The sequence below is a fragment of the Flavihumibacter sp. genome (assembly GCF_036676075.1).
In the GTDB taxonomy this organism is placed as follows: domain Bacteria; phylum Bacteroidota; class Bacteroidia; order Chitinophagales; family Chitinophagaceae; genus Flavihumibacter.
Genome location: NZ_JAKFDQ010000022.1, coordinates 288,358 through 346,028, shown reverse-complemented (window position 1 = coordinate 346,028; position 57,671 = coordinate 288,358). Strand labels below are relative to the sequence as shown.

38 protein-coding genes and 3 tRNA genes (2 of these 41 only partly in view) are annotated in these 57,671 nt (G+C 42.1%); 20 read left to right on the top strand and 21 right to left on the bottom strand.

Translation table 11 applies throughout. The features are described 5' to 3' along the window. The 5 genes from V6M43_RS18065 to V6M43_RS18045 all read right to left on the bottom strand — a co-directional run. Positions 1–488, bottom strand: the 5' portion of a protein-coding gene (locus V6M43_RS18065; protein ID WP_332737747.1) for an SDR family oxidoreductase. The gene continues 379 nt to the left of window position 1, outside the view; only the first 488 of its 867 coding nucleotides appear in the window; its start codon is at positions 486–488; its stop codon lies beyond the left edge, outside the window. Positions 489–499: 11 nt separating this feature from the next. After that, on the bottom strand, positions 500–757 hold the full coding sequence (locus V6M43_RS18060) for a hypothetical protein (protein ID WP_332737745.1): 258 nt from the start codon (positions 755–757) through the stop codon (positions 500–502). A gap of 43 nt (positions 758–800) precedes the next feature. Then, complete coding sequence (locus V6M43_RS18055; RefSeq protein ID WP_332737743.1) at positions 801–3,122, bottom strand: glycoside hydrolase family 3 protein; 2,322 nt, start codon at positions 3,120–3,122, stop codon at positions 801–803. Positions 3,123–3,172: 50 nt separating this feature from the next. Then, on the bottom strand, positions 3,173–11,869 hold the full coding sequence (locus V6M43_RS18050) for a GH36-type glycosyl hydrolase domain-containing protein (protein ID WP_332737741.1): 8,697 nt from the start codon (positions 11,867–11,869) through the stop codon (positions 3,173–3,175). Positions 11,870–12,141: 272 nt separating this feature from the next. Then, positions 12,142–12,214: transfer RNA gene (locus tag V6M43_RS18045), tRNA-Lys, on the bottom strand. Between the two features lie 201 nt (positions 12,215–12,415). On the opposite strand from V6M43_RS18045, the gene V6M43_RS18040 reads away from it, so the two are divergent. The 5 genes from V6M43_RS18040 to V6M43_RS18020 all read left to right on the top strand — a co-directional run bounded on the left by V6M43_RS18040 (position 12,416) and on the right by V6M43_RS18020 (position 20,215). Further along, complete coding sequence (locus V6M43_RS18040) at positions 12,416–13,225, top strand: SDR family oxidoreductase (protein WP_332737739.1); 810 nt, start codon at positions 12,416–12,418, stop codon at positions 13,223–13,225. 22 nt (positions 13,226–13,247) lie between these two features. Beyond that, positions 13,248–14,069: an SAM hydrolase/SAM-dependent halogenase family protein gene (locus tag V6M43_RS18035; protein ID WP_332737737.1), complete on the top strand. Its 822-nt coding sequence runs from the start codon at positions 13,248–13,250 to the stop codon at positions 14,067–14,069. A 119-nt stretch (positions 14,070–14,188) separates the two neighbouring features. Further along, positions 14,189–17,242, top strand: a complete 3,054-nt coding sequence (locus V6M43_RS18030) for a glycosyltransferase family 117 protein (RefSeq protein WP_332737734.1) — start codon at positions 14,189–14,191, stop codon at positions 17,240–17,242. Between the two features lie 300 nt (positions 17,243–17,542). Then, entirely contained in the window at positions 17,543–18,637 is a 1,095-nt protein-coding gene (locus V6M43_RS18025) for a vWA domain-containing protein (protein ID WP_332737732.1), read from the top strand. Positions 18,638–18,679: 42 nt separating this feature from the next. Continuing rightward, positions 18,680–20,215, top strand: a complete 1,536-nt coding sequence (locus V6M43_RS18020) for a magnesium chelatase (RefSeq protein ID WP_332737730.1) — start codon at positions 18,680–18,682, stop codon at positions 20,213–20,215. 1 nt (position 20,216) lies between these two features. On the opposite strand, the gene V6M43_RS18015 is transcribed toward V6M43_RS18020, so the two are convergent. Together V6M43_RS18015 and murB are read right to left on the bottom strand one after the other, a co-directional pair. After that, the gene (locus tag V6M43_RS18015) at positions 20,217–21,107 is read right to left on the bottom strand and encodes a hypothetical protein (RefSeq protein ID WP_332737728.1); all 891 of its coding nucleotides are present in this window, start codon (positions 21,105–21,107) and stop codon (positions 20,217–20,219) included. A gap of 56 nt (positions 21,108–21,163) precedes the next feature. Next, entirely contained in the window at positions 21,164–22,189 is a 1,026-nt protein-coding gene (gene murB, locus V6M43_RS18010) for a UDP-N-acetylmuramate dehydrogenase (RefSeq protein ID WP_332737726.1), read from the bottom strand. 22 nt (positions 22,190–22,211) lie between these two features. Here murB and V6M43_RS18005 point away from each other — a divergent pair, with 22 nt between their 5' ends. After that, positions 22,212–22,883 carry an NAD(P)H-binding protein gene (locus V6M43_RS18005; protein WP_332737724.1) on the top strand — a complete coding sequence of 224 codons (672 nt, stop codon included), beginning with the start codon at positions 22,212–22,214 and terminating at the stop codon, positions 22,881–22,883. Positions 22,884–22,885: 2 nt separating this feature from the next. Here the strand turns inward: V6M43_RS18005 and priA are convergent, their stop codons facing one another. Genes priA through V6M43_RS17990 form a run of 3 tightly spaced genes read right to left on the bottom strand, consistent with a single transcriptional unit; the run spans position 22,886 to position 26,515 of the window. Further along, a complete protein-coding gene (gene priA, locus V6M43_RS18000) occupies positions 22,886–25,375 on the bottom strand; it encodes a replication restart helicase PriA (RefSeq protein WP_332737722.1) in 2,490 nt (829 codons plus the stop codon). Beyond that, positions 25,368–26,129: a lysophospholipid acyltransferase family protein gene (locus V6M43_RS17995; protein WP_332737720.1), complete on the bottom strand. Its 762-nt coding sequence runs from the start codon at positions 26,127–26,129 to the stop codon at positions 25,368–25,370. The genes priA and V6M43_RS17995 overlap by 8 nt, the downstream gene beginning before the upstream one ends. Positions 26,130–26,137: 8 nt before the next feature. Then, positions 26,138–26,515 carry a DUF4258 domain-containing protein gene (locus tag V6M43_RS17990; protein WP_332737718.1) on the bottom strand — a complete coding sequence of 126 codons (378 nt, stop codon included), beginning with the start codon at positions 26,513–26,515 and terminating at the stop codon, positions 26,138–26,140. 36 nt (positions 26,516–26,551) lie between these two features. Between V6M43_RS17990 and mtaB the strand changes: the two genes are divergently transcribed. The 3 genes from mtaB (at position 26,552) to V6M43_RS17975 (ending at position 28,127) form a co-directional block, all read left to right on the top strand. Continuing rightward, entirely contained in the window at positions 26,552–27,826 is a 1,275-nt protein-coding gene (gene mtaB, locus V6M43_RS17985; protein ID WP_332737716.1) for a tRNA (N(6)-L-threonylcarbamoyladenosine(37)-C(2))-methylthiotransferase MtaB, read from the top strand. Positions 27,827–27,946: 120 nt separating this feature from the next. Beyond that, positions 27,947–28,021, top strand: a tRNA-Val gene (locus V6M43_RS17980). 31 nt (positions 28,022–28,052) lie between these two features. Next, positions 28,053–28,127: transfer RNA gene (locus V6M43_RS17975), tRNA-Val, on the top strand. A 34-nt stretch (positions 28,128–28,161) separates the two neighbouring features. On the opposite strand, the gene V6M43_RS17970 is transcribed toward V6M43_RS17975, so the two are convergent. Next, positions 28,162–30,180: a hypothetical protein gene (locus V6M43_RS17970; RefSeq protein ID WP_332737714.1), complete on the bottom strand. Its 2,019-nt coding sequence runs from the start codon at positions 30,178–30,180 to the stop codon at positions 28,162–28,164. A 119-nt stretch (positions 30,181–30,299) separates the two neighbouring features. Here V6M43_RS17970 and V6M43_RS17965 point away from each other — a divergent pair, with 119 nt between their 5' ends. After that, entirely contained in the window at positions 30,300–30,602 is a 303-nt protein-coding gene (locus V6M43_RS17965; protein ID WP_332737712.1) for an ATP-dependent Clp protease adaptor ClpS, read from the top strand. Continuing rightward, a complete protein-coding gene (gene aat, locus V6M43_RS17960) occupies positions 30,602–31,249 on the top strand; it encodes a leucyl/phenylalanyl-tRNA--protein transferase (RefSeq protein WP_332737710.1) in 648 nt (215 codons plus the stop codon). Before V6M43_RS17965 ends, aat begins: the two co-directional genes overlap by 1 nt. A 15-nt stretch (positions 31,250–31,264) precedes the next feature. Here the strand turns inward: aat and V6M43_RS17955 are convergent, their stop codons facing one another. Together V6M43_RS17955 and V6M43_RS17950 are read right to left on the bottom strand one after the other, a co-directional pair. Next, positions 31,265–31,996, bottom strand: a complete 732-nt coding sequence (locus V6M43_RS17955) for an esterase family protein (protein ID WP_332737708.1) — start codon at positions 31,994–31,996, stop codon at positions 31,265–31,267. Between the two features lie 290 nt (positions 31,997–32,286). Then, on the bottom strand, positions 32,287–33,672 hold the full coding sequence (locus V6M43_RS17950) for an exonuclease domain-containing protein (RefSeq protein WP_332737706.1): 1,386 nt from the start codon (positions 33,670–33,672) through the stop codon (positions 32,287–32,289). A 92-nt stretch (positions 33,673–33,764) separates the two neighbouring features. On the opposite strand from V6M43_RS17950, the gene V6M43_RS17945 reads away from it, so the two are divergent. Further along, positions 33,765–36,437, top strand: coding sequence for a valine--tRNA ligase (locus V6M43_RS17945; protein ID WP_332737704.1), 2,673 nt, complete (start codon positions 33,765–33,767; stop codon positions 36,435–36,437). Between the two features lie 9 nt (positions 36,438–36,446). On the opposite strand, the gene V6M43_RS17940 is transcribed toward V6M43_RS17945, so the two are convergent. Then, the gene (locus tag V6M43_RS17940) at positions 36,447–38,201 is read right to left on the bottom strand and encodes a glycoside hydrolase family 9 protein (protein ID WP_332737702.1); all 1,755 of its coding nucleotides are present in this window, start codon (positions 38,199–38,201) and stop codon (positions 36,447–36,449) included. Between the two features lie 18 nt (positions 38,202–38,219). After that, a complete protein-coding gene (locus V6M43_RS17935; protein ID WP_332737700.1) occupies positions 38,220–41,039 on the bottom strand; it encodes a hypothetical protein in 2,820 nt (939 codons plus the stop codon). A gap of 57 nt (positions 41,040–41,096) precedes the next feature. Here V6M43_RS17935 and V6M43_RS17930 point away from each other — a divergent pair, with 57 nt between their 5' ends. Both V6M43_RS17930 and V6M43_RS17925 read left to right on the top strand, forming a co-directional pair. Continuing rightward, positions 41,097–41,828, top strand: a complete 732-nt coding sequence (locus tag V6M43_RS17930) for a PrsW family intramembrane metalloprotease (protein WP_332737698.1) — start codon at positions 41,097–41,099, stop codon at positions 41,826–41,828. 1 nt (position 41,829) lies between these two features. Further along, positions 41,830–42,330: a GNAT family N-acetyltransferase gene (locus V6M43_RS17925; RefSeq protein WP_332737696.1), complete on the top strand. Its 501-nt coding sequence runs from the start codon at positions 41,830–41,832 to the stop codon at positions 42,328–42,330. Here the strand turns inward: V6M43_RS17925 and V6M43_RS17920 are convergent. From V6M43_RS17920 to V6M43_RS17910, 3 genes are all read right to left on the bottom strand, one after another. Then, entirely contained in the window at positions 42,327–44,696 is a 2,370-nt protein-coding gene (locus tag V6M43_RS17920; RefSeq protein ID WP_332737694.1) for a hypothetical protein, read from the bottom strand. The genes V6M43_RS17925 and V6M43_RS17920 overlap by 4 nt on opposite strands. 132 nt (positions 44,697–44,828) lie before the next feature. Further along, positions 44,829–45,614, bottom strand: coding sequence for a queuosine precursor transporter (locus tag V6M43_RS17915; protein ID WP_332737692.1), 786 nt, complete (start codon positions 45,612–45,614; stop codon positions 44,829–44,831). Then, entirely contained in the window at positions 45,611–45,910 is a 300-nt protein-coding gene (locus V6M43_RS17910; protein WP_332737690.1) for a hypothetical protein, read from the bottom strand. Before V6M43_RS17910 ends, V6M43_RS17915 begins: the two co-directional genes overlap by 4 nt. An 88-nt stretch (positions 45,911–45,998) precedes the next feature. On the opposite strand from V6M43_RS17910, the gene V6M43_RS17905 reads away from it, so the two are divergent. Genes V6M43_RS17905 through V6M43_RS17895 form a run of 3 tightly spaced genes read left to right on the top strand, consistent with a single transcriptional unit; the run spans position 45,999 to position 50,221 of the window. After that, on the top strand, positions 45,999–48,530 hold the full coding sequence (locus V6M43_RS17905) for a YfhO family protein (protein ID WP_332737688.1): 2,532 nt from the start codon (positions 45,999–46,001) through the stop codon (positions 48,528–48,530). Then, positions 48,506–49,432, top strand: coding sequence for a glycosyltransferase family 2 protein (locus V6M43_RS17900; protein ID WP_332737686.1), 927 nt, complete (start codon positions 48,506–48,508; stop codon positions 49,430–49,432). Before V6M43_RS17905 ends, V6M43_RS17900 begins: the two co-directional genes overlap by 25 nt. A gap of 3 nt (positions 49,433–49,435) precedes the next feature. Then, positions 49,436–50,221: a glycosyltransferase family 2 protein gene (locus V6M43_RS17895; RefSeq protein ID WP_332737684.1), complete on the top strand. Its 786-nt coding sequence runs from the start codon at positions 49,436–49,438 to the stop codon at positions 50,219–50,221. A gap of 4 nt (positions 50,222–50,225) precedes the next feature. Here V6M43_RS17895 and V6M43_RS17890 read toward each other — a convergent pair whose 3' ends face one another. Beyond that, complete coding sequence (locus V6M43_RS17890) at positions 50,226–51,170, bottom strand: glycosyltransferase family 2 protein (RefSeq protein ID WP_332737682.1); 945 nt, start codon at positions 51,168–51,170, stop codon at positions 50,226–50,228. 65 nt (positions 51,171–51,235) lie between these two features. On the opposite strand from V6M43_RS17890, the gene V6M43_RS17885 reads away from it, so the two are divergent. After that, positions 51,236–51,964 carry a class I SAM-dependent methyltransferase gene (locus V6M43_RS17885; protein WP_332737680.1) on the top strand — a complete coding sequence of 243 codons (729 nt, stop codon included), beginning with the start codon at positions 51,236–51,238 and terminating at the stop codon, positions 51,962–51,964. Then, a complete protein-coding gene (locus tag V6M43_RS17880) occupies positions 51,952–52,800 on the top strand; it encodes a glycosyltransferase (RefSeq protein WP_332737679.1) in 849 nt (282 codons plus the stop codon). The genes V6M43_RS17885 and V6M43_RS17880 overlap by 13 nt, the downstream gene beginning before the upstream one ends. Here the strand turns inward: V6M43_RS17880 and V6M43_RS17875 are convergent. After that, a complete protein-coding gene (locus V6M43_RS17875; RefSeq protein WP_332737678.1) occupies positions 52,785–55,487 on the bottom strand; it encodes a gliding motility-associated C-terminal domain-containing protein in 2,703 nt (900 codons plus the stop codon). The two genes, V6M43_RS17880 and V6M43_RS17875, sit on opposite strands and share 16 nt — an antisense overlap. 83 nt (positions 55,488–55,570) lie before the next feature. On the opposite strand from V6M43_RS17875, the gene V6M43_RS17870 reads away from it, so the two are divergent. Next, complete coding sequence (locus V6M43_RS17870; protein ID WP_332737677.1) at positions 55,571–57,058, top strand: lipopolysaccharide biosynthesis protein; 1,488 nt, start codon at positions 55,571–55,573, stop codon at positions 57,056–57,058. Here V6M43_RS17870 and V6M43_RS17865 read toward each other — a convergent pair whose 3' ends face one another. Next, positions 57,059–57,671, bottom strand: partial view of a menaquinone biosynthetic enzyme MqnA/MqnD family protein gene (locus V6M43_RS17865; RefSeq protein WP_332737676.1) — the 3' portion only. 146 nt of this gene lie beyond the right edge of the window; only the last 613 of its 759 coding nucleotides appear in the window; its start codon lies beyond the right edge, outside the window; its stop codon occupies positions 57,059–57,061. It abuts the gene before it with no gap.

The window sequence follows — 57,671 nt, the reverse complement described above, 5'->3', positions numbered from 1 at the left end:
CGAGTAAGGTTAAAAACTGAAAAAACATTTACCGCAAAAGTTCTCTCTAATTGCTTAGCTGATATTTTTTCAAGTGAATCCTGTTCATAGTGCAAAGCAGCATTATTGATCAGTATGTCAATGCGACCAAATTTCCTGATTGTTTTTGCAACGATGGCTTTACAAACAGATTCGCGTGCAATATCACCTGGAATAATTATACAATCCCTTCCATATTTTTCAATCTCCTGTTGAGTTAATCGGGCGTCCGAAGTTTCGTTGAGATAAGATATTGCAATATCGGCGCCCTCTTTAGCAAAAAGTACTGCCACTGCCCTGCCTATTCCACTATCTCCCCCCGTTATAAGGGCAATCTTACCCATTAACTTACCAGAACCAGACTTTTCGGGATAATCGTATTCCGGCAAAGGTTTCATTTTTGATTCTATTCCTGGCTTACGCTGGGGTTGCGCAGGTCTCAATGCTTTTTTTGAATTTACCTTTTGCATAAAATAATAATTTACCAGCAGTCATTGTTTTTTGCCTTGATATATCCGCCAACGTTATCCGGAATATTCCAATCAGAAAATGGGTTTTTATTCTGTAGAGACTTCTCCTCTTTTCGTACAATATGAAGGGGCTCGTTTCGGGAAATTTCTTTCGCGATTAACATGTTGGAGGGATTAATTCTGATTCCTTTCTTTAGGATTCTGCTTCTCTCTCTACCGTAAAGTCTTGTCAGATATGTTTCTTGTGCCTTGAGTGCTGTCGAATTCATGGGATAGTTTTCCCGAATTGGAAAAACTTCATGCCATCACACATTAACGTTTCCTATATTTTTCAGTACGATTATCTTTAATTTTTCCTTTCCAGTTAAGGCCAAAACCAAAATCATACTTGTTGCCCTGTGTATCAACATGACAATTCATATCATGCGGTGTATCTTCAAATTGCTCTTCCACCGTTTTCATATCAGCAGGCATTTGAACAGGGAGCAGTCCTGATGGTTCAACACCCGTAAGAATATCTAAAATTGCCTGATCCTGAACACCAAAACCAAGCAGTATTCCGTCAACTTTACTCTCAAATTCTGAGAAGATCATTGGGCCTGATGCCTCAACACTTACTATGACAGGCTTATCTGCCATCGCAGTTCTGGTATCAAGTATTGTTTTCAGTTCTGCATTGTTTAATGCTGTAAATGATTTCCCTTTATATGTACGATCGGTTATAGAGGGATCAACAACTGGATCGCCAGCGGCAATACTTTTCTCTCGCGCATTTACAGCCGTATATGGTGAATATTGCAGCGATATAGGTACATATCCACTTCCTCCTTTTTCCCGATCATCTTTCTCATAACCAACACCACCCATCGGACTCTTCACAAAAACCAATGCAAAATCCGCAACTGCAGGATCTTCAGTTACATTGAAGTATTTGCGGACCAGATCCATGTTAACAGGATAATCCAATTTTTCAGGTGTAAGATTACCGAACCAATCGCGCATTGCCGGACTAAGCCTTTTGGGGATATATACTGTTTTTTTCTTCTGCAACGGCAGAACATTCTGCTTGTTCTTTAGCATTACAATCGACTTAAGCTGGGCCTGGTAACCAGCAGTTACATACTCAGCCTTTCCAACAGTAACTTTTGAGGTTTCCGGATCCAGATAGGGGTTTTCAAAAATGCCTGTTCTGAAAATATTCATCAATAACCTGACAGCGGACAGTTCAAATCTTTTGCGCATGAATGATTCACCATGTTCTTTAACTCCCATCTGGTATGCCTCTGTTATGGGTGCAGAAGCATTGTTTCCGCCAAACTGATCTACTCCGGCCATGAGAACCTTGTAGTGACGCTGTGCTATATTCTCGCGCTCTACACCCCATGATTTACCGGCAAAAACATCAGGGGTTTTTCCTTCATCCCCTGTAATAAGCCAATCAGTACAAACGACTCCTTCATATCCATATTTATTCCGTAACAGATCCGTGATGATGTATTTGGAAAAACCATTGCCAACATTTTCCCCATATTTTTTATCCTGGTCAAAACTGATAGTATAATAAGGCATCACAGCAGATGCCATTTTTGTTTTGCCAGAAAGTTTGAATGCACCTTGCAGAAAGGGGATCATTTGCAATTCAAAATTATTACCGGGATAAACGGCAAACTTACCATAAGCAAAATGCGCATCCCTTCCACCCTCTTCCGGGCCACCGCTCGGCCAATGTTTCACCATTGCATTAACACTGGTAAATCCCCAACCATCTTTCAATTCATCCAATCCCTCAGAAGTCTGAAATCCATCAATATAAGCCCTGCCCATATCTGCTGACAAATATGGATCTTCCCCAAAAGTTCCTTTAATACGATTCCACCTTGGTTCTGTGCCCAGGTCAATTTGGGGTGATAAGGCTGTAGTGATGCCAAGCGCCCTGTATTCTCTGGCTGCTATTTTTCCAAATTGAAGTACTAAGTGGGGGTCGAAAGTTGCAGCGAGACCCAGCGCTTCAGGCCACATTGAAATTTTTCCACCTGCACCTGCATTATATTCTGTTGAGGCGATAGCATTATGGCGGGGATCAGAACTTGTATTGGCTGGTATACCGAGCGCCAAACCCTCCACCATAGCCTGGAGATTATTATTCCAGCGTGCTGCAACTTCTGGACTTTCCACACTTGTAATAAGAACATGGCGCAAATTATCCTTACTTAGAAATTGCTTCTGCTGATCACTAAGATCATATGCTTTTGCATCACTTTCACTAATAGGTTTACCATTATAGGTGCCGCTTCCAAAACCCCTGGAACGAGCCGGTATCGATTGATGACCACTATACAACATTAGTCCGGCGATTTGCTCAATTGTCATTTTAGAAGCCAGATCCTTTGCCCTCGCCTCAAATGAATTCCGCCAATCTTCATAGATGTCAAGTTTGCCATTTCTGTTCAAATCCTTAAATGCATAACCATCTTTCGATAAAATTCGTATACCAGAATTTGGAGAGTATCCGAGAATACGTCCTCCTTTATTTGTTATTAAACTGAAATTCTCCTTTTTGACTTCTGTCCATTGCTGAGAAAGAACGTTGCTGGCAAAGAATGCCAGAACTACAAATAAAATGGTTGGTTTCATATGACTTTATTTCATCGTGTTAATGTGACACAATATATGAAATATGCATGCTATTTATCATACACAAATATTGATACCTGGTGTTCATTGCCATCGTCAACCAGGTTAATGAAATTTCCCATATTTTCTCTGCCATCTGCAATGGCGTAGGAATCTCCTTCTCCCTCCTTCTGGAAAAGGTTTATATGGTAAACTGAGGTTTTAAATTTGTATTTTATAGAGACATCGGGCCATTCAGCAGGAAAACAAGGATTGAAATAAAGTTTATCTTTTCTTAGTCTCATTCCTAAGAATGATTCAAGGATAAATTGGTAAAGCCATCCTGAGGAACCCGTATACCAGGTCCAGCCACCTCTTCCCCTGTGCATTTCATTGGCATAAACATCCGCTGCCATAACATAGGGTTCGGCTTTATAAACCTGTACTTCTGCCGGGTTGGAAGCATGCCCTATAGGTTGAATCATGTTGAAGAACTCCCATACCTTATTGCGCTGTCCCAGTTTTGCAAAAGCCATTAAAGCCCAGACAGCAGCATGAGAATATTGTCCTCCGTTTTCACGCACGCCGGGTACATATCCTTTTATGTAGCCGGGATTCAATCCATCGCCTTCGAAAGGAGGATCCAGTAACTGGATCAGGTTCATTTCCCTTTTAACAAGATACTTTTCAAGGGATGACATTGCTTCTAACTGTCTTTGTTTGTCACCTGCTCCTGACAATACTGACCAGCTTTGGGCAATAGCATCAATACGGCATTCAGTATTTTCTTTTGATCCCAATGGGGTTCCATCATCAAACCATGCACGTTTATACCATTCACCATCCCATGCAGCAAGTTCTATATTGGCTTGTAATTTTGCAGCTTCAACTTTACATGTGCTGGCGAAATCCGGATCTCCATGATCAATGGAAACCTGTTCAAACTTCATCAGAATATCATAGAGGAAAAAGGCAAGCCATACGCTCTCTCCGATACCATGGTGGCCAACCTGGTCCATGCCATCATTCCAGTCTCCGGACCCAATAAACGGCAGGCCGTGTTTACCAAATTTCAGGCTATGTTTTATTGCCCTCACACAGTGTTCATAAATTGGTCCATGTTGTATTCCACTAACCGGAAGATCATAGGATGAATCCTCGCCGTAATTAAGATGCCTGCTTTCAAGATAGCCTGCGTTTTCGGTTAGCAATTCCATGTCACCCGTAGCATCGAGATATTTTGAAACCACATAAGGCAACCATAAGAGGTCATCACTACATCTTGTGCGAACACCTCTTCCTTCCGGTGGATGCCACCAATGTTGAACATCACCTTCCACAAATTGTCGGGATGCGCTAAGGAGTATCTGACGCCTTGCGAGGTCGGGACGAGTGTGAATAATTGACAGTACATCCTGGAGCTGGTCACGGAAGCCAAAAGCTCCACCGGATTGATAGAACCCGCTGCGGGCAAAGATCCGGCATGCGAGGGTTTGATAGGTAAGCCAGCCATTTGCAAGCAAATTCAAAGAAGAATCCGGCGTGTTTACCTGTACCGCATTTACCACATCATTCCAATAATCTTTTGATCGTTGGAAGGCTTCTATAACCGACTCGCGGGAAGAAAACTTTTCAATTAATGCATTAGCAGCATAGGAGTTTTCTTCATTTCCCACAAGAAATACGATTTCCTTTTCCGCTCCATCGAGTAACTCAAATTTTGCCTGCAAAGCTGCACATGTATCCATACCTGCTCCGGTTTTGCCAGATAATTTTTTCTGGTGAAGCGCTTGAGGGTCTTGCAGATTCCTGTTACGTCCAATGAACTCAGAACGGTCGGTGGTGAATCCCGGTTTCGTAACATCAACTTTAAAAAACGATACCCTTTCGGCGAAACTGGTATTATACCTATTGCGAAAAAATAAGGCTTCACTGCCGGTTTCCTGTTCAGACAGGATATGCATATTGGTTTTTGATCGCAGATCACCCAATATAATTTCAAGATATCCGATTGTTGAAAGTTTCCGTACCCTGCCCGATTGATTCTTTATCCTTAACTGGATGAATTTAACAGGTGAAACAGTATCAACAAAAACCAACATCTCGGAGAAGATTCCATTTTCAAGATGTTCATAAATACTGTAGCCAAATCCATGTGTAGTAACATAAGGCATACTACCTCTTACAGGGAATGGGGAGGGCGACCAGAAATTACCTGTTTCTTCATCGCGGATGTAAAAAGCTTCTCCCCCAACATCACTAACCGGATCATTGTTCCAGGGTGTTATGCGATATTCATGCGCATTGATAGCCCAGGTATAGGCGGAGCCAGTTTCTGAAATCACGGTACCAAAATCCGGATTAGCAATAACATTTACCCATGGAACCGGAGTTTGCTTGTTTGAATCGGTGATGATTTTATATTCTTTCCCATCGGGAGTAAATCCACCTGTACCGTTAAATGCAACAAGATTGTTTGGCAATGGCATTGTCTGCTGCATTTCTACTCCTTCTGTTTCCTTTACTTCCAGTAAAGGTGGCAGGCTTCGTTCTTTATAATGCCTGTTAACCTGGCCCGCTAAACTTCCTTTATTACTATGGATAATGACTCTTGCAACACTTTCGAAAAGTATACGATCTTCTGTAGATAACTGATCGGCAGCTTTTACAAAAATATTTCCAGGTTTTGTATAACCTGGTGATCCACCTGATTCAAGGCTTATTAAACCTAATATCTCCTCTTGTAACACCTGCCTGTATGAGCCGTGATCATCATTCCAGATAACTAGATCAACTGATAGTCCGGTAAGCCGCCAATAAGCATGCGCCTGCACCATTTGCCTTGCAAGATCAATTCCCTCTTCATCATATATATGAAGTAATACGATGGGAATATCACCAGAAATAGAATGGCTCCATAAAGCCGATTGTCCACGCAGGTTACTCCGTATAATTGCCGGATCAGTTCTAAGATCAGGGTTTGAATATATTACTGAAGCTGCCAGCCTATCATATAACTGGGCATCAGCCTCCGTTGCATTGATTTGTCGCAGTAAAACCTGGCTATGTGTCCATGATAATTCAAATGCCCTGTTCTTGAGGTGTTGGTCACGATATTTATGCATGAGACCTTCACAGGCAATTTTTGTGTCACAGATGCCATAGATCATATCAATTGTTGCCGACTGATTTGGTTTCAGGCTAAACCGATATCGTATTGAAAGTATGGGGTCAAGCACTGATCCATCGGTGCCGGATAATACATCATGATGCATTGCCTGTGGATCGGCCAGGGTATTACCCCTTCCTATGAATCGCATCCTGTCTGTTTCGTAGGAAACCGAATCTGCAGTTACACCATTTACCTGCATAAGGTGAAACATCCATGGCGGTGTTTCATTTGCGGAACGGGCTCTTCTGGTACAAAAGACCGCCCTGTTTTCCGGCTTTATTTCTGTTTGAACAAACAGATTACTGAAAGCAGGATGCGCTTCATCAGAAGCCTGTGACGCCATGGTTATTTCAGCATAGCTCGTAACTTCAAGCACTTTCACAGATTGAGAGCGATTGGTCAGTTTCACCCTTCTCATTTCTGTATCATCTTCCGGCGAAATCACTATCTCTGTTTTTGTATGAATTCCATAATCGCTCCTTCGAAATTCAACATGGCCTTGTGAAAAAACAGCCTCATAACCTTTACCCGCCTGAAGTGTAGGCTGGTGGGTATTTGACCAGAAACGTCCACTGTAAACATCTTTTATATAACAAAAGATACCGCGGTCGTCTTTGGTAGTGTCTTCTCTCCATCGTGTTACGGCAATATCTTTCCAACGACTGTAACCTCCCCCACTATTGGATATCATTACCTGGTAACGTCCATTACTAAGTAATTGAACCTCGGGAATAAGGGTATTAGCGGTATTCAGTTTCCTGACCTGCATATCAGTTGTAGCAGTATGCGTTTCAATTATATCGGCAGTGTGGGCGTAGAACAAAGTTGCGCGTGGTATACGTTCCTGCAGAAGAAGCAGAGTAGCCTGGAATCGGAGTTCTGCAATAAAACGCTGCTGCATAGGTTTGTTGAGCAGAACATATGCCATGGCAAGAAATCCCATGCCCTGGTGATGCACCATATAGGATTGAATAACAATATTTTCCTTTCCCCGTGGTAGCCGGCTTGCTGTATAGTCTATGGCTTCATAAAATCCAAACTCTCCCAGGAAACCATCTTTAGAAAGCTGTTGCAGGTTGGAAGTGGCTTTTCCTGGCGATACCATTAAGGCTAACATAGAAGCATAAGGTGCTATTACAAGATCCTCCTCCAGACCACGTTTAAGGCCCAGACCAGGCACTCCGAATGCCCTGTACTGGTAGTTGAGGTTAGTGTCAACCATATTATAAGCGGATTCTGAAATACCCCATGGAATATCACGCTGATCACCATACTCAATCTGTCTTTTGACGGTGGCTTTGCTCGTTTGATCGAGCAAAGTATTATCATAGGAAGGCATTACCAGTTGTGGCATCAGGTATTCAAACATGGATCCGCTCCATGAAAGTAAAATTGGATCGCCTCCAGAATTCGTAAGTAGCCGACCCAGGGAGAACCAACTTTCCTGTGGTAATTTCCCCTGGGCAATGCCAACAAATATTCCCAGTCTTGCTTCTGAGGCTAGTAGATCATAATAACTATTGTCCTTCCTTTGTTCCTCAACGTTATAGCCTATGCGTAATAGACTGGTCGATTTGTCAAGTAAGAAATCATATTCAACTGTACTTAATTGCTCGCAGCGTATTGAAAGTTCTTCTATCAGTAAAATCCTTTCCTTTGCGAGATGACTTCCTTTTTGTATAAGGCTTCGTATATTCTGCAACCAGTTTTCATCACTGGTGCTAAGTTCAGCTGTTTCATAACTCTTCAATTCATTATCGAACTGGATGGGGGCCTCAATTAAACTGTGTAAACTCGGTACATCTACCAGCGATACTAACGAAGTAAATTTTTCTGGTATGGGCATTTGCGACATCCAGGGCACCATTGCACAAAGGTCGTTGCGTATCAGGTTCACTTGTTCTGAAAACCGGTTCAGCCATTTATAAAATTCATTATTGGTATCAGTTTCCTCAAGTATTTTCGCATCAATAATTTCAATGATCTTACCCAGGTTATTCTTTATATCAGGAAGTGAACTGCATTGTTCTGCCGATGTATCTAAAAGTTCAAGCAATTTTTTAACGGCACTGCTTTGATGTGCAGCTGAATGTTCCTTCATTAACATTGCTGTTGTGATAAGACCCAAAAATTCCTGCCTGCGAATTAATTTTTCGGAAGGAAGAGAAATTAATCCCTGACGCAATGTCAATAAATGACCTGCAAGATTTCCTGAATCTACGGTAGAAACATAACGGGGATTCAGCGGCAACATTGATATGGTGTCGTACCAATTATAAAAATGCCCCTGGTATCGCTCCAGTTTATACATCGATTCTAATGTGTTCCGGCACCGTATTGCAAGTTTTCCGCCAGAGATATATCCAAAATCATAGGCCGCCAGGTTGGCGAGTAAAGCCAATCCCATATTAGTGGGAGATGTTCTATGAGCAATTACAGAAACGGGATGTTCCTGGTAGTTGTCAGGTGGAAGCCAGTTATCGCGGGATGTTACAAACTCTTCAAAATAGATCCATGTTTTACGTGCCGCTTTTTGAAGGAATAGAATTTGTTCTTCTGGCAACTCCAGACTATCTTCTTTTTCTGGTTGGCTGAGGAACCACGAGATGGCCGGGGCCAGTGTCCACAGCACCAGAAAGGGCAGTGCTATAAAAAGTGCATCAGAAGGATATTGGAGAAATAATGCCAAACATGTTAAAGCAAGTAATGGTGCAATGAACATAATTGAATATGATCCCAGCAAATCATTCCCATTGTTCCGGGATGAGGATGCAGACGGTGTCCATTCCAGAAGTTTTTTGCGGGTAATCAGTAATCGCCATAATGTTCGCAAAACAGCATCGGTAAACTTAAATGCTTCATATGGCAGTACAGTTGAATTAAAAACAAATCGGATAAGGGCATCATTCACAGAAGCACCCACTTCTGTGAGGTGAGCCTTAACCGTGAGGTCGATTGGTTTATGCATAAGCTGCCAAACTGCATTTACAACCACAGGAAGAAGAATCATTATTGTAACTGCCAGCGTCCAAAACCATGGAAGCGGTAGAACAAACCATCCAATCAGTAACAGAATCAGCAAAGCCATTGGCACGAGGCTTCTCCGGAGGTTGTCAAATATTTTCCATTTTGATAATCCGGATAATTTATTCTTTGTTAATCCTCCTTTCTTTGTTGGAGTAAAGGGTAATATCCAGGCTGCAATTTGCCAGTCGCCCCTTATCCACCTGTGATGCCTTTTTACATCATCATGATATCGGGAAGGATTATCCTCATATAATAATACATCACTTAGTAGTCCTGAGCGGGTATAGCAGCCTTCCAGCAAATCGTGACTGAGGATCCTGTTTTCAGGAAATACCTGGTCAAGCACTTTGTCAAAAACATCTACATCATAAATGCCTTTCCCGATAAATGATCCTTCGTTGAATAAATCCTGATAAACATCTGATGACACACGTGTGTAGGGATCAATTCCTGAAACACTACCCTGCATCCGCAGATATAAGGAGGGGGCCATTGAAGGAATGGATGATGCCACGCGTGGCTGAAGTATACCATGCCCTTCAATAACTCGATTCTTAACCGGATCCAAAATCGGATGGTTAAGGGGATGGGCCATTGTTGCTATGAATTTCCAAACAGATTCGCGTGGGAGCTGGGTATCAGAATCAAGTGTGATAACATATTTCACATTTGTCAACACATGGTAATCTCCCGTAATGGTTGAAAATTCATTCTGGCTTCTTCCCCTGATCAACCCGTTCAATGCTGATAGCTTACCTCTTTTTCTTTCATAACCCATCCATCTCTTTTCCCTGGCATTCCATGTTCTTGGACGGTGAAAAAGAAAGAATGTATCATATTGTGTATTATTATATTTCTGGTTGAGATCATTGATCAGCATGCTGGCATATTCTACCAGTTCTGCATCACCGGGCATTGTAGCTTCTTTAGCATCCGGGAAATCCGTTAGTAAGCCATAGTGAAGATGCTCCACCCTATTTGCAAGGAACCGCACTTCTAATGCTTCCACCATCTCTTCAATATATGTTTTACCCGAAAGCATAGTTGGAACAACTACCAGTGTACGGTATTCAGGGGGAATACCTTTTGAAAAATCCATCCTGGGGAGCATTTCAGGCTTAATCCAGATCGTTGAGATCCAGTTAACAAGCGATACCGACAATTGTGATGCACCTATCAATGATACCAGGCCAAGAATCAATAATATCCATTTATCCTTATAACCATTCTCCCATGCCATGTAAACCATTGCTACGGAAATAACAATGCTGATCAAAACAATGGAATTGAGGTAGATAAATACCGGCATCCGTGCTGCGCTATTGAGAAGTTTTTCTTTGATTGAGTAGCGCATGCCGGCAGCCTGCTCCGTCAATTTCCGACCTTTATCAACAAGGTAATAACCTACATGCTGTTTGCGGATAGAACTTACTCCAACGCCATGATTGAGCGATGCCAGTTCAAGAGCTTTCTGGGCTACCGCTGTTTCAGAAAGATCACTCCCTTTTGATATGGATTCAACAACATGCCTATACCTGTCGCGCGTAGCGAAATCCATCAGGGAATAAGTACTGGTTTGGTCTTCACGCAATACTTTTTCAACACTGCTTAATGCTTCAACAAATTCGCGCCAATCTGTTGATCCAAGAAATCTAAGTGTACCGATACTGTTTCTCACAGAAACCTGGTCTGCGGCCTGTTTCTGGTTTTCCTGCCTAACCAGGTCATTGCTCGTCATGTCAAGAGCCGTCAATTGTTGCTCCATCCACGATAATGGCAATGCCAGGGAAGGGCCCTTACCTTGAAGCTTTCGTGTAAAGCCAGCAACAAAGGGACTATCAAGCACCGGTTTTGATCTTGCCATATCTGCAATCACAAGAATCAGGCTTCCCGGATCATCCTGTACGGCCGCGATCATTTTATCAGCCCAATATTCCGCGAGGTTATGGTCAACCATGTCAAGCGCAATCTTTCCTGAAACTCTTCGCAGGTTTTCGATTACTGCAAGGCGAAGCATAATAGGGATAGCCCATAATTCACCAAGTGTGAGAACCGTCACTTGCTGGTAGGAAGAAATGAAACTACTAAGGCTTTTAAAATCTACACGCCCATCACTGTGCGAGATAATTTCAAGAACGATATCATATACACGGGGCATACCTGCAGATGCTCCTGTCGAAAGATTGGGGAGGCCCTCACTATATCCTTTGGGTAAATGTTTTCGCGCTATTACAACCTGTTCTTCTATGAGGTAGAAGTTGTCAAGCAACCATTCTGCTCCGGGCGTAATTGATTTTCCAGATCTTATACCTTCAACAAGCAGGTTTCGGACGGCAAGTAATGTTCTCTCATTATCATCGAGCCGTCTTAAAAGTTTATCAGAAGATTTTCGTTTCTGGAGTTTATGGGTACCGGCAACAACCTTTGCATGCCGGTCCATCTGGAATGAATTATATAGATCCGATCGATATGGTTCATCAGTTCCAATATGACGGATCACATGATCGCCCTGGAAATATATACGCAAACTGGAAAGGATATCAAATACTGTACTTGTGTTGACCTTCATATTACACTGGTGGTTCTAAGTCTTCAATGTTTATAGGGTAACTGTATCAAACAGGCTTAAAACAGGAGATACTGGGAATTACTTTCTACTTAGGGATTGATGTTGCCGTTATTAGTCAGATTCTCAACGGCGATGTGTTTCGGTGAATTTACTGAAAAATCTTTTGATTGGAGCCCCTGAGTTTAGAATGAACGCAGTATTAGAATGAAAGCAGAAGTAGAAATGTTAAGTGCACAAAAAAAGCCTCCCTTTTGAGGAGACTTTAAAGCTTGTGATCCGGCTGGGACTCGAACCCAGGGCCCATACATTAAAAGTGTATTGCTCTACCAACTGAGCTACCAGATCAACTATTATAAGAACTTTTGACTTGTTGTCTTTTGTTTTGGGAGTGCAAAAATAGGGATAAAACATTTCTGCCCAAATTTTTCGGGAAACTTTTTAAAAAAATATGTGAATACCGTTTGTTGACTCCTGAAAAGTTTTCATCGCCCTTTATACAAAGTACTCATTTTTAGGGTAGGTTTGTGTTTAATTTCTTATCCAAATATGTCATCTTTTTTTACCAATAAAGTAGTGGCTGTAACCGGTGGCAGCGAAGGAATCGGAAAGGCGCTGGTGGATGCATTGATCCTCAGGGGTGCCAGGGTGGCCACCTGTGGACGGAACTACGACAAGCTTTACAACCTTCAGATGGAATATACAAATGTTATGCTCCATACAGTTGTGGCTGATGTTAGTAAAGAGACGGATTGCAGAAAATTTATCGAATCTACCATTGAAACCCTGGGAGAAATTGATATACTTATCAATAATGCCGGTATTTCCATGCGTGCGCTTTTCGAAGAAGCTGAAATGGAAGTATTTCGGCAGGTGATGGAGGTGAACTTCTTCGGAAGTGTGTACTGTACAAAATTCGCATTGCCTTCACTTATCAGGCAAAAAGGAATGGTAGTAGGAATCTCATCAATTGCCGGTTATCGGGGTTTACCTGGAAGAAGCGCATATTCTGCTTCTAAATTTGCATTGCAGGGATGGCTTGAAGCATTACGCACAGAAATGATCGATAAAAATGTTCATGTTATGTGGGTGTCACCAGGTTTTACTGCCAGCAATATCCGGAAAGTGGCTCTTAATGCGCAGGCACAATCTCAGGGAAAATCGCCAATGGACGAATCCAGTATGATGTCTGCTGCTGAATGCGCGCAATATATCCTTGAATCGATGGAAAAAAGAAAACGCAGTCTTGTCCTAACGTTTACGGGCAAACGTGCCGTGTTCATGAACCGCTTTTTCCCATCATGGGCGGATAAACTTACACATCAGTTTTTTTTCAAGGATGGCAAACTGGTGAAGTAGTACATTTACCGCGGAAGCATTCATGGCAATTATCACCCTAACATCAGATATTGGTCTGCAGGATTATCTAACAGGCGCTGTTAAAGGACAGTTGCTTCAAATAGATCCTGCTTTCAATATTGTGGATATTACCCACCAGATAAGTCCCTTTAATTTCCCCCAGGCGGCTTATATCTGTCGTAATGCCATTTATAATTTCCCCGACCATACTTTCCATATAGTAATGGTGAACCTTTTTGAGCGTCGTCCTGAACAATTACTTCTGGCTTTTCACCGCAACCAGTATATTTTATGTGCCGACAACGGGCTTCTTTCAATGATACTTGAAGAATCACCGGAAATTGTAATTGGGTTACCATTAGATAAACTTGAATATAGGAATACCCTTTATTGTACAAAGGTATTTGGAAAAGCCATCTATGATATCAATAACGGCAAACGCTTAACTGAAATAGGTGAAGCTGATACCAGTTTTAATGAAAAAAATCCACTTAAGCCGCTATTAAGTGATTCATGGATTGAGGGGCAGATCATATATATAGATAATTTTGAGAATGTGGTAGTTAACATTACGCGGGAACAATTCGAAGCCCAGCGTAAGGGAAGAAGCTTTAATATAGTTTTCAAAAGAGATGAGGTCATAGAAAAGATCTGTGAAACCTATGCTGATGTTCCGGAGGGTGAAAAGCTGGCAATGTTCAATGCGGCAGGATACTTGGAGATTGCTATTAATAAAGGGAATGCGGCCGGACTTTTCGGATTGCAAGGCTATCTGGAACAGGCACAGAATGCATATCTCCAGAACAGATTGTTTTACCAGACCGTAAAGATCTTCTTTGGATAATTATTAATTTTCACATTTATTTAGTTAACCCTAAAAAAGTAAGCCATTACCTTAGGCGTTAGGCCTTTGCGATGCGCAGAGTCTTATATTTGCCTCGCTTTACAAATAACCAACCACTTATGAAGTTTAACAAAGTGAACACCGTTGCCGGCTGGCTCATCTGTGCAATTGCCTGCTCCGTTTACCTGCTTACAATGGAAGCCACCGCCAGTCTCTGGGATACTGGTGAATTTATTTCAAGTGTATATAAGTTACAGGTACCACACCCCCCAGGCGCCCCCCTCTTTGTTCTTCTTGGGCGTCTTTTTGTTGTCATATTCGGGGGAAGTAACCCGGCACTCGCAGTAAATATAATGAGTGCACTGAGTAGTGGATTTACCATACTTTTTCTATTCTGGACGATTACCCATTTTGCTAAAAAACTGGTAGCGCCCGGTGGAGTTGAGCCAACAGGCAATCAGATATTTGCTATTATGAGCGCAGCTGCTGTTGGTGCGCTGGCGTATACTTTCAGTGACTCTTTCTGGTTCAGTGCAGTAGAAGGTGAGGTTTATGCGCTATCCTCACTGTTTACAGCCCTGGTTTTTTGGGCAATTCTCAAATGGGAACATCATGCCGATGAACCTGGTGCTGACAAATGGATCGTATTCATCTTTTTTATGATGGGATTGTCCATCGGCGTTCACCTGCTGAACCTCCTTACCATTCCTGCGATAGTAATGGTTTATTACTTTAAACGATATGAAGCTACTCCATGGGGAACATTCTGGGCCTTCATAATGGGATGCCTTATCACAGGATTTGTTCAGGTTGTTGTAATACAGTGGTCGGTTAAACTGGCAGGATGGTTTGATGTGCGGTTTGTAAATAATTTCGGAATGCCATTCTTCTCAGGCTTTATTTTCTTTTTTGTATTGCTTGGGGTACTATTATGGTATGGACTTCGGATTGCGAAAAAGAACCATTGGAACTTCCTTCGCCTCGGAATATGGTGCGTGATTTTCATGTTGATGGGCTATTCCAGCTATATCACCACCATGATCAGGTCTAATGCCAATCCGGCGGTAGATATGTACAATGTAGATAACCCTAATTCTTTGGTGGGATACCTGGGAAGGGATCAATATGGTGATTTCCCCCTGTTATACGGCCAGGTGTTTACCGCCTCTCCTGTTGACTATGAGCAAACAGGTATGAAGTATTCCAGAGGTACAGATCGATATGAAGAGGTAGGTTATGATATCAAGCCTGTTTATTCCGGGGAGGACAAAATGCTCTTTCCAAGAGTTTGGGATGCAAGTAATGACCAGGGCCATGCAAACTTCTACCGTGATTGGCTGGGTCTTGCCGATGGTGAAAGGCCAAGCATGGGCGATAATATAAAATTCTTTTTTGGCTACCAGCTGAACTGGATGTACTGGCGATATTTTATGTGGAACTTTGCAGGGAAGCAAAATGATATTCAGGGTTTTGGTCCGGGCAACGCCAGAGATGGAAACTGGATAAGTGGAATTTCCTTTCTGGATGATCTTCGTCTGGGAAACCAGGATGCCTTGCCCGACAGTATCAAGAATAACAAAGCAAATAATAAACTCTTCCTCCTACCCTTCCTTCTTGGAGTATTAGGTGCTATATACCAGTATTTCGCCAATCGTCGTGATTTTATAGTAGCGGCACTCCTGTTCTTTTTCACCGGTTTAGCCATTGTTCTATATCTAAACCAGGCGGGCAACCAACCACGTGAGCGAGATTACGCATATGTGGGTTCGTTCTATGCTTTTGCTATCTGGATAGGACTCGGTGTACTTCAGGTAAGGGAATGGCTGATGCGTAAAACAAGCGAATCGGTTTCAAATATGGTTGCAGCAGCTGTATGTATGATTGCAGTTCCTGTAGTAATGGGCGTTCAGGAATGGGATGACCATGACAGAAGTAAAAAAACCCTGGCTCGTGACCTCGCCAAAGATTACCTGGAAAGCTGCCCGCCCAATGCTATTCTGATAACTTTTGGCGATAATGATACATATCCGCTCTGGTATGCACAGGAGGTGGAAGGAATTCGTCCAGACATACGGGTGATCAATAATAGCCTTCTCGGGATCGACTGGTATATTAACCAGTTAAGGTATAAAATCAACGAGAGCGATCCTATTGATGTGATCTGGTCTGCAGATCAGATACAAGGCAGGAAGCGCGATTATATAGTTTACAATCCAAGGCCAGATGTAAACCAGGAAAAATATTATGACCTGTATGATGTAATGAAGAATGTTGTAGGCAGTGAAGATCCGGCTTTCAAGGTTGCCCTTACTGGAGGCGAAAGTATTAACTACCTTCCTGCTCGCCGGTTTATTCTGCCTGTGGATGAACAACTGGTAAGAAGCAACGGAACTGTAAATAAAGATGATAGTGTTATCTCACAGGTTCCTGTTGTGATACCAGAAAATAAGAATACGCTTCTTAAGAATGACCTGGCCATCCTTAATATAATTGCAGCTAATAAATGGAAAAGACCCATTTGTTTTACTGCTCCGTATACTGCTTCCGAACTGGGTTTTGAAAACTTTGTTCGTAAAGATGGTCTTACTTATCGCCTGGTGCCTGTTTCTAATAATACTGGCATTAATACTGAATGGATGGTTGATAAGCTGATCAACAAATTCTCCTTTGGCAGTGCAGATAAAAAGGGCGTTTATTTCGACGAACAGAACAGGCTCCACCTGAATACCATCCGTGCAGCCTATGCAGATGGCGCGGGCGCCCTTGCCGACCTGAATCGGAAGGATGAGGCGAAAAAACTGCTTGACATTGCTGACAAGGGAATTTTAGAAGAGAACAACCCATATGCGATGGTTTCCAAGAACAACCAGCATAATTACTTCACCTTTAAGTTCCTCGAGGCATCCTATAAAGCCGGGCATACCGCTATGGCCGATAAGGTATCAAAGGCATTGCATAAAGATTTCGAACAGCAGCTTAGCTATTATAGCCAGCTTCCTGAAAGGAAGCAGGAAGCGATGAGGAGCGAGATCGCCGGCACGCAGCAGCTAATGCAGATGTTAGATATGCTGGAGAAGAATTACAAAGGGGGAAGCAGTATTCAACCATCCCTTGAAGGAGGTGGTTTAATTGGACCGACAGATTCTGTGCTGCCAACCGACAGCCCACGATAGGTTTTTATATTTTTTATAAAGGGGCCGTTTCAAACTAATTTGAAACGGCCCCTTTTTTTAACAATTGCCGCTGTTCCAATCCCCACCTAATGGACAACCATACTCGGGGTCCCTATCTGGTCCCTATCTGGTCCCTATTTTCAGGTACCCAAATATGTCAATATAGGCTACATTTAGGGGGGATTTTCCCGGTTGTGCTCTTCCACAGAACCATCTCTTCCGTTTATGTGTTTAAGTGTCTGACACATGTTCGGAAGATGTTCGAACATATCACGAACATGTGTCAGACACCTAATTAATATGAAAGGGTTCCAATTCACCGGTTTTCGTCCCGAGGAGGGAAAATCTACGTTTGAGCAGTTGCTGGAGTTGTTCATCCAATTGCTTACTTATACTAACGGGGATGTGGGGGAAGCATTGCAATGGTTAAACCAGATAGATCGTGAATATGAGCTCACGAGGCCTGATTATGGAATGGGGGATTTTATAGATGACCTTAAATCAAAGGGGTATATAGATGAGGACCCTGGTAACGGATCTATTAAGATCACACCCAAAACAGAACAGGGAATTCGAAAAAGGTCGCTTGAAGAAATTTTCGGTAAACTAAAGAAAACGCGCCAGGGTAACCACCAGACCTTTAAACCCGGAGGTGGTGATGAACAAAGTCCGGATACAAGGCCATTTCGTTTTGGTGACCAGATTGAACAAATCGATTTTACTGAGAGCATACGCAATGCCCAGATCAATCACGGCATTGAGTCATTCAATATGCAGGAAGATGATCTCCAGATCAGGGAAACTGATTTTAAAGCGCAAACCTCAACGGTTTTGATGATTGATATCTCCCATTCAATGATACTATATGGTGAGGATCGCATTACTCCGGCAAAGAAAGTTGCGATGGCATTAAGTGAATTGATCACCACCAAATATCCAAAAGATACATTGGATATAGTTGTTTTTGGCAATGATGCCTGGCCGGTAGAAATTAAAGACCTGCCTTACCTGCAGGTGGGGCCATTTCATACCAATACAGTGGCGGGATTAGAACTTGCAATGGACATCCTTCGCAGACGAAGAAATCCTAATAAGCAGATATTCATGATCACGGATGGTAAGCCAACCTGCCTGAAAATTGGAAAACGGTATTATAAGAACAGCTTCGGGTTAGACCGAAAGATCACTACCCGTTGTCTTAACCTGGCAGCTCAATGTAAGAAATTGAAAATTCCAATTACGACATTTATGATCGCATCAGATCCTTATCTGCAGCGATTCGTAAATGAGTTCACTGAAACCAACCAGGGTAAAGCATATTTTGCCTCTCTTGATCATCTTGGAGCTTTTATATTCAAGGATTTTGAAAGTGGCAAAAGGAAGACCTTATACTAAGGGATAATATACCCCAAACAAAAATTTCAAAGCAACAAATAAATGAATCATAGTTCAATAACAACACTCGGCGAACTGAAGGCTACCGGATATAAAGCAAGGTCGGTACGAGAAGAAATAAGGCAAAATCTGGTAAAAAATCTTTCTTCCGGTAAGAAAAGTTTCGAAGGTATTATAGGTTATGATGAATCTGTTATTCCAGATACAGAAAGGGCGCTGCTTAGCAAGCATAATATTCTATTCCTTGGGTTGCGGGGGCAGGCGAAAACACGTATGGCCCGTCAAATGACCAATCTGCTTGATGAATATGTTCCTGTTGTTGCAGGTAGTGAAATCAATGATGATCCCATGTTGCCTGTTTCTAAATTTGCAAAAGACCAGATTGCACAACATGGCGATGAAACCCTTATCCATTGGCTTCATCGTTCTGAAAGATATGGGGAGAAGCTGGCCACACCTGATGTAAGTGTAGCCGATCTTATTGGTGATATCGATCCTATTAAAGCTGCCAATCTCCGGTTGAGTTTTGCCGATGAAATGGTTATTCACTATGGTATAATTCCCAGAAGTAACAGAGGCATTTTTGTGATAAATGAATTGCCCGACCTTCAGGCAAGGATACAGGTTTCACTATTTAATATTCTTGAAGAGGGTGATGTACAGATCAGAGGATTCAAACTACGGATGCCGCTGGATATTGTTTTTGTATTTACTGCTAACCCAGAGGATTATACGAATAGGGGGTCGATTGTAACGCCTTTGAAGGACAGGATCGAAAGTCAGATACTTACCCATTATCCAAGGAACCTGGAAGATTCACTTGCTATTACAGAACAGGAAGCAACTATTGCTGAGGAGCAATCAAAAAGAGTGCTGATAGGAGATTTAGTAAAAAGACTCATTGAGCAGGTTGCATTTGAGGCACGAAACAATGAGTATGTTGACAAGAAAAGTGGTGTATCTGCACGACTCACCATCAGCGCCTTCGAAAATGCAATAAGTGCTGCAGAGCGCCGCGCAATCATTAATAAGGAAAAACAAACACAGGTATGGATAAGTGACCTGGTAGGTATCATACCATCACTTACCGGGAAAATTGAATTGGTGTATGAAGGTGAACAGGAAGGCCCCTACCAGGTGGCGATGAATCTTGTTGACAAGGCAATACGCTCACAGTTTATTCTATATTTCCCTAATCCGGAGACGCTGAAAAAACGCCGCGGTACAGGTAAAGAATCCATGAAGGGAGAAGAAAATCCCTATAAACCCATCACCAATTGGTTTGATTCGGGTAACCATATTGATATCTTATTCAACCTTTCTGATAAGGAGAAACTCATACAGTTATATGCTGTTGATGGACTGCATGCATTGGTTAAAAAATACTTCCCAAAAATAAATGATAAAGAATCTGCTTTATGGATGGAATTTGTTCTCCATGGACTTGCAGCTCATTCCTTAATATCAAAGAAAATTATTGATAACAGGATAGAGTTTAAAGACCTTATGGGCTCGATGGTAAATCTGGGAAGCAGTACTTTCCGTGATGAAGATTACGACAGCGAAGATTTTTCATAGTTTAATTTGTCTTCTTTTTACCCAACATCATTCCCAGCTTAAGGCCTCCTGAAAAAGCCAGGCCTGGGCTGCGGGTGGTGCGGATCACACTGAAATGATGGGCAGTATATTCATCGGAAGCACTACTCCAGTTATTATCATCAGATTTCACATTGTCAAATGCATAGCCTAATCCCCCGTAGATATCCACTAAAAAAACATCAGAGAAGACCCACTGTTTACCCAGCTCAACATTCAATGCGCCATAAAAAGTAGTGGTGCGTTTGGTGTTGACGGTATTGGTTTTATACTCCAGAATATTTTCACCGTAAACTCCGGTGTAAAATACTGGTTTAATATAAGAACCCTGCAACAGATGGGCATACCTGACACTTCTATTAATGAAATCAGGCGTTCGGATAAATTTGTATCCGATTCCAAGTCCAAGGCCGGCAGCATTTCTCTTAACCTCACGGTAACCAATATTCGGGTCGTAATAACTTAATTCGACCATATCATTTCTGCCAAGACCAATAATGCTAACTGTTGCTTCAATGGACCTTCCTGGCGCTAAGCTTCTTTCATATCCAAGTTGGGTATGCCCGAAAATGGGAGAAAGAAAATTCAGCTTTATTGCATTTCTTGATTGGCCGGCATATAGCTCAGGATCTTTGAGATTACTCTGGTAAGTTTCGGTACGACCGCTCTCAAAGACTATTTTAAGGATCCTGTCCTTTTCAATCGCATATGCAGGGCCTTCCGGTTCTTCAAACAATTTGTAACGGATTTCATCCACCCCTATCTCCAGAATTTTGACCTTAAGGATAGAGCCACCTTTCTTGTATATTTTGTCCTGGCTGAAAGATTTTAATCCGCAAAAAAGCAGGATCAGGAAGATTGATAAAAGGCGCATATTGATAGGGTTTGGAAGATTGACAACAAACCTAATCAAACTGTTGCTTTGAAAACTTAAATAATATTTACTTCCCGCTCAAGAATGACCCCGAACCTGAATTCCACACTTTCAATAATTTCCTGGCTTAATGCGTAAATCTCGGATCCTTTTGCTTCGCCATAATTCACTAACACAAGGGCCTGCTTTTCATGGCATCCGGCATCTCCTTTCCGCCATCCCTTCCACCCACATCGCTCAATCATCCAGCCAGCAGCGAGTTTCACCTGATCTCCCGGTAAGGGATACCCGATTATTTCGGGATACTCCAGTTTTAGTTCCTCAAAGTATTCCCTGGTAACCGTGGGGTTTTTAAAGAAACTTCCGGCATTTCCGATTTGAGAAGGATCAGGAAGCTTTGAGCGGCGAATATTGCAAACAGCCTGTGAAATGGCTCGGATACTCAATTCCTGTGTACCCATTTTTTGTAATTCCTCCCTGATTGCTCCATAGCTGGTATGAAATACCGGCCTTTTATTCAATCGGAAAGTAACATTGAGTATAACAAATTGGCCTTTATATTTATTCTTGAACACACTTTCCCTGTAACCAAATTCACAATCTTCTTCTGTAAATGTATGTACCTTTTTATCCTGAAGATGGTATGCTTCCAGATCCCAGAAAACATCCCGCAGTTCTACTCCATATGCACCAATATTCTGCATAGGTGAAGCACCAACATTACCCGGGATCAGCGAAAGATTCTCCAGCCCTGCCCAACCATTCTCAATGCAGTATTGAACAACGGAATGCCAGTTTTCACCTGCGCCAACCTTTACATATACATATGCATCATCTTCATGAAGTTCTTCAATACCCAGGATTTCGTTTTTAAGAACCCATCCATCAAAATTTTTAGTAAGTAAAATATTGCTTCCGCCTCCTAACACAAATAGTTGCTGATTTGTAATGGAAGCATGTTGTACAGCTGAAAGTAAGGCTTCCAGATGTTCAACTTCAGCGAAGGAGCCAAAATACCTTGCAGTTGCTTCTATGCCGAAACTGTTTAACTTACGAAGAGAAAAATTTTCATGAATTTGCATGGTACAATAATACTTCAAAGATATGGGCCGAAAAGCAACAGTCCTCGGATCAAGCGGATTAATTGGCAACGCCTTACTTAACTACCTTTTAGCCGACGATTATTATAGCGAAGTGCATGTACTTGTACGACGTTCGCTGGAGAATTTCCATCCCAAACTCAGGCAGCATATTATTGACTTCCAGAATCAGGAGGCTTACCGCGAAGCGATTTCGGGAAGCGAAACAGTATTTTGTGCTATAGGCACCACAATGAAAAAGGTTGAAGGGAACCATGATGATTATCGAAAAGTTGATCATGATATCCCGGTAATGGCAGCCTCCGTTGCAGCAGAAGAGGGGGTTTTTAATTTTATACTTGTTTCCTCTGTTGGGGCCAATGCTTCCAATAACAATAACTTTTACCTGAAGCTTAAGGGAATAGTAGAAGAATCGGTGAGTCGGAAAAATATCCCGCAAGTACAAATATTCAGGCCCAGCCTGCTCCTTGGCGACAGAAAGGAGAAACGATTGGGTGAAAGGATGGCCCAGGTATTAGCTCCGGTTTACTCAATTTTCATGCTGGGAACTGCGCGGGATTTTAAACCTGTTGAGGCAACTGTTGTTGCGAAAGCAATGCTTGCCGCGTCAAAACAACAAACAAGAGGAATTTTCATTCATACTTATAACAGCATTCTAAAATTAGCTGGTAAATAATGTTAGATCGGATCAATATCAGGAGTCACGATTACAGATTTGTAGGGCGGTTGCTGGTGTAGATGTGCCGTTAATAACTGGATCTGGTCCTTGCATTGTTGCAATAAGTGAAGATCTTTAGGAAGTTTGATCATTAGTTCCATCAGGTATTGGTTCCGAACACGGTTTACTACCGGAGCTGCCGGACCAATAAGATATGCTCCGAAAACGGGCTTTAGCCAATCTGCTATCTGCCGTGCGGCTCCTGCAACCACTTCAGGTTGTTTGTGGCGAAACCTCAATTGAATCATCCTGCTGAAAGGAGGATAGCCAAATTGGTGACGGCTTTCGAGTTCTGCTTTAACAAATGACTGGTAATCGTGTAGCTGAACATATTTTAATACCGGGTGGCCGGTATTGCGTACCTGAATCAATACTTTTCCCTGATCCCCTTTACGGCCTGCCCGTCCACTTACCTGCTCCATCAATTGAAATCCCCGCTCATTCACCCGAAAATCAGCGAAACCAAGTATAGCGTCAGCATCCAGAATGCCAACCAGCGCTACGTGCTCGAAATCCAATCCCTTTACAACCATTTGAGTGCCCACCAGTATATCTATGCGCTGTTGTTCAAAAAGCTGGATCAATGCATCATGCGCATGTTTGCCTTTAACTGCATCGATATCCATCCTGGCTATCCTTGCTTTTGGAAAAAGTTCCTGCAGGGTTTCTTCTATTCTTTCAGTTCCGAAATTCTGCTGCGTGAAATGGTGATTGCCACAGGCTTCGCAGACGCTTACCGTTGGGTATATGGTTCCGCAATAGTGACATATAAGCTTATGCTTGATCTTATGGTATGTGAGAGAAACATCACATTGCTGGCAGTGTGGTATCCAGCCACAGGACTGGCATACTTGGTAGGGCGAATAACCCCTCCTGTTCTGAAAGAGAATTACCTGTTTATTATTAAGTATACTTTCTGTAATTGCCTTTTCAAGATCTGGTGATATGATCACTTTAGATTTATCAGGAGTTTGAATCTTCTTTGTATCTACCAGCATAATTTCCGGCAGAGCAATATCACCGTATCTCTGGTTCAATTCAACCAACCCATATTTACCCTGTTGGGCATTATAATAAGATTCCAGGGAAGGAGTTGCACTACCTAAAATTGTACGGGCCGAAAATAACTGGGCAAGGTATATACCAGCATCGCGGGCATTGTACCGGGGAGCAGGATCCTGTTGTTTAAAGGAGGAGTCATGTTCTTCATCGCAGATAACAAGGCCAAGATTCTGAAATGGCAGGAAAAGTGAAGACCTGGCTCCTAAAATAATCCGGGCTTCACCCGATTTCACTTTATTCCATAATTCCACCCGTTCATTTGGATTAAATCGCGAATGATATATTACGATATAACCTCCGAAATATTGCTGTAAGCGACGTATGACCTGGGCTGTTAGGGCAATCTCCGGCAGCATATATAATACCTGCTTACCCTGTTTGATTGCCTCTTCCATCATCTTCACATATACCTGGGTTTTACCACTTGATGTGATGCCATGCAGCAGGCATACTGCCTTCTGCTCAAGGGAATTTCGTAAATCATTGAGGGCTTCTAATTGTTGTTCGGACAATGTAAAATTAATATTCACTTCCCTGGCCACACTATGCAGGCGATCAACAGATCGCTTCTCCGCAATAAGAATTCCCTTTTCCAATAATCCCTTTAACTGGGCAGCAGATGCACCTGATTTTTTCAGCAATGCAGGTTGAGTAACTTCACCTTCTGTTTTATGCAGATGTAGAAAAGCAAGGAGGAGTTCCAATTGCTTTGGTGCTCTCGACCAGTTATTCATCAGTTCTGCCAGTGCATCTTCCTCATGATATTCTGGTTTAAGAAGTATGAATGTTTCGCGTTTCTCTTTATAGGTTTGTTTTAATTCTTCCCATACAAAGCAGAGATTTTTATCAAGCAATCGCTTGATAACAGGATAGACATGGGATGCATCCAGTAGTTGCTGAATTTCGGTAAGTCGTAATTGGTTTCGTATAGAAAGAGCTTCGGCTACAAGAAACTCTTCATCGTCGAGGTTAGAGAAATCTTCACCGGCCTCCTCATTAAAAACTAAAATTGTTTCACTGCTTAATTTGAAATGAGTGGGTAAGGCTGCCTGCATAACCTCCCCTTCACTACATAGGTAATAATGGGCCATCCATTCCCACAAGGCAAGCTGCTGTTGATACACAATGGGCGCATCATCTAAAACATTCAGTACATCCTTGGGTTCAAATGCAGCTGGTTTTTCCTGATGAAGTCGCTTAACTATACCGGCGTACTTCTTATTCCTTCCAAGAACCACTTCAACACGCACACCGGGTTGAATGGCAGCAACCATCTCAGATGGTACATGCCAGGTATAATTCCGCGGCAATGCCAGTGGAAGAATCACTTCTACATACCAGCTTTCGGCATTTGTATTAAAAAAATCGATATGGGCCGGTTCAGTCAATGTTGCTATTTTTCTGGTAACGGTTCAAAGCCTCAGCCATTTCATCAAATACTTTATTCTTTAATTCAGGTATATGTTGCAGATCATAGTCCATAACACTAACCATTGGTAAATATACTGCCCTGCTGGTTCCCGGATTAAGGGAAAACACCGATCCATACCAGAGTCTTTTAACGGTATCAGGAAAAATTATTGGCTGGATTGGTGTTTGCGTTTCAATAGCGATCCGGAATGCACCATCATAGAATGATTTGAGGGGATGAGCAGTTTCATTGAAGGTGCCTTCGGGAAATATGAAAATTGAAATGCCCTGCATTAGCATTTTCTTAAGCACTCCCACCGACCTTGCCCGCTGTGCAGCATCCTTTCTATTCACCATTATTACTGCATTACGGTATACAAAACCAAAAATCGGTATGCCAGCCATTTCCTGTTTTCCCAACACACGTACAGGCTCGCGTATCACTTTAACGATCATTGGAATATCAAGGTAGGAAATATGGTTTGCGATAAATATGCATGGTCTTTCCTCTGATGGCTTTGCCTCATGAATAACGGGAACCCTTATACCAATGAGAAATAACCATATATCAGCCCATATGCCACAAATTGCATAAATCATATTTCCACCCTTAATCTTTCCATAAAGGGAAGCAATAAAGAATGCGGGCAAAAGTATTAACAGGAGAATTGTGAAGGCCAGAAATCCATAAATGCTGAAGAGGACCAGGGCGATTCTTTCTAAGAACTTCATGAAGAGTTTTATTTACAATTGCAGGTAAATTCACGATCAAGATCTATACAGGTAATTACCCGTAAAATTGATTCACATTGCGCAAATACAATTCGCACATGTTGTCCATCCTGTTTAGTATATCCTTCCAAAGCAAAGGTTGGGCATGGTTTATCATGCGGGTCAGATTTTAGTTTATTGATCTTTCCATTTGTTAGTATATCTCTTACTTCCGCTTCGGAAATTTGCCGGCAGCTCATCCGGCAGCGAGCATGACGTGTATACTGGATATTTGAATCATTTCGCCTAAATGACTCGCTGTCAATGAGTAGCGGATCATAAATATTATATATAAGCAGGCTGATGCCAATGATAATGATGGCGAGGATGGGCAGTACCTTGTTCATTCGCATAGACTCAAATCTACGTATCTTTGCCGCCCTATGGCCGAAAAAAGAACAGTAGCATTTCATACCCTGGGTTGTAAACTCAATTTTTCAGAAACCTCAGCAATTGGCAGGATGATGGAGCAGGAAGGATTTGAAAAAAAAGAGTTTGATGACCTGGCGGATGTTTATGTAATCAATACCTGTTCAGTTACTGATAATGCAGATAAGGAATGCCGCCAGATAGTTCGTAGAATTCAGCGGCGATCGCCACAAAGCATGGTTGTTATAACGGGGTGCTATGCCCAATTAAAACCCAGGGAAATAGCTGAAATTCCTGGAGTGGACCTGGTTTTGGGGGCAGCTGAGAAATTCAACATTGCTACACACCTGGCTACACTAACCAAAGGAGACAGTACGAGGATATGCAGTTGTGATATTGAAGATGTTAGTGGATTCAATGCATCATGGTCAGTTAATGACCGCACCCGTACCTTTTTAAAAGTACAGGATGGCTGTGATTACAGTTGTTCATTCTGTACCATTCCAATGGCAAGAGGAAAAAGCAGAAGCGATAGCATCCGTAATGTTTTAAATAATGCAAGAGATCTTGCCAGTAATGGTGTAAAGGAAATAGTACTTACGGGAGTAAATCTTGGTGATTTTGGTAAAGGTGCCGATGGTAATAAAAGAAACGAAGAAAGTTTTTTTGATCTGGTAAAATCACTTGATGAGGTAGAGGGTATTGAAAGGTATCGCATCTCAAGTATTGAACCCAATTTGCTGACCAATGATATCATTGCATTTGTAGCTAACAGTAGAAAGTTCATGCCGCATTTTCACATTCCGCTGCAAAGTGGAAGCAACGAGATACTTTCTTTGATGCGCAGGAGATATAAAAAAGAATTGTATGCAGACCGTGTTAAGCTGATAAAGACCCTGATGCCGCATGCATCTATCGGAGTAGATGTTATTGTGGGTTTCCCCGGTGAAACAGAGGATCTTTTTAAAGAAACATTTGATTTCCTCCATGCACTGGATGTAAGTTACCTCCATGTGTTCACTTATTCAGAGCGCGCCAATACTGTTGCGCTGGATATTAAACCCATTGTTCCCATGAATACCAGGAATGATAGGAACAAGAGTCTTCGCAACCTTGGTTATATGAAACAACAGTATTTCCAGCATCAGTTCCTTGGACAAAACAGGAAGGTATTATTTGAAGGGCATTCTAAAAATGGCATTATGGAGGGTTATACCGATAATTATATCAGGGTTGCCACCCCATATCGAAAGGAATGGGTAAATGAAATCATCGACTGGAAGCTTTGAGTTGCAGGAACTTTTTACGAAAATATTTTGTCGTGAAATTATAGCCCTTATCTTTGCAATCCCGTTACAGAAAACGGTAAGTTCTTTGTGAGGTATTGAGGTAAATCATCGATTAATTCTGGGAGCATAGCTCAGTTGGTTCAGAGCAGCTGCCTTACAAGCAGCGGGTCCGCGGTTCGAATCCGTGTGCTCCCACAGAAATGTATAAAAATTTACCTGCTTTACCGGGAGCATAGCTCAGTTGGTTCAGAGCAGCTGCCTTACAAGCAGCGGGTCCGCGGTTCGAATCCGTGTGCTCCCACAGAAAAAACCCTGCTTATTGCGGGGTTTTTTATTTATATCTCCTCAGCCCTCCGGCCACCCTTTGCTGGTAAAAGAAAGTCCTTGGGATACTTTTTAAAATATCGCCATACAAAACGGAATAGTTCCGGATAGTCACGCATTAGTAATCCCCTCGATTTGAGTGCAACAAAAAAAGCGAGGGAGAAACTGACGAAAAAATTCAAAAAGCCTATTCCTAATACACCGGCCAACACAATTAATAGGTATGTCCATTCAACTTTTTGCTCAAGGCCAAAATAGCCTATTGCAGCATTTCCCGCTGATATCGTAATGTGACGTATATCAAAAGGTATCGCAAATATTTTACCAACAGCTGATGACATACCAAGAAAGAAACCAAGCGCGATGCTACCTGTAAGCGCCCCTGAATAACGGGTCATCAGATCCACCAGCCGGTTTAATTTTTTTTCCGACATGGTATGGCTCAGCACAGGATGTTGGCGCAGCCTTTCCGGTAATTTGCCATATACCATATGATTCTCTACATAGCCTGAAATGATACCACTGGCGAATAGAAAGACTCCTGTAAAGCAAGCATATAATAATGCAAAACTCTGGTAAGGATGTTGATCCTTCAAGAGTTGCATAGCCTGGTTTCCATCAACGATCCGATAGTTGAGAAAGCGATCCATAGCCCACACAATGCCATAAGTGAGTGGGAAAACAATAACAAGATTTCCTGCAAAAGATGCAATCTGACTTCTCGAAATATTACCGATTGTGATGGCAAGATTTTTAAGATCAGGTTTTCCTTTTTGTTTTTTACTATCCAGTGAGTTGGCAACCGCCGAGGCAGTATATGCTGGCTGTTTGGTAGCCAGGGTACTATTGGTTCTATCCATTAATACAAAGCCGGCAGCGTAATTGGTACTATATGCTACTCCCGCCCAGAATGGTGCCATGGGTATTTTTGTTAGCAGGTTTTTTACAACAGCTACTACGCTTACTATAAATCCGCCACCCACCGCACTCCAGAACAATTGTTTAAATTCCGCTGAATTGGTACTTATATACTTCTCCCCTTTTTTACCCTTATGCTCTGCTATCTGGTAAGCCAATAACCCAAGATTATCAGAAAGGAATTCCCTCAGGCTGCTTTTCTTATTCTCATTAGTGATAACAGTAATAAAATAATTTATAAACCGGTCTTCATCCAATTTGTTATCACGATCAAGCACATCCGAAATCAGCAGCATCCGGTCAATCATCTGTATGATGCGGGTGGTCAGAAAAGTCTGGGAAAGACTGGTTCCATAATACATACCCTGGTCGCGGAGCCAAACAATACTTTGCCGGCAGTTATAAAGATGTTCCTGAATATTGTAAAGGATGAGCTGTGCATTTCTTGGGTCATGCTCATTTTCGAGTAACACTGTTACCAGTTTATTCTGGTCAAGAAAAGGGGCCAGCGTATCCTGATATTGACCAAACCTCTGCACCACTTCTTTTTCGAGACTTAAGGTTGCAATCCTGAATGATAAAATACGCAGTGCTTCTTTCAATTGTCCAATCAATTGGAGGTTATTCATATTGATATGAACCCTTAATAGGCGGAACAATTTTTTCCATAGTTCGCGGTCAATTGATTTTACCCAGATATGATCAGTGTGTTTGAAAAAAACCCTGCTGATAACATAGAGGAAATTGGTGGGTTCCTGTAATTCAGGAAGTATTTTGTGCTTGATCTTTCCGGTTAATTCCTGTACAAACCCCCTTGAGCTGATAAGGCCGCTTTCCAGTAGTGCAGGCAAAACCTCGCTGTTTTGAAATTGCGATCGAAGTGCTGTGCGTAATGAGACCAGACTACTGATGTCCTGCTGTAGTTGATAAAGAAGGGCTTTGAATCTAATTTCCGCCTGTTCTGTGTTACGTGGCGACGAGGGCCGGATCTGTTTGACCAATTCTATAAGATATTCAAGCCCTTTATCTGCCAGTAATATTGGCAGTACAATGCCTGGCCCCTTCTCCGAATCCACAGAATCCTGATTATTTAGCACTCTTTTATTGAACATAGTCACCATTAGATCTCCCCTGTAAAAATACATTTTCGGCACCATTGTTTTGGGAGGTTTTATATCCGGAATAGGCACTTTGAAAGGATTTTTTATTTTTGTATCAAAGTGCTTTCTACATGCTGAATTACAAAGAGGAGTTTGATCATGAACTGAAGGAGGATATTGACGTTCTCACTGAAACAGCAAATCCATACCAGCTGATCGTATGGAATGATGAAGTGAATACCTTCGAATGGGTTATTGAGACCCTGATAGAAGTATGCGGCCACAGTTCCGAACAGGCGGAACAATGTGCAATGCTTATCCATACCCAGGGAAAATATGCTGTCAAGAACGGCGACTATGACGATCTGAAACCCATGTGCGATGCCATAACAGAAAGAGGTATAGGCGCAACTATTGAAATCACCGCATCCTGATGCTATATTATCTTGATCCTGCCGATCCCTTCCCTCCTGTATCGGAAGCAGGGCCGGATGGTCTTCTTGCATTCGGTGGTGATCTTTCAACCAGCCGCCTGCTTGAGGCATACAGGAAAGGTATCTTTCCCTGGTACGATGAAGATCCGATTCTCTGGTGGTGCCCCGACCCACGTTTTGTTTTATTTCCCGATGAGTTGAAGATCTCAAAAAGTATGCGCCCTTTGCTTAATGGCCAGCGTATGAGATTCTCCATTAACAGCGCATTCCGGGAAGTAATGATTTGTTGCCAGCAGACTGGCAGACCCGGTCAAAACGGTACCTGGATTAATGAAGAAATTATAAAGTCATATACAGATTTACACCTTCTGGGATATGCGCATAGTGCAGAATGCTGGATGGACGATCAACTTGCTGGAGGCCTTTATGGAGTTCGACTTGGCAATATATTTTTTGGGGAGAGTATGTTTTCCGAAGTCAGCAATGCCAGCAAGTTTGCTTTTATCAAAATGGTGCAGCTATTGAAATCCGATGGTGTTCAATTGATCGATTGCCAGGTTTATACCGGCCATCTTGAAAGCCTGGGCGCGAGGATGATACCCAGAAATGAATTCCTGGAAATTCTGGATGCAAATGTTGGCGATTAAGGCATTATCAGATAACTAAAACCGGGTCTCCAGGTAATGTGGCAACATCTCTCTCCAGGTAGGCCAGTCATGCGTTTTATCTGATCCCCAGATATCCAGTTCATACCAGATTCCTTTATTATACAATACCCCGGCAAGTCCACGGGCAGCATGCGGATCTTCATAAGCCCCGCTTCCGCTAAGAATATGAATTGGACGGTTACTTCTCATCTGTTCGAGAACATGATGATCGTGGAGATTCGGCAGATAATGGCCGGGACTATTGAAATAAACATCATCATCTAAGTATCCATCGGTGTATTCAGTGAGATGATACACACCACTCATAGCGATAAACCCATGGATAAGGTCGGGCCGCTTGAAGAATAAATTGGCCGAATGAAGTGCCCCAAATGAGGCGCCTGAAACAACTATCGGGGTTTCATGACTTGTCATGGTACGGATAAAAGGGACCACTTCATTATAGATATAGTCATTCCATTGCTGGTGACGGATGGCCTTATGACGGGGATCCATACTCTTATTCATCCAGCTTTCATTATTAATGCTGTCAACTGAAAACACTTTTACCTTACCTGATTCTATATGAGGCCTAATGCTGTCAATTAACTGGAAACGTTCATACTCGAGGTAATCGGCCGCGGCGGTAGGAATAAGCAGAAGGGCAAACCCATAGTGTCCATAAACCGCAACCGGCATCTCCTTTTGCAGGGATGGGCTAAACCAGGATCTTAATTCTCTGTGCATAATTAGGCTGTCTTTGGCCCAAAATACAACGAAAATTGTGTAAATTGAGTCAGGAATTCAACAAAACACCTCCGTTCCACAATACCGCTGAAGAACATCGTTACCGTGTAATCATTTTTCTAACATAAAATGGTTTTCTATGAGACGTATTTTCGACTTATCACAAGCAAGTACTGGTAAATTATTCCTGATCGTTGTCGTGTTATACAGCATCATTGCTGCAATAACATGGTACGTTTGGCAATAAGGCTAAAGCCATCCGATCACTTGTTTAAACCCCTGGTTAAGCATTATTCATGCAGGTTTAACCGGGTGTAAAAATTTTTCTCTGCATGCTGGAATAGTAGCCCCCTGATATAATCATTATCAGCGGATGGAGGAATATTATGCTTCCAGCATTCTAAAGCTAACGGCATTTTAAAAGGATCCGGCAGGATCGTCATCCCGTAAAATCGACCTTTTTCCATCAGGTAAACTGCATGACCTTCATTTTCCGATGGCCTGTTTTCTATCAGTACAAAACTTGGCAGACTTAAACTGATGTGTTCAATGGAATCCAGGATTCTTTTATTATAAGATTCAGCAGACTCTGGAACAGTGCTTAAAAAATCAGGCTTATCCCCCTCCATTTCTGTATCATTCGTCACCTTGCCAGGGGCGATTTTTCCAGCCTTGATCTTTCGGATATATGCCTGCCCTTCAATAATAGCATTGAAGGTATATATGGCCGGAAGGTTTACTTTTTTTTGTTCTATTACCAACTGCAGTAAACCTCTGCTGTCTTCATAACAATAAAGACCATATTTATGATGATATTTTTTCTGACTCCTATTGTAAAGTGGCCATCGCTGCCTGATTTCCTGGCTTTCCAGAATAAGAGCCATTAGTTCTGAACTACATTCTTTATAGCTGAGATGGTAAACATTTCGCAATAATTCCTGTTTACGCTTACTACCATCATTATTAGAAAAATGGCTCCTGACCCTTTTCCGAAGGTTTATCGCCTTACCTACATATATAATCTCCTTCTTTTGGTTCTCGAAATAATAAACCCCAGGCTTTTCTGGTAATTTATCAATCTCCTCACAAGGCATATGGGGTGGTAAAAATTGCTCCGCGTTCCTTCCCTTTAACATTGCAGCAACTACAGAATTGTTATCCCCCCTGATTATTTTATTGAAAACTTCAGCAGTGGCCAATGCATCTCCTTTGGCACGATGTCTGTCTGTGATAGTCACCTCCAGCGATCGGCAAAGGTTACCAAGGCTATAACTGGCTAATCCAGGAAATATCTTTCTTGCCAGCCTTACTGTACAAAGTTTTCTTGTATTAAGAATAAACCCGCAATTGTTCAGGTGATGCTTCACAAAGGAGTAATCGAAATTTACATTATGCGCAACAAATACACGATCTTTCAGCAGCCCATAGATAGTTTCACCAATTTCTGTAAATGATGGAGCTTCAGACACCATTTCATTTGTAATACCGGTTAGGGCAACAATATATCTTGGTATTACCATGAAAGGGTTAACCAATGTATGGTAACAACCTTCAATCTCCTTTCCATCGTGTAAAACGATGGCTATTTCAGTAATGCCATTTCCGGTGGCAAAGCCGCCTGTTGTTTCAATATCTACAATTGCATACACAATGCGAATATAACTAAAGCCTCTCAAATACTAAAATTATTAGTACGGCTTAATCCTTTATTGATGCCGCTTCGTTTTCTTATTTTTGCAGCCCTAAGTAATAAGTATCATCACAAAGTATGGAACTGAGCAAGAATTTTATACCGGCAGAAATCGAAACTAAGTGGACCAGCATTTGGAAAGAGAAAGGTTATTTCAATAGCGTTCCTGATGATCGACCAGCATTCACCGTGGTGATTCCTCCCCCCAATGTTACCGGCGTGTTACATATGGGACATACCCTGAATGAAACTGTGCAGGATATTTTAGTACGAAAGGCCCGGATGAGTGGTTTTAATGCCTGCTGGGTACCAGGAAGTGATCATGCTTCCATTGCAACAGAAGCAAAAGTTGTGCAGATGCTGGAGAAAGAAAAAGGCATCAAAAAATCCGATATCAGCAGAGAAGAATTCCTACGCTATGCATTTGAATGGAAAGATAAATATGGTGGCATAATCTATAACCAGATCGAGAGACTGGGATGTAGTGTAGACTGGAACAGGGTCACCTTCACAATGGATGATCACTACTACAAAGCTGTCCTAAAAGTTTTTATTGACCTCTACCAGAAAGGCATGATCTATCGCGGGGCGAGGATGATCAATTGGGACCCGGCTGCCGGAACAGCCCTCAGTGATGAAGAGGTTGAATATAAGGATATACAAGGCAAGCTATATCATTTGCGCTACCGCCTTGAAGATGCTTCAGGCAATCCATTATCTACGTTTTCGGGGGATGGAATTGTAATTGCCACCCAAAGACCTGAAACGATTATGGGTGATACCGCCATCTGCGTAAACCCTAACGATGAGCGCTATTCGCATCTCAAAGATGCTTTCGCATATGTACCCCTTATCAATCGTAAAATTCCAATCATTTTTGATGAATATGTTGACCCGGCTTTTGGAACCGGCGCTCTTAAGGTTACTCCTGCTCATGATATAAATGACTATAACCTCGGATTGAAACACCAGCTTGATGTGGTTGATACCCTCAATGCTGATGGAACACTTAGTGAGGCAGCACAGATATATATTGGCGTAGACAGGTTCAAGGCCCGCAAGCAAATCATAGCAGAGCTTAAAGAGCAAGGCTTTTTGGTAAAGGAGGAAGATTATTCATCCCGTTTGGGTTATAGCCAGCGTACAGGAGTGGTGGTAGAGCCACGGATCTCAACCCAGTGGTTTCTCAAGATGAAAGAGATGGCTGGTCCCGCTCTAGATGCAGTGGTAAACGGCGATATCAGGATTCACCCGGGAGACAAGTTCCTCGCAACCTATCGCTATTGGCTGGAGAATGTTAAAGACTGGTGTATCAGCCGGCAGTTATGGTGGGGTCAACAAATTCCTGCCTGGTATACCCCTGATGGAACTTGCGTTGTTGCTGCCACACGCGGTGATGCATACACTCAATTACAGCAAATGGGACTGGGTGAAGTAAGTGTTGATGAACTCCGCCAGGATGAAGATGTTCTGGATACCTGGTTTTCTTCCTGGCTATGGCCTATGGAAGTATTCAAAGGAATCACCAGCCCGGGTAATCCTGAAGTAAAATATTATTATCCAACCTCAGTACTTGTTACCGGCCAGGATATTATCTTTTTCTGGGTAGCCAGGATGGTAATGGCGGGAATGGAATATGAGAAAAATATTCCTTTCCATGATGTGTATTTCACTGGTATGGTTCGCGATAAACAGGGAAGGAAAATGAGCAAGAGCCTTGGCAATTCGCCTGACCTGCTTGATCTCATAGATAAATATGGTGCTGATGCTGTAAGATTCGGCATCATGATCTCCTCTCCTGCCGGTAACGACCTCCTCTTTGATGAATCTGCTCTTGACCAGGGCCGAAGCTTCAACAATAAAATGTGGAATGCATTGAAGCTTGTTAATATGTGGAAGGACAAACCATTGCATAATCTGGAACTTAACAGTGCCGAACTGAAAGCAATTAACTGGCCAAATGAGTGGATGCAAAACAGGATCAGCGAAGCCCGCGCAGAAGTTGATAAACTGATGAAGCAGTTCAGACTTAGCGAAGCTTTAAAAACAATCTATTCACTGATATGGGATGATTTCTGTAGTTGGTATCTTGAACTGATCAAGCCAGGCTTTGATGAACCGGTAAATGCCTTCCACCTGAAAGCTGCAATAGGCTTCTACGAGGATCTGCTCCAGATGCTGCATCCTTTTATGCCCTTTATTACGGAAGAGATATATTCACTGCTTGAGGGACGAACTGAAAATGATAAACTATGTATCCGCCAATTCAGCCCACTCACCCCTTCTCAAGAATTAATTCTGAATGAAGGAAAGTTATTGAAAGAAGTAATTACCGGTATCCGCGACGCAAGAAATAAAGCCCAGATCAAACCAAAAGAACAAGTAAAGGTTCATATCATTACTCAAAACAAAGAAGTATACAATACCATTAATGTTTTGGTGGCAAAACAGATCAATGCGGGTAATATTTCATTTGTTCAGGCTGCTGTTGCCAACACCATCTGTACTGTTATTGGCCACGACCAATTTTATATTGAAACAGAACAGCCTGTTAATTCTGGGAGCCAGAAAGAAGATCTTCTCAAAGAACTGGAATACCTGAAAGGATTTCTGGTTAGTGTGGAAAGGAAATTGAGCAACGAACGTTTTGTACAGAATGCAAAAACGGAAGTTGTGGAAATGGAGCAAAGAAAAAAAGAAGATGCCATCAATAAGATCAGGGTTATAGAAGAAAGTCTTTCCAACTTCTGATTCATTATCTCAATCCTCTTCCAGAGACGCCAGGAGGTATATTAATGTTGCTGTTCCATCCATCGTGGGTTCATTGGTAGAATAATCACCATAATCATCATGGTAAACTACCAGTGCACTCTGGAATCTGGCATATTCATCCGGATCGTTTAGTGTTATACCAATAAGGTTGTTATATATGCTTGCATATACAGGCCCATCCACCAACCCGCCATTAATGGGGTAATTTTTCAAGTGTGTGAATGCCGAATGGGGATCAATGGGAGTATCGCCCCAGGAGGGTAGTCCATACACCATGGATGTGCCCCATGGATTGCAGCCGAAGAGCCAGTCGATATTCGCTTGCTCCAGGGCTTCGAATTGCCGGTCATTGGTGAGCTTACGATACCAACCACATTGAATTGCAAAAGAAGTTGTAAGATTATTACTGCACCAAATAAAAGGAATTCCCCTATAAAAGGCATTCTGTAATCCTTTCTCATAAACTTTTTGGATCCCCGCCTTGTAATATCCCAAAAGGGTATCGCGACGCAGATCTGAAATTCGTTTAGCCAGTTCATAATGCCCCAGATTGATGAAGGGATACCACTGGTAATGTTTTGCAGTGTCTGACCCTAACCATGGTGTTAGTGGTTCCTGCCCCGCATACTGGTATGCTTCATTTAGTCTGTTTATAGAAGTGGAAGCGAGTTCCATATCATCCACCCAATTCTCTTCGGCATATATATAGGGTGCTTTTACAGATACAGTTTGCGTAACACCAGGTTTGATGTTCGCATAGTGGTAGGCAGATAAAGATTTTTCTTCCAACAACTTACTGTATCCATTATCAATAGATGAGTAGATTGATGCCCCCAACGCAAAGGCACTTGAAAATTTTGCGGCTGTAGAAGAAGTGCCGGTAGTATTGTTTTTCCCCTTACCCCGTTGTTGAGGTTTTCCATCAATAAAATAAACTGGTCTTTCATGCCCCCGTCCATACATGCTGTCCAACTTTGGAATACGCATTGAAATATGATCACGGTCATCTGCGATCTGGTTGAACATCCAGTTTTTCTGCGGATGCATTTTTAGAAGCCAGTCTAGTCCCCATTTTGCTTCATCCAATACATCTTTTGTCCCATTCTGGCCTTCCGTTCCATTGGATAATTTTTCGTCTCTGAACGCGGCAGGAAAGTCCCGGTAAGCCATCAGCAAATGATAAGTAGCATTAGCAGATGTGGTTGAGTACTGTAGATAATCACTTGCATCATGCCATCCACCCACCACATCAACATAAGTGCTGTCTGGCATGGGTCCATTTAGCGTATATCCATCCCTGGTATGACAACTATCCTTAAGGAAGGGATTGAAGCCAGTGCGTTGCTGCCGCATATATTGTAAACAGAAATTGGCAGTTCCGGAATATACATTCTTGCCTATCCTGAAATGAGGAGATACTGCCTTGCCGGAGCGGAGGTAATAATCGCCCGACTTATTAAAAGTAGAAAAATCAAGTCTGTATGTTGATTCAAATGGTCCATAGGCTCCAAAATCTTTTCCGGCGCCGGCGCTGTACACTACCTTTCCTGTTGACACATCTACAAGTTCGAATTTTCTTACCCTTTTCTTATTGAGTGCACACCATACCGCCACTTTTATACCCTCATTCCTGTAACCGAGTTGGTTTATTCTTATCCAGCTTTGGAACTCTGTTTCATTTTTTGTGAAGGCCACAAGTCCAACAAAGAAAAAGAATAGCAGGAAACGCAATATCTTTTTCATAACTATTAATTAGATGTATTAAAAGATAAGCTCTTTTTTCCTGTTTACTGTTTGTGGAATAAGGTCTAACGGTAATATGAATTGCCAGCTATTGCTGCCTGGTCCATTAAACAGGTCAGGATCCAGTAATCTGGAATAGCGTATCCCAAAACTTACGGGCAACTGGTTCCACCACTTTGTGTCAAAGAACAATTCACTGCCGAATGATCGAAATTCAACCCTGTTTCCCGTTTGCAGGAGAGAAAGATCCCTTGCATAAGCATGGTCATAAAAGAAATTATTTCTTACCCTTAGCAGGTACACTATTTGCGCTATTCCCTTATCGGGATATAACAATGGCAATTGATAATTGATGCCCCATTTTACTATCCGATAAAGATTTTCAGACTCATATCCTCTTGCGAACGGGAAGTTATCACTGAAGCGTATCCCCCTTGCACTATCACGCTGCTGTGCTGCCAGATTCAGGACCAGGCTGTGGTTGGTCGATAATCCCGGCAGGTAAACACTAGCAGCTGCCAATGCCTGCCATGAATCATATTGCGTAACGGTATGTCTGAATTGACCACGTAAAGACAAGGCTAACCGCGGATTAAATTGTTGAACAGCCTGGCGACTCTGGATTGTATAACGAACCTGGTGATTTAAATATAGATAGGAAAGATCCCCCAATTGACTTTTTTCAGGCTCTGTGAAAAATGGTTTATTATATACAAATGCTGATTGTGCAGTGAAAAAACTCAGCTGCCTTCCTTTGCTTAGGTTTAAAGGAATACTGGCACTGATATTGCCTTCCAGTTCATGCCAGTTAATTGTTCTTTCCTCAAATCTTGCCTTACGGTCAAGGGTAAAATCTATCCCGCCTCCTATCATTGGAAACCATCCGCCATATATACCGGAAAAGCTAATCTGCTTTGACCTTTCATTACGGTTATACATGAAAGTTAGCTGACTTTGCATGGTATTCAGCAGGTTCTGGCCCAGCAAAGAAAAACTGAATTCCGGATCCTCGAAAAAAGGCTGCCAGCTATGAAAATTGAAAAGTCCACTGGATTTTCTATAGCTACCCGATTGTTCTTTTTTACTTGCAGGTATTACTGCCACGGAAGAATCTGATGCCTTAAGTGCAGCTAATCCGAAATTGCCAGGCACCTCGAGCCGGGAATTCAGAAAGGTTTTCTCACTGATCTTTTCAAACTGAAGTTTATATCCCCGTGCGGTAAACCTGCTGAAAGCAACGCTGTCTCCCATTCCAAATGGCTGGTAAATTCCGGTTTTGCCTAAGGCATCCGGAATCACAAGTTTCTCCAGGCTTTTGGTTTGCGGGTTAAGCAACATCAGTTCATCACGCTCTTTGCCACTGGTGGAAAAGAATATTGTATCGCCCTTTAACCGGGGGTATGCGATTATGGTATTTGTCCAGTTTGTCAGCGTTTCCATCTCCCCACTCTGCATCATGAAGACAAGTGCCATATCCCCGTTTGTTTTCTTTGCCACTGCAAGGATCTTTCCATTATAAAACTGGGGAAAGGCCAGCAGGACACCCGGGGGCGACTTTATTTCTTTCAGGATAGCACCCCCAAGATCAAGCAGGTGGATTGCATGTTCTCCATCCGCACCCAAATGCAGGGCTGAAATACTATCACCCCTTACTGAAAGCGAAGGCATAAAATATTTACTTCCCCTTGTAATGCTTTCCTGTTGACCGGTTTCAATATCCAGCAGCTGCAGTTCACCATAGTCCTGCCAACCCCATCTGATATTAGGGCGATAAGCAGCATATATTATCTTTCCATTGGAATAGCTGAAATAATTATCGAGCGAGCGATCACGCTGACGAATAACTCTATCTCCCTTTTTTGTGCGATGAACAAAAATCGGCAACTCCTTATAGGTTGAACGAATAAAAAGCAACTCACCGTTCTCCATAAATACGGGATTCTCTTCATTCCTTACAGGTTCCCGATCTATAGCTACTTTAGTAGTTGGCTCCGTTAAAGCATTTCGCCTCTCTGAAAAGGCTTCCTGAAGGAATTGCCTGTATCTTAGTGATGTGTGCTTTTTTATACTTCGTTGAAAAGGATAAAATAATCCTTTCATAGCCGCAGCATCCTCTGAAATATTTTTCCAGAAACTTGTTCCATAACGGTTATGGCCATAGGCAATAAGTAAATAACCAAGTTGATAATGGTCAGGGATGTAATGTTTATACGACCCATTTCTCAATTTCATGTAGGAGTAATCCAGCCCAGCCTCCCATATGGATCTATATCCATTGAAGAATGTTGGAAGTCTGCCTCTTCCCTGTTTACTCAGGATGGTTTCCTGGTAAACAGCATCACCTTCAAAGAACCAGTCAGGTACAGTTAGTGCATTGGCCAATGCCTGCCCCTGTTCTCCAAGCACAAAACGAAAAGCCTTTGCCAGTCCACGGTTAAAATTGCTGTATTGCTGGATATGCCTCAATTCATGAAGGGTTAACGTTGTTAACCAATCACCATTTCCCAGGTCAAATCCATTCAGGGGCGGTGTAAGCAGGAGTTCGCTACGGTAGGGTGCCAGTGCAACATAGCCATTGGAGATGGTTGAATGCTGCTGCAAAATTATGGATAATGGTTTAAATTTTCTGCCAATACTGTTGTCTGGAAATGATATTGTATACGAGACGATGTCTGCCACCCTGGATGCACTGCTGTCAAGGCCTTGCGGAAAAATAACCCTAACCCTGGGGGCACGGATCTGCTTCCATTCCTGGCTTGAGGGGATGCCTCCAAATTCCTGTGATCGGACAGTTATAGCCAATAATAGGCAACAAAAAAAAATCTGAGCTTTTCTCATGGAGGCCAATTCTGACTCAATATTAATTCACTAATTTCAGCGCAACAAACCTGATATATGGAATTGCTGGCTTTGGCCCTGGCACCCGGGATCGCAATCATGTGGTTCATTTATTCAAAAGACAGGTATGAACGCGAACCGCTGAAGGCACTGGTTAACTCTTTTTTCCTCGGGATGCTGGGAATACTACCCGCAATCCTGCTGCAACTTGGAGGCATTAAACTTTTAAAACTAATGATGCCAGCCAATGGATGGACCTACTATATTCTCTTGGCTTTTATCGTGGTTGCACTAACCGAAGAGTTGACCAAATTCATAATGCTCCGCACCTATGCTTTTCCCCGTCAATTCTTTAATGAACCGTTTGATGGAATTATTTATGGTGTGATGGTTGCTATGGGTTTTGCAACACTTGAAAATATTGGATATGTAATGGAGCATGGATTTGAAACAGGTATCCTGAGGATGTTCCTTTCAGTTCCGGCTCATGCCACTTTTGGGATATTGATGGGTTATTATGTGGGACTTGCCAAATTCACCCATAACCGTCAATCCAAACAATTAATGGTAAGGGGACTATTGCTTGCTATATTCTTTCATGGTCTATACGATCTGTTTTTGTTTGTGCAGGTTGATGAGGTCATTACGCAAAGAGTGTCATCGGGTTTTCTTTTTGGCAGCGCAGTACTCTCCTTCCTTGTTGCTGTCCGGTTGAGTTGGCAGGCAATCCAGATGCACCAGGCTCTTTCAAAAAGCACTTTCCATAACCCTGATAAATCCGTTAGATAAAATGAGTGAAGCATTAGTCATAAGAAGCGCCGATCAGGATGATATTCCAACGATCGGATTTCTAGCCCACCAGATATGGCCTGAAGCATATAAAAACATTCTTTCCAAAGACCAGATGGATTATATGCTCGGCCTTAATTATAGCCCTGATGCATTGGAAGACCAGATCATCAATAAAGAGCATAGGTTTATTATCGCTGAAATAGAATTGGAGGAAGTGGGCTTCGCCTCCTTTGGACCAATCACCGATTCCATCTGGAAGTTGCACAAACTTTATGTACTGCCTGATGTTCATGGCAAAGGCGTGGGCCGCGCATTGCTGGATATGGTAGAAGAAGAAGTGCGCACCCATAATGGCGCGCACCTTATTTTAAATGTCAATAAATTTAATAAAGCCAGGTTCTTCTATGAAGCCATGGGCTTCCGGATAGAAAAAGAAGAGGTAAACGATATCGGCCTTGGCTATGTGATGGACGATTACGTTATGGGAAAGGATGTTTAATTTTTGTTCCTTTCCGGACGTCTTGTTGAACCACCCTGATTACTGTTGGCCGACTCCCTTGATGGTGGAGGAGCCGCAGGCCTTGTGATCTGGGAACGCTCAATTCTGGGTGATGGTGATTCACTTCTTTCATTCCTCGCCCGGTTCTCAACACCAGCAGGCCTTGATGGTGCTCCTGAAGGAGCTGGTTGCCTTGTTATTACCCTGCGTTCCATTTCCTGGTTACGCTGGTTATAATCCTGACGTCGATTTTCCTGTTGCGGCTGTGAACCCGGACGATATTGTCTATCGGGCCTGATTTCACGGTTATTATTCTCCACCCTAACATCCCGCTGGTTGTTTGCATCAGGGATGCTTTCTCTAACCCTTCTACTTACATCAGATTGACGATCGCCGCGATTTGTATTCCGGTCAACACCCAATCCGTCATTGCGATTATTATAACCATTGCTGTTATTATATCGACCATCATAATTGCCTGTATATTGTCTCCTGTCAGGATTTTGAACAGGCCTTGAAATATTTGCAGGGCGCCTGTTGTCAACAGTTACAACATCCCTGCGCTGGTGATAAATATTGTTGTGATAGTAGTTATTACTACGTCTGCCACCATAATAATTATAGTAGTTGTAGTTGTTCACATAAAAATGATTTCCACTATATCCGTAATATCCGTTGTTGCGGTAAAAAGGACTGCAGTATGATGGGCGGTACATTGATGGTCCCCACCATCCTCCACCCCAATATCCCCATGGATTATAATTATATCCAACATTGAACCAGCCGGGGTTATAACCAAGTCCGATGGTCCAGCCCATCCATGGTGTGTAATGCATATTGAATCCCCATGTATAAGGCCTTGCAAAATACCTGCGGCGGTGCCATGGTCGGTAATAATAACCTGTTCCATATACTACAGTAGGCCCATAAACATAATTGTTCAGGTAGCCTGGTGTATATCCCATATATACATAATCGGGAGTTGTTTCATAGATATAAACATACTTCACATTATATACCGGATATGATGGTGGAATCAGATCCACTTCATCGGGCCTGGTATTACTGACAGCCCATGGACCAGATGGATAATTTGAACGGAACCATACACCGTTCTCAACCAGGTAATAATCATTCCTGTATTTGATAACTGTGGCTGAACTATTAATGGCATAAGACATTTTTGTACCACTGATTCGCTCAAACTCAGGATCGCCATCATAGCTTACCGAGGCTGTTGCTTTGTTTCGGTCAACCCTTGCCGTTAATGGTAGCTGGGCATCCATAAGTGCATTCTTCGCTGCTGGAGTACCTGCAACACTTGCCAGAACATTATCCTTTTCAGTACCAGCAGGTATCCTTGAAAAATCTTCCGGAAGTTGATCAGCATTAATAAAAGACCACTCGCTTTTCAGGGAAGGGGAACGATACCAACGGCCAGACAGTAATACATAATACTGTTGGGAAGCAATGTCCATGAAAATATCATTAGGAGAATTGCTCACATATAACAAACCAGTATTGCTGATGGGTGTAAAATCTGCTTCACCTTCTGATTGGATAAGCTCTGCCGGTTCGGTACTTACAATAACTGCCCTGTTTATATTAGCATTATCGAAATCTGATTCAAATTCCTTTTCAGTATTCTCCCCCTTCTTTACTGCTTTTTCAACTGAAGCCAGATTGGCGGGTGGATACCCGGTATAATTGAATGGTCCTTTTGCCGACTGGCTCTTATACCAACGATTGCCACCATAGAGGTAAAAATTACCGTCATTGTTCTTTACGATTGTATTCGGTGAATTCACAACGGCTTCCATCCCCCACTCCTGGTTTTTTTGCAAAACCGGTTCTCCATCAATGACCACTAATAAAGATGGTGTGGTTGTATAAATAACTTTCGGGGCTTTATTTGAAAAGGAAGCATCAAGTTGTTGCTTTTCTTTATTTCTTGAAAGTGCATTTTCGAGGTATGTGCTTGAAATGATCGCCTTCCTTGCAGGAACGCCAGATTCAAGCTCCACCTCTATTTCCCTGGTTGTTTCCTCGGTAATTGAAGCAGGAAACCTTATGTCGGTTATTGATAATGACTCAAGTGAGATATTTCCGCTGGACTGCTCGGACCTTGTTTGTGAATTTGCCCAAAGGGTTCCAAAAACAGGTTCAGTCTCGCCTTTTTTTATAAGGGAGATGGCCGACCTGAATACAAGGCGGGATTGTTCGTACGATTCGGGTTGGGGCTCATATAGCTTTACCATGTCACCATTGCGCAGGGTAAGCTTAACTGGCCATGATTGTGCTAACCCCACGAGGGAGAGCAGGCTGGCAACAAGTAATAAACCAACGCGTGTAAAGCTCTTTGACATAGCTGTAGGATTTATATTGTTTGATTTCATCGTTAAATTAGGCTAGCTTCTGATAATTAAGACCCTTATAAATGTTAAGGTTTTACACTTAGGAGCCTGCAAAGGCTTCCAGGTTTAATGAGAACCCATGGTTTAACTTTGTTTTTGCAGTTCAAGGGCCGCTGCCTTCATTTCGGCCGCCTGTTTTTTACCCAGATACCGCTCAATCAAACCATGGATCAGGTAAATAAGTGGCGTACATAAAATGGCTATGGTAAACTTATAGGTATAGCCAACCATGGCGATTGCGGTTACCCTTGGAAAAGAAAATCCCAATGCAAAATAGAGATAGATATAGGACACAACAATGGTATCTACCATTTGGCTGAACAAGGTGGAAACAGTTGCTCTCATCCAGATCCTCTTCTCCCCTGTGAGCTTTTTGATTTTTCTGAATACAGTAGCATCTGTTAACTGACCTACCATAAAGGCTGTGAGGGATGCCAGGATAATACTCATTCCCTGTCCCAATATCTGGCTATAAGCTGCCTGCATATCTGGAACACCATTCTCTTGTTGTGACACCTGCCACCAACCGGCGGGTACTGTATGGATCGCAAAATAAAACAGGAAAAAAGCAAATGCAATTAAACCTGCAGTAAGAAATGAAAGGAAGCGCACCCCACGGATACCATAATATTCATTGATGATATCGGTCATGATGAAAACAATTGGCCAGGGTAAAACGCCTACCGACAAGTCATAAGACAAACCTGATTCACCCAATAATGTAAAGCTCGCTTTCTCAATGCCAATGGTAGGTTCAAGTGAAAAAATCTTCACCCCTATAACTTCTGCAATAATGGCATTTGCGATAAAGAAGCCTCCGAGTATGATAAAAAGCCTGCTGGGTTTGTCGCGGATGATATTATGTATCATGAGTTGGTATTGCCTAAAGATAGGATACCCGTTAGTAAAAGAAAAACCTGCAGCAATAAGAAACCGGCATTCAACAGTGGAATGGTTTTATGGAACTGCTTCATGCCTTTACGCTGCCAGTATAAATTAGCCAGCAGTACAAAAACATTAAACAGGGGTGATAATACCAGTCCGCCGATCAGTAATGCTGATTGAAAAGCAGTCCCCGGCAGGAAGGGATAGTACCGCATAACCATGGCCAGCAGGAAAGCGATGTTGGTAATAAATGCAAGTTTATTGAATTGGGAAATTGACATGGTTATACAAATTCGCCGGCAATGTATAAAATTGCCCCTGTTTAAGGTCAAATATGTGTTATTTTGCCAGCTAAACTGAAGCTGGCACATGAAATCCAACTGGTTCAAACAGGCATCGCCTCATATTTACGCCATCCTTTTCTTCCTGGTGGTATCAATTATTTATTGTCAACCGGCCCTGATGGGTAAGGTTGTTGAGCAGCACGATATCATCGGCTGGAAAGGAATGGCACAGCAATCTTTTGAGTTCAAAGAGAAATATGGCCATTTCCCTTTATGGTCCAACTCCATGTTTGGCGGTATGCCGGCATATACCTTTACCTCTAACGGTGCGCCGGTTGAAACCATTTACCTGCAGACGCTATTAACCCTTGGGATGCCCGTTCCTGTAAGTTTTTTCTTCCTTGCCTGCATAAGCTTTTATTTTCTTTGTATGGTGATGCGCATCCGGCCCCTGGTGGCAGCACTCGCCGCTATCGCTTATGCATGGGCAACTTATGATCCGGTGATCATTGCCGTAGGTCATAATACTAAGATGTGGGCCATTGGCTATGCTCCCGCAGTAGTGGCATCCCTCCTCCTTATATACGAGAAAAAATACCTGACCGGAGGGGTATTGCTGGCACTTTTCTTTGGACTTCTAACAAGTACACAACATATCCAGGTCTTATATTATACTGCCATTGTTATTGCCTTTATCAGTATCGCATACCTCGTTAACAGCTTTCGAAAAAAAGAAACAACAACTGTTCTGCCTGCATTTGGAGTAGCGCTTCTCGCTGCGATTGTTGGATTGGCAACTTATGCCATCAGTTGGTATCCGCTGCAGGAGTATTCAAAAGAAACCATGCGGGGTGGGCGATCTGAAATAACCGAAGGTGTTGATGAACAAAATAAGACTGCCGGTGGATTGAACAAAGATTATGCATTTGGCTGGAGCTATGGTATCAGTGAAACACTCACATTTATTGTACCTTCTATATATGGTGGTAGTTCAGGTAATGTGGTAAATGGTGAAGCCGTATCTGAATTTGGTGATGAAACCAGAACGGCGGAAGTACTTGCTGAAAAAACAGGCATGCAGGGAGAACAGGCAAATGCTTTTGTAAAACAATTACCAGCCTATTGGGGAGCACAGCCCGGAACATCAGGTCCTGTTTATTTAGGCGCTATTATCTGCTTCCTCTTTATCCTTGGAATGGTTTATGTAAGATCATGGCATAAATGGTGGATTCTCGCCGCTACAATTGTTGGGATCATACTGGCATGGGGTAAGAATTTTTCCTCCATCAATTATTTCCTTTTTGACTACCTGCCTTTCTACAATAAATTCAGGGCCCCTTCCATGGCTATGATCATACCGCAACTCACCTTTCCATTACTGGCAGCATTGGGATTAGAGCAGTTCATGAACAGTGATCATAAATCTGCGGAAGACGAAAAAAAATTCAGACTAACGGCCATGATTACCGGCGCAGTTATACTTCTATTGACTGCTTTCTATTTCATGGCTGATTATAGTGGTGCAGGTGATGCCGCCCTTAAACAACAATTATCTAACATGATGATGCAGGGCCAGCAAAGTCCTGAAATACAACAACAGGCCGCCGACTTTGGCCAGTCAATCGTCTCAGCCCTGCGCGATGATCGTAAGGCCCTGTTTGGTGCCGACCTCCTTCGATCCACCATTTTAATATTACTGGCAGCAGGCTTATTATATTTCTACCGCAAAGCCCAGGTAAGCCAGATAGTTTTATTATTGGGATTACTTGCCGCTAGCTCCATTGATCTTATTGGTGTAGGCACCCGTTATCTCAGTCACCGGAATTTCGTGGAGCCGGAAGAATTTGAGGCAACACTTCAACCCAATACAGCCGATCTGGCAATCAAAGCCGATACCCGCCTCCCCTTCCGTGTATTCGACCAATCGACAAATGCAAATCCTTTCGAAAGTTCGAGGGCTTCCTATTTTCATAATTCTGTTGGGGGTTACAGTCCGGCTAAACTTGGACTCTACAATGACCTTATCCAGCAACAGCTCAGCAAGGGAAATATGCAGGTGTTTAATATGTTGAACACAAGATATTTCATCATGCAAAACCCTGCCGATGGGAAGGCTGTTGCACAGTCAAACCCCGAAGCCTTTGGCCCGGCATGGTTTGTAAAGGAAGTTCGATTCGTAAAGGACGGAAATGCGGAAATGAAAGCACTTGATAGTGCAATGCTTCGTGAAGTGGCGATCGTCCAGGAAAAATACCAGCAGTCGGTTGGCGCACAACCCCTGTTTGATTCAGCAGCTACCATCCAGTGGGTCGAAAACCTGAATGATAAAGTATTATACAAAACCAATGCATCCTCTGATCAGTTTGCGGTTTTCAGTGAAATATTTTATGATAAAGGATGGAATGCATACCTCGATGGCAAGTTGGTTCCCCACGTTAAAGCAAATTATGTTTTAAGGGGAATGAAAGTGCCCGCCGGCAATCATGAGCTGGAATTCCGTTTTGAACCGAAAGCTGTGCAAACAAGTAAAACGATCTCAACGATCAGTGCCAGCCTCGTTTATCTTTTACTTGCACTGACGGCCTTCCTGGCATGGAAACGCAAACAGCTGCCATGATCTCTGTTATCATCAGTTCCTATAACCGGGCCGATTATATTATCAATGCCATTGACAGCCTCTACAACCAGACGGTTGATAAAAATGGTTATGAGATCATTGTGGTTGATAATAACAGCACCGATAACACCGAAGAGCTGTGCCGCAATTATATTGCCAGTCACGGGGATGCTAATATCCACTTCCTGAAAGAAACCAGCCAGGGCTCCTCCTATTCAAGGAATGCAGGTGCCCACGCTGCAAAAGGTGATTTGTTTACCTTCATTGATGACGATGCCGTTGCCTTCCCTGATTTCCTGGAAAAGATTCGCCGCTTTTTTACTGTACATCCTGAAGCAAGTGGATTAGGCGGCCCAATCATCCCTAAATATATTCCGGCTGAACCCGAATGGATGTCTTATTATGTTTCTTCGCTGGTTGCCAATTTTGATTACAGTGATGAGGTAACAGAATTCAGTAAAAACCGTTACCCCTTTGAACCAAATATGACAGTTACACGGGAAGCATTCTTTGCGATCAACGGTTTTGACACCAATCTTCCCGGCGTTGTAGGTAAACTCAGGATTGGTGGTGAAGGGAAGGATTTTTTCTTCCGTATGAAAGCACTTGGATTCAGGATATTTTATGATCCTGAAGTAAAAGTTCATCATGTGGTTGAAGTGAAAAAGTTGACCAGTGAATACCTATACAGGGTTGCCTCAGGGCAGGGCCGCGGTGAAAGAGTAAGGGTTAAGAAAATCGGGGCATCCGCCTATTACAGTAAAGTAGTTGAATTTATTTTCAAGCTAGGTGCTGCAATCATTTTAGGAATAGGCTATGCATTGAAAGGGAAACCTAAAAAAACCTGGCCAGTTATAAAGTTCAGGATCGACGCATTGAAGGGATTGACGCAGAAATTTTAAAACATGGAACTCAGTATTTCCGTCATAACGATCTGCTTCAACAATCTTACCGAATTGAAGGAAACCTGCTCTTCGATCGATGAACAGCATTGCCCTCCCTGGGAACACTGGATCATTGATGGCTCCACTAATTCAGAGATCAGGGATTGGTTGGTGGGCACTCAACACCCACCCTATCGTAAATGGATATCCGAGCCCGACAAGGGCATTTCCGATGCTTTTAATAAGGGCATTATCCGTGCAACAGGAACGATCGTCAACATGCTCAATTCTGGCGACCGATTTAGAGATGCCACTGTTTTGGAAACAGTGTCAAGGGCCTTTACAGACAATAATAGCATTACCTGGCTTCATGGCAAATGCCTAACCACACGCGGTGGAAAACAGGTTGTTTTAGGCAAACCTTTTGATAAAGAAAAGCTTTACAGGGGTATGCGATCTGTCTGGCACCAGACCATGTTCGTGAAAAGATCATTGCATGACAAGTATGGACTCTATGATATTTCAATCAGGATCGCCATGGACTATGATTTTGTCTGCAGGATCGCCAACGAACCATTTCTTTTTCTGGAAAAGGAACTGGTGATCTTTGCTCCGCATGGGGTCAGCCAATCGAGTTATCTTGACGCACTCAGCCAGATGAAACAGGTGTATCAGAAATATTTCGGTAACAGTACGCTACTCGAAATATGGCAGCTTCGTTTGAAAATGCTGTATTACCTGCTTAAGAGTCCGGCGGGAAAGTTCCTCTATAATATTAAGACAAAACTTAAACTGGAAAATATTTAAGGCCTCATGGTTTGATAAGCAGGCTCCGGATATAGGTGGCCGTCATCAAAAGCTTAGAAACTATGCCATTCTTAAGAACTGATGGCGAAATAGACGATTGTACTTCAAGCATTGTTTTTACTATAGGAAGAACTGGTCCTTCATAAAGTGCAGAGATCTCAGCTGGTTTACGAATTCCAAGGTTGCGATACAATCGCCAGTAATAATCAAAAACGAAGTAGTTGCGGAGTATGGATGCACCCATAGTCTGCAGCAGCAAATGATTCTCAGGAATCTGAACTTCTTTCACCTGGAAGGTGTACTTGGTTACCTGCTCGGCATTGAATCCGATCTGCAACAAAACATTATCGATATACTTCCACTTTCCCTCTTTTTGAATGCATCTTATATAGTATTCAAAGTCTACCACATATTTAAATCTGCTATCATACAACAGGCCTATGTCTCGCCTGATCAGTGTACAACTGGGATTACCCACATAAACTTTTTTGAAAAGATGTAATGGGCTTAATCGCAAAATGGCCAGGTCAAGGGCATTACATTGAACCACCTCCCTCCGTCCGCTGTCCTCATCCACATTTCGAAAAGCTGAAAAGAAAAAAGGGTAATCGGGATCTTTCAGTGTTGCCTGGTAAAAGGCTTCGAGAGAATTTTCATCCGTGAACCAATCATCATCATGCATAAGTTTGATCCACTTACCCCTGGCCTGGCGGATACCTTCATTCCAGTTTTCCGGGGTGCCCAGTGCTTTTTCATTTTTAAAATAGCGAAGGTTCAACGCTGAATTGATATTGCGGCAAAAATCCCCTACCGATGCATCGGGACTATCATCGGTGATCACAACCTCAAAATCACGGAAGGTTTGGGTTTCAATCGAATTCAACAACCGCTCCAAATAATCCAATCTTTTGTAGGCTGGAATACAAATTGATATAAATGGAGCTATCATTCGCGTGATTGTTAGTGTCAGATATTTTGTGCAATTTACAGCTTGTTAAAGTAAAATTTTTTCTAATGCAGTCATTGCGAGAAATATATGAAGAGCATTCCGGTCGATTGTTGAATAAATGGGAGCATTATATCGATATATATGATGAGTATTTTAGTAAATATAGAAATACTGATTTCACCTTTCTTGAAATAGGAATTGCACATGGTGGATCACTTGAAATGTGGCGTAAATATTTCGGGGAGAAAGCAAAAATTATTGGAGTAGATGTGAACCCTGAATGTAAAAAATTTGAAACCGAGAATTGCACTATATTCATAGGGTCCCAGGAAGATGCAGATTTTCTAACTGACTTGAAGTCGAAGATTCCAAAAGTCGACATTCTTCTGGATGATGGTGGGCATACCATGAAACAACAGATTACTACCTTTAATGTTCTTTTCGAACACGTAAAAGAGGATGGGCTATATGTTTGCGAAGATCTTCACACATCATATTGGGCTAGTTATGGAGGGGGGTATAAAAGAAAGGGATCGTTTATAGAGTTCAGTAAAAATTTTATTGATAATATACATGGCTGGCATGCGGTAAAGAGTGCAAAATCCAAGATGATGAATCATATTACTGAATCTGTCAGAGGATTACATTTTTATGATAGTATTGTTATAATTGAGAAAAAACGAATGCAGGCACCCAAAAATACATTTAAAGGGAAAGAACAGCTATCTAATCATTTCGAGACATTTGGCCAGAAGAAGAGTTTGAAAAAAATTGTGGAATCATGGCTAAAATAGCTGGTATTGTAATTTTATACAATCCAGACGAAGAGGTGGTACAAAACATCCAAACCTATTCTTCTCATATCAATAAGTTATACATTGCTGATAACAGCAAGATCCCAGCAATAGGCAATAAATATAGTGATGCCAACTTTGAATACATTCATGATTCTCATAATCATGGAATCGCCAAAAGGCTTAACCAGGTAGCAAATCTTGCAATTCATGAAGGCTTCGATTTCCTGCTTACCATGGACCAGGATTCTGCCTTTACAGATTCTGATATTGAGAAATATATTTCCTGCATTGATAAGATTTCGTGGGATAACGTAGCGATGGCGGGTGTCAATTTTGAAATTAAGAATCCCTCTCCAAACCCATGCTCATTTATAGATACAGTTGAATTAATTACATCAGGTAGTATAGTAAATCTCCGTTTATACAAATCAATCGGCGGATTTGATGAGAATTTATTTATAGATGAAGTTGATCATGACTATTGCTTCTCTGCAATAAAATCAGGCTATAGAATAGTGAAGTTAGAGAACATTCATATCCAACATAAACTAGGGAAGGTTTCGTTTCATAAGTCCTTACTTAATCTAAAAACAACACCTCGGGTATTGCATTCGCCAATCAGGTTGTATTATATGACTCGCAATCATCTTTATATATGCAATAAGCATAAGGGCTATTTTAAGAATGAATTAGAATTAAAAAGAAATGAGTTGTTGAACAGGATAAAAAACAACCTGCTTTATGGCAAGCACAAATTCCTTACACTTCGTCTTATAATGAAGGGTATTATAGATTTCAAAAAGAAAGTGATGGGTAACTACCTTAATAATTGAAGAACACCTTTTTTATTCACATCACCACATATAGAGCTACCAACCAGTTGATAAACATACGTCCCTTCTCCCTGGCTTTTACCATTTAATGTTCCATCCCAACATTCAGATTGGTTCTTGGAGCTAAATACACGTTGCCCCCACCTATTCCAGATTGTAAGGCTGTAGTTGGTCAAAGTCCCATATTTGGCTGTTCCAAAGCAATCATTTTTATTATCGCCATTTGGTGAAAATGCATTAGCCAATTTATATTCTTCATTGGCAGAACCTGGAACGACTATAACTTCAATTGAATCCATGACTGTACAGCCATTAGGATCAGTGCCTTCCACTTTATAAATCGAACTGGTTGATGGAGCTACTTTAATTGAATTACCAAAGTTTTCAATAATACTTGAATTACTTGTCCATAAAAAAGTCGCTGCCCCAGTGGCGGTAATTAAAGCGGTAGGTTGCTTGCAATCAATATCATTTGATTTTTCTATACGTATTTGCGGAACGGGACTAAGTCTTACAATGCTGGTAAGTGTATCGGAAAGATTGCACAACTCATTCTTTATAATGACTGAAAAATTACCTGCCCTGCTTCCATCCAAATCTAATACAGGACTATTGCTTAAAAATTCCTCACCATAATACCATTGGTAAAATGTACCCCCCGAGGCTGTTAATTTTGCTTGTTCCTCTTCACATAACTCAACTTCAGTTGCACTTAATGCAAATATTGGTTTTGGCTCTACAATAACCTTGACGGAGTCAATGGCTTTACAACCAGAAACAGTTTCAGCTGAAACGTAATAAGTTGTTGTTACATTAGGACTAACCTCAGGGGTTAGAGAATTAATATTGTTAATAAATGAATTCGGCGACCATTGTACCGATGTTGGCAAATCCGTTTCAACAGAAAGTATCGCTTTGTTTCCAAGACAGATTTCAGCATCATCGCTTGCTAGCAGTGAGGGTATTTCTTCAACATTCATGTTTATATATTCGCTGTATAATTTGTATTCACTCAGTATCATATTATCAAGTGCAAATACATTGCTTCCCGTAGGTAAAAGTCCAGTTACTAATTTTAATTCCACTTCATTTGAATTTCCAGAATTCCAGAATATCTTGTACTGCTGCCATGTACATAGTGCTCCGGCGCCAAACTCAGCCTGATCTATTTTATTCCCATTGATATATATATGAATTCGTGGATTTCCAGTTTTCAAGTTTGCGATAGAAAACCCAAACAGATAGTTTGTACCTGGTGAAATTGTAACTGTAGACTTCCATATTGTTGTTCCGGTTATCATCTCACCATTTACAAGCATCATCTCGGAAGCAGGGGATGTCAGTTCGCAATTGATTTCATTATCCCAGGCTTTTACATTACTACTTATTGCATAATTACCCGGTACATTACCTGCGGAAGAAAACAAATAGTCTGTACTAAAAGACTCATTACCGGATTCAAAATCGCCATTAACAATCAGGTTGTTTCCAATCTCAACTCTTTTATATAAATATTGCCTTGAAGCATCAGCAACAATAACTTGATCACGATCCTCAGTTTCTGTAATCCCAATAACCTGATCCCAGCAATACGCAAATGATTCAGGGGCACTGAGTGTCACTTCTTCTCCTTTACAAACAGTAGTATCAAAGGATAATACAGGTGAATTAGCTCCGTTCATCGCAATTGATATCTGTTTGTCTATTTGTGCAATGCATCCATCTTTAAAAGTAGTTGTTAGACTAACAGGGATATTCTGAAGCGTACTGCCGAAATCTATTGTTGGTGTAAATGAATCAGAAATACCAGCCGCTCCGAAATCCCATCTAACATTTTGTACCTCTATATGATCAGTGATAAAATCTATACTATTTGGATTACACAAAGATTGTCTGAATGCAAAATCTGTTGATTTATCGCAAACGACATTACAAGAATCAGTGGAAGTAATGCATTTAGGGTTTGTTTGGTTTATCTGGGTAGATAATCTTCTCAATCTTCCATCCCACATAGAATTACCTTGTTTATTGATAAGGTCATTAAACTGGTAATATGCTAATAATCCAGGTTGTGTTGATGGTGATGGTAAAGCAATATCCATATTTGCCCTGATTTGCTCCTGAGAACGTGGCACATTCCATATTCTGACTTCATCAATATAGCCTCTCATACCTTCCTCTGGTGTTACCGACATGTTTAAGGCGTTTTGGCCAATCGTTGTCTGAAAGTCATTCAAAATCAGATCACCACTACATGCAACCTGACTTAATAAATAACCATTTCTATAAAACTTAAGCGTACTCCCATCATACACCATGGCTACATGGTATGTTTTATTTAAATCAAATGCACAAACTTCTGGCGTGATAAAATATCCATTAGATGTTGTAACTTCTGCAGAACCCGGCCTTAAGAGATAATTGGCATCATTAGGATCACTATGTTTTGATACAATATTGCCTGCATATACATAGGGTCCAGAATATGGGTCAGTTCTATTAAACTTCGCTTCTACGGTAACTTTATTACCTGGAATATCAAGATCCCCTATCTGTACTCCGCCACCGGCTTCTATGATTTTTAACCACGAATTGCAACTTGTTGAAAGTGGATTTAGGTCATTTTGTGCATTCGCAAGTGAAGAAAACATCAACAAGTAGAAAAGGATAAGTAAATAAATTCTCATAAGGTTTGGGTAAAGCAGCCGGAAAAATAAAAGTTTTTTGGCATTTTATTTATATCCTTCTTAATTATTTAGTTTTGGCCCCAATGGGCAGTATCCAAAAGCAAAGCATCAGGTCCACCGTAATCATCATCCTGGGATTCGCGGTAGGTGCTTTCAATATGCTTTTCCTGGTGCCCCGGATTCTTTCACCTGAAATGCTTGGCCTCACCCGCGTCATTACCGACGCCGGATTAACCCTGGCAACACTTTGCACACTAGGCAGCCTTCCCGTGATCTACAAATTCTTCCCCTTCTATAAATCATACCTGAAGCCCGAGAAGAATGATCTTCCCTTCGTTACCGCCATGGTATGCATCATCGGATTCATCATCATGTGCCTCGCGGGCTGGCTGGGCCGCGATATAATTGAAAGGAAATTCTCCGAACGTTCACCCCTGTTCGTAGAATTCAGCTACCTGGTTTATCCTTATTGCTTTTTTATCCTGTTCTTCATGTGGCTCGAATCATTTGGATGGTCTTTCCGGAAAAGCATAGCAACCAACACTCTCCGCGAACTGCTTCCGCGCTTACTGTTTACCGTTCTACTCTTATTGCTGACCGCCAAAATGATCAGCGATAACCGCTTCCTCCAGTTATTCTCCCTCTCCTATATGGTATCAGGATTTGTTCTGTTCCTGATCCTCCGCAAAACAAAACAGTTCCTGTTTGTACCCAAAATCAGTTCCGTTACCGACCGCCTTCAATATAAAATGGCCAGCTTCGGCTTCTTTATTTTCGGCTCACAATTCCTTAACCTGCTATCACGCACCATCGATACATTCATACTAACGGCCAAAGGTGACCGCGGACTTACTGATACCGCTGTATTGACTATCGCTACTTATATTGTTACACTTCTTGAAGTACCGCAGCGTAGCATGAATTCTGTAACCATACCGGTTCTTGCCGAATCATGGAAAAACAAGGACCTGGCTGGTATTAAAAGCATTTATAAGAAAAGTGTTGCCAACCTGCTGGTGGTGGGGCTCGGCATGTTCGGACTGATCTGGTTGAACCTCCACAACCTATCCGGACTGCTTGGAAAAGATTTTGCCGGTATCGAAAGCGTTATTCTTTTTATGGGAGCAGCTAAACTAATTGACCTCGGTACAGGGGCCAACGGACAAATAATGGGAACTTCCAGCTATTGGAAAGTTGATTTCATTGTAAACGTGGCATATACCATCCTCGCCCTGCCAATGAATTATTACCTGATCTCCTATTATGGTTTGATGGGTGCGGCTTATTCAATGCTTATTTCACTCACGTTTTATAATATACTTCGCTTCTCCTTCCTATTCCTGAAATTTAACATGCAGCCATATACGCTGAAAAACCTGCTGGCAATTGTGATTGCCGTTGCTGCCACCCTCGCTGTTAGCTTTATTCCAACCCAATCAAATATTTTCCTTGATACATTTATCAGATCAGTGGCATTCCTGATCCTTTTCATTCCAACTACCTACTTCAGTGGAATCTCACAGGAGATCAACTCCACCATCGAAAGATACCTGCCATTAAAGAAGAAATAATTATTTCACCTGGAATCCAAAACGCTGCAGGTAATCGAGGTAGAGCTCCAGACCTTTCATTTTTTCTGTATCCAGTTTATATATGATGTCCTCCGTGTAATATTTATGAAGATCATAGGCCGGATATGGATGTTCCGTGATCACCTCTTCCAACCTGTTCAACCCATACTCATTTGCTTCATTAAAAGCAGCTATAAAATCTGTACTAATTGGTTTGTTGCTGATCCATCCTGCAAAAACAAATGGAAGTCCTGTCATCAGTTTCCAGGCTTCACCAAGGTCATACACATAACGCGAGCGGCTTCTTTGTTCAAGTGCCCTGTCGCCTATTACAACACCAGCCGTGGTGCCGGTGATCCTTTCACGGAAATCATCCCGGGTATCAGTGATAACAGGATCGATCTTCCAGAACTCCTTCATCAGTATGCGTGCAAGCCTAACGGATGTACGGCTTTGATAATCGAGCAGCACTTCGGTTATCGCCTCCACAGGCACTTCACTGAACAGGCATACAGAGGCTACAGGGCCATCGCAACAGATTCCATAATCGGCTACAAAATGATGTTGTCTTAACCTGGGTATAATTGCTACAGGCACCAAACCTATATCAATG

Bases quoted from the DNA above. Each gene is read 5' to 3' on its own strand.
- V6M43_RS18060 (WP_332737745.1), bottom strand. From the start codon at position 757: ATGAATTCGACAGCACTCAAGGCACAAGAAACATATCTGACAAGACTT.
- V6M43_RS18055 (WP_332737743.1), bottom strand. From the start codon at position 3,122: ATGAAACCAACCATTTTATTTGTAGTTCTGGCATTCTTTGCCAGCAAC.
- V6M43_RS18050 (WP_332737741.1), bottom strand. From the start codon at position 11,869: ATGAAGGTCAACACAAGTACAGTATTTGATATCCTTTCCAGTTTGCGT.
- V6M43_RS18040 (WP_332737739.1), top strand. From the start codon at position 12,416: ATGTCATCTTTTTTTACCAATAAAGTAGTGGCTGTAACCGGTGGCAGC.
- V6M43_RS18035 (WP_332737737.1), top strand. From the start codon at position 13,248: ATGGCAATTATCACCCTAACATCAGATATTGGTCTGCAGGATTATCTA.
- V6M43_RS18030 (WP_332737734.1), top strand. From the start codon at position 14,189: ATGAAGTTTAACAAAGTGAACACCGTTGCCGGCTGGCTCATCTGTGCA.
- V6M43_RS18025 (WP_332737732.1), top strand. From the start codon at position 17,543: ATGAAAGGGTTCCAATTCACCGGTTTTCGTCCCGAGGAGGGAAAATCT.
- V6M43_RS18020 (WP_332737730.1), top strand. From the start codon at position 18,680: ATGAATCATAGTTCAATAACAACACTCGGCGAACTGAAGGCTACCGGA.
- V6M43_RS18015 (WP_332737728.1), bottom strand. From the start codon at position 21,107: ATGCGCCTTTTATCAATCTTCCTGATCCTGCTTTTTTGCGGATTAAAA.
- murB (WP_332737726.1), bottom strand. From the start codon at position 22,189: ATGCAAATTCATGAAAATTTTTCTCTTCGTAAGTTAAACAGTTTCGGC.
- V6M43_RS18005 (WP_332737724.1), top strand. From the start codon at position 22,212: ATGGGCCGAAAAGCAACAGTCCTCGGATCAAGCGGATTAATTGGCAAC.
- V6M43_RS17995 (WP_332737720.1), bottom strand. From the start codon at position 26,129: ATGAAGTTCTTAGAAAGAATCGCCCTGGTCCTCTTCAGCATTTATGGA.
- V6M43_RS17990 (WP_332737718.1), bottom strand. From the start codon at position 26,515: ATGAACAAGGTACTGCCCATCCTCGCCATCATTATCATTGGCATCAGC.
- mtaB (WP_332737716.1), top strand. From the start codon at position 26,552: ATGGCCGAAAAAAGAACAGTAGCATTTCATACCCTGGGTTGTAAACTC.
- V6M43_RS17970 (WP_332737714.1), bottom strand. From the start codon at position 30,180: ATGTTCAATAAAAGAGTGCTAAATAATCAGGATTCTGTGGATTCGGAG.
- V6M43_RS17965 (WP_332737712.1), top strand. From the start codon at position 30,300: ATGCTGAATTACAAAGAGGAGTTTGATCATGAACTGAAGGAGGATATT.
- aat (WP_332737710.1), top strand. From the start codon at position 30,602: ATGCTATATTATCTTGATCCTGCCGATCCCTTCCCTCCTGTATCGGAA.
- V6M43_RS17955 (WP_332737708.1), bottom strand. From the start codon at position 31,996: ATGCACAGAGAATTAAGATCCTGGTTTAGCCCATCCCTGCAAAAGGAG.
- V6M43_RS17945 (WP_332737704.1), top strand. From the start codon at position 33,765: ATGGAACTGAGCAAGAATTTTATACCGGCAGAAATCGAAACTAAGTGG.
- V6M43_RS17940 (WP_332737702.1), bottom strand. From the start codon at position 38,201: ATGAAAAAGATATTGCGTTTCCTGCTATTCTTTTTCTTTGTTGGACTT.
- V6M43_RS17935 (WP_332737700.1), bottom strand. From the start codon at position 41,039: ATGAGAAAAGCTCAGATTTTTTTTTGTTGCCTATTATTGGCTATAACT.
- V6M43_RS17930 (WP_332737698.1), top strand. From the start codon at position 41,097: ATGGAATTGCTGGCTTTGGCCCTGGCACCCGGGATCGCAATCATGTGG.
- V6M43_RS17925 (WP_332737696.1), top strand. From the start codon at position 41,830: ATGAGTGAAGCATTAGTCATAAGAAGCGCCGATCAGGATGATATTCCA.
- V6M43_RS17920 (WP_332737694.1), bottom strand. From the start codon at position 44,696: ATGTCAAAGAGCTTTACACGCGTTGGTTTATTACTTGTTGCCAGCCTG.
- V6M43_RS17915 (WP_332737692.1), bottom strand. From the start codon at position 45,614: ATGATACATAATATCATCCGCGACAAACCCAGCAGGCTTTTTATCATA.
- V6M43_RS17910 (WP_332737690.1), bottom strand. From the start codon at position 45,910: ATGTCAATTTCCCAATTCAATAAACTTGCATTTATTACCAACATCGCT.
- V6M43_RS17905 (WP_332737688.1), top strand. From the start codon at position 45,999: ATGAAATCCAACTGGTTCAAACAGGCATCGCCTCATATTTACGCCATC.
- V6M43_RS17900 (WP_332737686.1), top strand. From the start codon at position 48,506: ATGGAAACGCAAACAGCTGCCATGATCTCTGTTATCATCAGTTCCTAT.
- V6M43_RS17895 (WP_332737684.1), top strand. From the start codon at position 49,436: ATGGAACTCAGTATTTCCGTCATAACGATCTGCTTCAACAATCTTACC.
- V6M43_RS17890 (WP_332737682.1), bottom strand. From the start codon at position 51,170: ATGATAGCTCCATTTATATCAATTTGTATTCCAGCCTACAAAAGATTG.
- V6M43_RS17885 (WP_332737680.1), top strand. From the start codon at position 51,236: ATGCAGTCATTGCGAGAAATATATGAAGAGCATTCCGGTCGATTGTTG.
- V6M43_RS17880 (WP_332737679.1), top strand. From the start codon at position 51,952: ATGGCTAAAATAGCTGGTATTGTAATTTTATACAATCCAGACGAAGAG.
- V6M43_RS17875 (WP_332737678.1), bottom strand. From the start codon at position 55,487: ATGAGAATTTATTTACTTATCCTTTTCTACTTGTTGATGTTTTCTTCA.
- V6M43_RS17870 (WP_332737677.1), top strand. From the start codon at position 55,571: ATGGGCAGTATCCAAAAGCAAAGCATCAGGTCCACCGTAATCATCATC.